At 58.4% G+C, this 57671-nt stretch carries 52 protein-coding genes and 2 pseudogenes (1 of these 54 only partly in view); 38 read left to right on the top strand and 16 right to left on the bottom strand.

The genetic code is table 11. From position 1 onward, the window contains the following. From ACVWVY_RS19020 to ACVWVY_RS18980, 9 genes are all read left to right on the top strand, one after another. On the top strand, positions 1–266 hold the 3' portion of the coding sequence (locus tag ACVWVY_RS19020) for an efflux RND transporter permease subunit (RefSeq protein ID WP_456627808.1). It extends 2791 nt beyond the left edge of the window; only the last 266 of its 3057 coding nucleotides appear in the window; the start codon falls outside the window, past its left edge; its stop codon occupies positions 264–266. Positions 267–1276: 1010 nt separating this feature from the next. Then, on the top strand, positions 1277–1816 hold the full coding sequence (locus ACVWVY_RS19015) for a Na+/H+ antiporter subunit E (RefSeq protein WP_456627807.1): 540 nt from the start codon (positions 1277–1279) through the stop codon (positions 1814–1816). Beyond that, positions 1809–2096, top strand: a complete 288-nt coding sequence (locus ACVWVY_RS19010; RefSeq protein WP_456627806.1) for a monovalent cation/H+ antiporter complex subunit F — start codon at positions 1809–1811, stop codon at positions 2094–2096. Before ACVWVY_RS19015 ends, ACVWVY_RS19010 begins: the two co-directional genes overlap by 8 nt. Beyond that, entirely contained in the window at positions 2093–2386 is a 294-nt protein-coding gene (locus ACVWVY_RS19005; protein WP_456627805.1) for a monovalent cation/H(+) antiporter subunit G, read from the top strand. Before ACVWVY_RS19010 ends, ACVWVY_RS19005 begins: the two co-directional genes overlap by 4 nt. Continuing rightward, entirely contained in the window at positions 2383–3324 is a 942-nt protein-coding gene (locus ACVWVY_RS19000) for an MnhB domain-containing protein (RefSeq protein ID WP_456627804.1), read from the top strand. The genes ACVWVY_RS19005 and ACVWVY_RS19000 overlap by 4 nt, the downstream gene beginning before the upstream one ends. Next, positions 3321–3662, top strand: coding sequence for an NADH-quinone oxidoreductase subunit K (locus ACVWVY_RS18995; RefSeq protein ID WP_456627803.1), 342 nt, complete (start codon positions 3321–3323; stop codon positions 3660–3662). The genes ACVWVY_RS19000 and ACVWVY_RS18995 overlap by 4 nt, the downstream gene beginning before the upstream one ends. A gap of 287 nt (positions 3663–3949) precedes the next feature. Then, positions 3950–5194, top strand: a complete 1245-nt coding sequence (locus ACVWVY_RS18990; RefSeq protein WP_456627802.1) for a complex I subunit 5 family protein — start codon at positions 3950–3952, stop codon at positions 5192–5194. 14 nt (positions 5195–5208) lie between these two features. Then, complete coding sequence (locus ACVWVY_RS18985; RefSeq protein WP_456627801.1) at positions 5209–6822, top strand: complex I subunit 5 family protein; 1614 nt, start codon at positions 5209–5211, stop codon at positions 6820–6822. 155 nt (positions 6823–6977) lie between these two features. Continuing rightward, positions 6978–7550: a DUF992 domain-containing protein gene (locus tag ACVWVY_RS18980; RefSeq protein WP_456627800.1), complete on the top strand. Its 573-nt coding sequence runs from the start codon at positions 6978–6980 to the stop codon at positions 7548–7550. A 53-nt stretch (positions 7551–7603) separates the two neighbouring features. Here the strand turns inward: ACVWVY_RS18980 and ACVWVY_RS18975 are convergent, their stop codons facing one another. The 6 genes and pseudogenes from ACVWVY_RS18975 to ACVWVY_RS18950 form a co-directional block, all read right to left on the bottom strand. After that, the gene (locus ACVWVY_RS18975; protein ID WP_456632248.1) at positions 7604–9082 is read right to left on the bottom strand and encodes an alpha/beta hydrolase; all 1479 of its coding nucleotides are present in this window, start codon (positions 9080–9082) and stop codon (positions 7604–7606) included. A 102-nt stretch (positions 9083–9184) separates the two neighbouring features. After that, positions 9185–9500, bottom strand: a pseudogene (locus ACVWVY_RS18970) (GntP family permease); the annotation flags it as partial. Between the two features lie 83 nt (positions 9501–9583). After that, entirely contained in the window at positions 9584–10288 is a 705-nt protein-coding gene (locus ACVWVY_RS18965; RefSeq protein WP_456627799.1) for a carbonic anhydrase, read from the bottom strand. A gap of 81 nt (positions 10289–10369) precedes the next feature. Continuing rightward, a complete protein-coding gene (locus ACVWVY_RS18960) occupies positions 10370–11083 on the bottom strand; it encodes a Bax inhibitor-1/YccA family protein (protein WP_456627798.1) in 714 nt (237 codons plus the stop codon). Between the two features lie 373 nt (positions 11084–11456). After that, positions 11457–12083 (bottom strand): hypothetical protein, encoded by a 627-nt coding sequence (locus ACVWVY_RS18955; protein WP_456627797.1) that lies wholly within the window; start codon positions 12081–12083, stop codon positions 11457–11459. A 255-nt stretch (positions 12084–12338) separates the two neighbouring features. Beyond that, on the bottom strand, positions 12339–13172 hold the full coding sequence (locus ACVWVY_RS18950) for a hypothetical protein (RefSeq protein WP_456627796.1): 834 nt from the start codon (positions 13170–13172) through the stop codon (positions 12339–12341). Positions 13173–13437: 265 nt separating this feature from the next. Between ACVWVY_RS18950 and ACVWVY_RS18945 the strand changes: the two genes are divergently transcribed. From ACVWVY_RS18945 to ACVWVY_RS18905, 9 genes are all read left to right on the top strand, one after another. After that, positions 13438–13740 (top strand): urease subunit gamma, encoded by a 303-nt coding sequence (locus ACVWVY_RS18945; RefSeq protein WP_456627795.1) that lies wholly within the window; start codon positions 13438–13440, stop codon positions 13738–13740. A gap of 20 nt (positions 13741–13760) precedes the next feature. Then, complete coding sequence (locus ACVWVY_RS18940) at positions 13761–14198, top strand: urease subunit beta (protein ID WP_456627794.1); 438 nt, start codon at positions 13761–13763, stop codon at positions 14196–14198. Positions 14199–14240: 42 nt separating this feature from the next. Next, positions 14241–15962 carry an urease subunit alpha gene (locus tag ACVWVY_RS18935; RefSeq protein WP_456627793.1) on the top strand — a complete coding sequence of 574 codons (1722 nt, stop codon included), beginning with the start codon at positions 14241–14243 and terminating at the stop codon, positions 15960–15962. Between the two features lie 11 nt (positions 15963–15973). Continuing rightward, positions 15974–16660 (top strand): urease accessory protein UreE, encoded by a 687-nt coding sequence (ureE, locus tag ACVWVY_RS18930; protein WP_456627792.1) that lies wholly within the window; start codon positions 15974–15976, stop codon positions 16658–16660. Next, on the top strand, positions 16644–17363 hold the full coding sequence (locus ACVWVY_RS18925; protein WP_456627791.1) for an urease accessory protein UreF: 720 nt from the start codon (positions 16644–16646) through the stop codon (positions 17361–17363). The genes ureE and ACVWVY_RS18925 overlap by 17 nt, the downstream gene beginning before the upstream one ends. Before the next feature lie 18 nt (positions 17364–17381). Beyond that, complete coding sequence (gene ureG, locus ACVWVY_RS18920) at positions 17382–18026, top strand: urease accessory protein UreG (RefSeq protein ID WP_456627790.1); 645 nt, start codon at positions 17382–17384, stop codon at positions 18024–18026. Continuing rightward, entirely contained in the window at positions 18023–18973 is a 951-nt protein-coding gene (locus ACVWVY_RS18915; RefSeq protein ID WP_456627789.1) for an urease accessory protein UreD, read from the top strand. Before ureG ends, ACVWVY_RS18915 begins: the two co-directional genes overlap by 4 nt. A 63-nt stretch (positions 18974–19036) precedes the next feature. Continuing rightward, entirely contained in the window at positions 19037–20053 is a 1017-nt protein-coding gene (gene yut / locus ACVWVY_RS18910) for an urea transporter (protein ID WP_456627788.1), read from the top strand. 112 nt (positions 20054–20165) lie between these two features. Next, positions 20166–21611 (top strand): GntP family permease, encoded by a 1446-nt coding sequence (locus tag ACVWVY_RS18905; RefSeq protein ID WP_456627787.1) that lies wholly within the window; start codon positions 20166–20168, stop codon positions 21609–21611. Positions 21612–22088: 477 nt separating this feature from the next. Here the strand turns inward: ACVWVY_RS18905 and ACVWVY_RS18900 are convergent, their stop codons facing one another. The 4 genes from ACVWVY_RS18900 to ACVWVY_RS18885 form a co-directional block, all read right to left on the bottom strand. Next, positions 22089–22283 carry a hypothetical protein gene (locus ACVWVY_RS18900; protein ID WP_456627786.1) on the bottom strand — a complete coding sequence of 65 codons (195 nt, stop codon included), beginning with the start codon at positions 22281–22283 and terminating at the stop codon, positions 22089–22091. Positions 22284–22700: 417 nt separating this feature from the next. Next, positions 22701–22946 carry a hypothetical protein gene (locus ACVWVY_RS18895; protein ID WP_456627785.1) on the bottom strand — a complete coding sequence of 82 codons (246 nt, stop codon included), beginning with the start codon at positions 22944–22946 and terminating at the stop codon, positions 22701–22703. Between the two features lie 593 nt (positions 22947–23539). After that, a complete protein-coding gene (locus ACVWVY_RS18890; protein ID WP_456627784.1) occupies positions 23540–24469 on the bottom strand; it encodes a GNAT family N-acetyltransferase in 930 nt (309 codons plus the stop codon). 753 nt (positions 24470–25222) lie between these two features. Continuing rightward, complete coding sequence (locus ACVWVY_RS18885; protein ID WP_456632247.1) at positions 25223–26338, bottom strand: glycosyltransferase family 4 protein; 1116 nt, start codon at positions 26336–26338, stop codon at positions 25223–25225. A 210-nt stretch (positions 26339–26548) separates the two neighbouring features. Between ACVWVY_RS18885 and ACVWVY_RS18880 the strand changes: the two genes are divergently transcribed. The 6 genes from ACVWVY_RS18880 to ACVWVY_RS18855 all read left to right on the top strand — a co-directional run bounded on the left by ACVWVY_RS18880 (position 26549) and on the right by ACVWVY_RS18855 (position 32560). After that, on the top strand, positions 26549–27442 hold the full coding sequence (locus tag ACVWVY_RS18880) for a PrsW family glutamic-type intramembrane protease (protein ID WP_456627783.1): 894 nt from the start codon (positions 26549–26551) through the stop codon (positions 27440–27442). Positions 27443–27482: 40 nt separating this feature from the next. Next, positions 27483–28703, top strand: a complete 1221-nt coding sequence (locus tag ACVWVY_RS18875; protein WP_456627782.1) for an alpha/beta hydrolase fold domain-containing protein — start codon at positions 27483–27485, stop codon at positions 28701–28703. After that, positions 28703–28903 (top strand): hypothetical protein, encoded by a 201-nt coding sequence (locus ACVWVY_RS18870; RefSeq protein ID WP_456627781.1) that lies wholly within the window; start codon positions 28703–28705, stop codon positions 28901–28903. The genes ACVWVY_RS18875 and ACVWVY_RS18870 overlap by 1 nt, the downstream gene beginning before the upstream one ends. A 37-nt stretch (positions 28904–28940) precedes the next feature. Further along, positions 28941–29828 carry a DUF707 domain-containing protein gene (locus ACVWVY_RS18865; protein WP_456627780.1) on the top strand — a complete coding sequence of 296 codons (888 nt, stop codon included), beginning with the start codon at positions 28941–28943 and terminating at the stop codon, positions 29826–29828. A gap of 235 nt (positions 29829–30063) precedes the next feature. Continuing rightward, complete coding sequence (gene glf, locus ACVWVY_RS18860) at positions 30064–31221, top strand: UDP-galactopyranose mutase (RefSeq protein WP_456627779.1); 1158 nt, start codon at positions 30064–30066, stop codon at positions 31219–31221. Between the two features lie 13 nt (positions 31222–31234). Then, positions 31235–32560: an FAD-binding protein gene (locus ACVWVY_RS18855; RefSeq protein WP_456627778.1), complete on the top strand. Its 1326-nt coding sequence runs from the start codon at positions 31235–31237 to the stop codon at positions 32558–32560. Positions 32561–32716: 156 nt separating this feature from the next. Here ACVWVY_RS18855 and ACVWVY_RS18850 read toward each other — a convergent pair whose 3' ends face one another. Both ACVWVY_RS18850 and ACVWVY_RS18845 read right to left on the bottom strand, forming a co-directional pair. Further along, positions 32717–33964: a hypothetical protein gene (locus tag ACVWVY_RS18850; protein ID WP_456627777.1), complete on the bottom strand. Its 1248-nt coding sequence runs from the start codon at positions 33962–33964 to the stop codon at positions 32717–32719. A 59-nt stretch (positions 33965–34023) separates the two neighbouring features. Further along, a complete protein-coding gene (locus tag ACVWVY_RS18845) occupies positions 34024–35544 on the bottom strand; it encodes a lipopolysaccharide biosynthesis protein (RefSeq protein ID WP_456627776.1) in 1521 nt (506 codons plus the stop codon). A gap of 572 nt (positions 35545–36116) precedes the next feature. Between ACVWVY_RS18845 and ACVWVY_RS18840 the strand changes: the two genes are divergently transcribed. From ACVWVY_RS18840 to ACVWVY_RS18815, 6 genes and pseudogenes are all read left to right on the top strand, one after another. Beyond that, positions 36117–37529, top strand: coding sequence for a hypothetical protein (locus ACVWVY_RS18840; RefSeq protein ID WP_456627775.1), 1413 nt, complete (start codon positions 36117–36119; stop codon positions 37527–37529). Between the two features lie 83 nt (positions 37530–37612). Next, positions 37613–38497, top strand: a pseudogene (locus ACVWVY_RS18835) (glycosyltransferase family 2 protein); the annotation flags it as partial. Between the two features lie 283 nt (positions 38498–38780). Continuing rightward, entirely contained in the window at positions 38781–39890 is a 1110-nt protein-coding gene (locus tag ACVWVY_RS18830; protein WP_456627774.1) for an acyltransferase family protein, read from the top strand. Positions 39891–40046: 156 nt separating this feature from the next. After that, positions 40047–40919 carry a glycoside hydrolase family 16 protein gene (locus ACVWVY_RS18825; protein ID WP_456627773.1) on the top strand — a complete coding sequence of 291 codons (873 nt, stop codon included), beginning with the start codon at positions 40047–40049 and terminating at the stop codon, positions 40917–40919. Between the two features lie 69 nt (positions 40920–40988). Next, positions 40989–42065: a glycosyltransferase family 4 protein gene (locus ACVWVY_RS18820; protein WP_456627772.1), complete on the top strand. Its 1077-nt coding sequence runs from the start codon at positions 40989–40991 to the stop codon at positions 42063–42065. Between the two features lie 8 nt (positions 42066–42073). Further along, positions 42074–43135, top strand: a complete 1062-nt coding sequence (locus ACVWVY_RS18815) for a glycosyltransferase family 2 protein (protein WP_456627771.1) — start codon at positions 42074–42076, stop codon at positions 43133–43135. Here the strand turns inward: ACVWVY_RS18815 and ACVWVY_RS18810 are convergent. After that, the gene (locus tag ACVWVY_RS18810; RefSeq protein WP_456627770.1) at positions 43132–44547 is read right to left on the bottom strand and encodes an NAD(P)-binding protein; all 1416 of its coding nucleotides are present in this window, start codon (positions 44545–44547) and stop codon (positions 43132–43134) included. The genes ACVWVY_RS18815 and ACVWVY_RS18810 overlap by 4 nt on opposite strands. A 556-nt stretch (positions 44548–45103) precedes the next feature. Here ACVWVY_RS18810 and ACVWVY_RS18805 point away from each other — a divergent pair. Then, positions 45104–46234: a glycosyltransferase gene (locus ACVWVY_RS18805; RefSeq protein WP_456627769.1), complete on the top strand. Its 1131-nt coding sequence runs from the start codon at positions 45104–45106 to the stop codon at positions 46232–46234. On the opposite strand, the gene ACVWVY_RS18800 is transcribed toward ACVWVY_RS18805, so the two are convergent. Next, a complete protein-coding gene (locus tag ACVWVY_RS18800; RefSeq protein ID WP_456627768.1) occupies positions 46231–46935 on the bottom strand; it encodes a metallophosphoesterase family protein in 705 nt (234 codons plus the stop codon). The two genes, ACVWVY_RS18805 and ACVWVY_RS18800, sit on opposite strands and share 4 nt — an antisense overlap. Positions 46936–47331: 396 nt before the next feature. Between ACVWVY_RS18800 and ACVWVY_RS18795 the strand changes: the two genes are divergently transcribed. The 7 genes from ACVWVY_RS18795 to ACVWVY_RS18765 all read left to right on the top strand — a co-directional run bounded on the left by ACVWVY_RS18795 (position 47332) and on the right by ACVWVY_RS18765 (position 55046). Beyond that, positions 47332–47952 carry a hypothetical protein gene (locus tag ACVWVY_RS18795; protein WP_456627767.1) on the top strand — a complete coding sequence of 207 codons (621 nt, stop codon included), beginning with the start codon at positions 47332–47334 and terminating at the stop codon, positions 47950–47952. 51 nt (positions 47953–48003) lie between these two features. Beyond that, positions 48004–50259, top strand: coding sequence for a polysaccharide biosynthesis tyrosine autokinase (locus ACVWVY_RS18790; protein ID WP_456627766.1), 2256 nt, complete (start codon positions 48004–48006; stop codon positions 50257–50259). Positions 50260–50286: 27 nt separating this feature from the next. Next, positions 50287–50988 (top strand): hypothetical protein, encoded by a 702-nt coding sequence (locus tag ACVWVY_RS18785; protein WP_456627765.1) that lies wholly within the window; start codon positions 50287–50289, stop codon positions 50986–50988. Positions 50989–51060: 72 nt separating this feature from the next. Beyond that, entirely contained in the window at positions 51061–51525 is a 465-nt protein-coding gene (locus tag ACVWVY_RS18780) for a hypothetical protein (protein ID WP_456627764.1), read from the top strand. Between the two features lie 452 nt (positions 51526–51977). Continuing rightward, a complete protein-coding gene (locus tag ACVWVY_RS18775) occupies positions 51978–52652 on the top strand; it encodes a sugar transferase (RefSeq protein ID WP_456627763.1) in 675 nt (224 codons plus the stop codon). A 593-nt stretch (positions 52653–53245) separates the two neighbouring features. Continuing rightward, positions 53246–54223, top strand: a complete 978-nt coding sequence (gene galE, locus ACVWVY_RS18770) for a UDP-glucose 4-epimerase GalE (protein WP_456627762.1) — start codon at positions 53246–53248, stop codon at positions 54221–54223. Between the two features lie 169 nt (positions 54224–54392). Then, positions 54393–55046: a transglutaminase-like cysteine peptidase gene (locus ACVWVY_RS18765; protein ID WP_456627761.1), complete on the top strand. Its 654-nt coding sequence runs from the start codon at positions 54393–54395 to the stop codon at positions 55044–55046. A gap of 16 nt (positions 55047–55062) precedes the next feature. Here ACVWVY_RS18765 and ACVWVY_RS18760 read toward each other — a convergent pair whose 3' ends face one another. Then, the gene (locus ACVWVY_RS18760; RefSeq protein ID WP_456627760.1) at positions 55063–56535 is read right to left on the bottom strand and encodes an O-antigen ligase family protein; all 1473 of its coding nucleotides are present in this window, start codon (positions 56533–56535) and stop codon (positions 55063–55065) included. Positions 56536–56589: 54 nt separating this feature from the next. Then, positions 56590–57645 carry a polysaccharide biosynthesis/export family protein gene (locus ACVWVY_RS18755; RefSeq protein WP_456627759.1) on the bottom strand — a complete coding sequence of 352 codons (1056 nt, stop codon included), beginning with the start codon at positions 57643–57645 and terminating at the stop codon, positions 56590–56592. Between the last annotated feature and the right edge of the window lie 26 nt (positions 57646–57671).

Here is a 57671-nt window from a genome sequence, read left to right as displayed (position 1 = left end):
CGGAGCGCTCTCAGGGGAAAAATGCTTGGGACGCCGCCATCGATGCCAGCAGCTCCCGTTTCCGTCCAATCATGCTGACCGCTGTGTCCACCGTTCTCGGCATGATACCGATCGCTCCGACGGTGTTCTGGGGACCAATGGCCTTTGCGATCATGGGAGGCTTGTTGGTTGCGACAATTCTCACGCTGATCTTTCTGCCCACATTGTATGTTGCCTGGTTCAAGGGAGTCGAAGAATCCTCAGCTCTTTCGTCGAACCCGGCATAGTCGCGCAAAATGCAAATCGCCCGTGCCGGGTCGTCACGACCCCTGATCAAGTCCAGATCGGAGAAACGCATATTCAGATCCAAACCGTAGCGCCTTTCGCAATGCCATAAGGTGATTCCTAAACATCGACTGGGTGATCCACCCGATATCGCGGCTCGCTCCAATCGTGCATTGTTCCGATACTCAACAAAGGAGGCGACGATGCAGACCCCAAAGGTACGCTTGGCATTTGCCCTGCTTGTTCCCGCACTACTCGCAGTGTCAATTTCCGAAGCGGCGGCGCAGAAGCAGTCGGCCAGTGCGGCACGAGCAGAATGCTTCAGGCAAGCCAATGAGGCCGCGAACGCTGTCCCTATGACCAGCCCCACAGCAGAGAGAAACGCAAGGGGCGTGTCGGCCTATCGGGATTGCGCCAGGCGAATGGGAATCCGGCCCTAATACGGCATTTTGATACGGCTGCAGCTCCGTCGCAACTGCAGCCGATCTAGTTTCACTCCGGCCATGGCCGAATGGCCGCGATTGTCGCCGGTTGGCGCAATCGAGGCTCGAAATGACGTCGCAGCCGGTGCAAGTGCTTTCCTTATTCGCATTGACCGCGATGGTGGTCCGACCAATGGTGAGCTCGCCACCCTAAGCGTCCTCTTGACTATCTTCTGATTATCTTCGGCTGCGATTCAATCCGAAGCCACGGCAACCCTTTGCCCCTGCGGCAAGGGTGATTCCTCATCTTCATCTAGGTGGATCACCCGATATCGTAGCGAACCCTGAACGTGCAGTGTGCAGAGAAAGCGGCTCCTGAAGCAGCGATGCGGCTGCGGCTCCGTTGCAATCCAGCTTCGCCCAGGGCAATGGCCGTCCAAGTACCGCCAAGCCGATCGAACGCCATGCTTCTACACAAGAAAGCAAAGGCGAGATGAGGGCCGCCTCCTGATCCTCGCCAACTAAGTTGGTGTTGATGCATCGGTGGGAGCGAGACCCCGCTGCTGAGTAACATGGAGGTCGGTCGGGTCATGAACTCTTCGGAGGAACAAAGCAGACCGGCAGAGCTGGGCGTGAACGGTCCAGGCACTCTTGGGAGTGCGATTTTCCGCGGTGCCGGATTTTTTTTCTTCTGGCTGGGGCTAACCGACGCCGACACCGGCGATCTTGCCGCCGGATTGGCCGCTGCTGTCGCAGCAACCTGGGCAAGTCTGCGCCTGATGCCGCCACAGCATTGGAGCCTGCGTCCGATCAAGCTCGTCGAATTCGTGCTGCACTTTCTGCGTCAATCGATCGTGGCCGGGGTGGACGTCGCACTGCGGGCGCTTGATCCTCGGCCGCGGTTGCGGCCGGGCTTTGTTGTCTATCAAGCGCACCTTCCACCGGGCACAGCACGAGATGCGTTCTGCGCAATCATGAGTTTGCTGCCCGGCACGCTTCCGTGCGGGCCCGCGGAAGGCAATGGCCTAACCGTTCATTGCCTCGATGTCACGCAGCCGGTGGGCGAGCAGCTGGCTGCGGAGGAAGCCCTGTGCATCCAGGCACTCGGAGGAGCGCGGAGTAATGGCTAGCTTCCTGTTCGGAGCCGCGGGCTTCGTGCTGACGATGGTGGCGCTTGGCTTGGTCGTTATTCTTCAGCGCCCAGCCGAGGTTGACCACATGATGGTGGCCCAACTCTTGGGCACCGGCGGCGTAGCCATCCTTCTTTTGCTGGCTACGGCGACTGAGACACCGCCGGTCGTGGACGCTGCATTGCTGCTTGCGCTGTTTGCAGCGTTCGCGGCCGTCGCGTTCGTTAGAAGCGCTTCCGACCCGGAGAGCGAGGTCTCGAAGGCAACGAGCGGCAGATGAGCCTCGCGCTTGACATCTTCACCGTTTCAGCTGTCTCGGCGGGGGCATTCTTCTTTTTGGCGGGGACGGTCGGCTTGCTCCGGTTCCCGGACGCACTGACGCGTCTGCATGCCCTGACCAAGGTAGACAATCTCGGCCTTGGCCTTGTCGTTCTGGGCCTTTTGCCACAGGCAAACGGACCGTTCGGCGCCTTGAAGCTGGTGAGCATCTGGCTACTGGTCCAGTTGTCCGGCGCGATTGTTACACAGCTAATTGCAGGCGCGGTTCGACCACGCGGACCACATCGATGACCATCGTGTCTGTTTTCGATATCGGTCTTGTCGTCCTGATCCTCGGGATCGGAGCATCGACTATCGCCGCGCGCGAGGCGTTCTCAGCTGTTATCGGCTTTGTCGTCTACGGGTTGCTGTTGGCCATCGCCTGGGTCAGGCTCGCTGCGGTCGATGTCGCGCTGACGGAGGCGGCGATCGGCGGTGGAATGACAGGCATGCTGATGCTCGGGGCGGTCGCACGCCTGCGGTTTGCCAAAGGCAGCGACACCCGGGCCAGCCTGCCGGTGCGTTTTGCGACTGGGGTATTGTGCGCGCTTGTCACGGCAGGCCTAGCAACCGCCATCCTGTCCCCACCCGAAGTCATTCCAACACTCGCACCGATGGTGATGGAGCATCTGGCGCAGAGCGGCCTCGGCAATCCGGTCGCCGGCGTGCTGTTCGTTTACCGCGCTCTCGACACGCTGCTCGAGAAAGTGGTCTTGATACTCGCTTTGCTCGGCGTCTGGTCGTTGGCGCCCGATACCGTGTGGGGTGGAATACCGGGACTGCGTCTCTATTCGCAGTCAAACAGCACGCTGACTTTTCTTGCCCAGCTTCTGCCACCGGTGGGAATCGTGGTGGCGATCTATATGTGCTGGGTCGGCGCAAAAGAACCGGGCGGCGCCTTTCAAGGCGGCACGGTCCTGGCGGCGATGTGGCTCCTTGCCATGATCGCGGGCCTGGAGAGCGTACCTTCGATCGATCAGCGCTGGTTACGCCTGCTGCTCATTGTCGGACCGGTGATTTTCCTTGCCATCGGAATAGCCGGGATGGTGCTGGCGAATGCCTTTCTTGCTTATCCACCGGGGCACGCCAAACCGCTGATTGTCGCGGTAGAGGTCGCCTTGACACTTTCAATCGGTGTGGCCCTGGCCCTGCTGGCCGCAGGCCCGCCGGAACGGGTGCAACAGCAATGAACGCTGCAACGTTGTTCGGGTTAAGTGGCGCAGCTCTGGTGGGAATTGGATTGTACGGGCTCGTCACGAATCCCGAACCGCTGCGCAAGATACTGGCATTCAACCTGCTGGGAAGCGGCGTATTTCTGGTATTCGGCGTCGTGTCCAGAAGGGCCGCAGCTTCCGGCCTCGGGGGTGACCCAGTTCCTCAAGCGATGGTCATTACCGCGATCGTTGTTGCCTTCGCGGCGACCGCCATGGCCATCGCCCTGGTGCTGCGACTTTTGCAGGAAACCGGCCGATCCACGCTCAGCCCCGATAATTCCGGAGGCACCGATCCGGTTGGAGGCAACTCCTGATGCCGGAGGCAAACGTCTTGCCCGACGCGACAACGACAGATGGAGCGTTCCTTGTTCTGGCGATCGTATTGCCGGTCGTGGGCGTTCTGTTGTCATTCATCCTGGGCGGGCGATACGCTGAAAGGATTGCCTCCGTTCTGCTGCCCTCCGGTCTCATCCTTTCGTCGATCATCTTCGTCGACGTGTGGCGAAGCGGCGACCGATTGATCTACATCGTCGGGGATTGGAAGCCCCCGCTCGGGATCGCGTTGCGCGCCGACGGACTTTCGGCCGCGATGATGGTAACAATGGCGATCGTGATCTGCGCGGTCGCCGTCTTTGCGCTTGCTGACTTCGGCACGCGTGCAGGGTCCGTCGAAGCCCGCGCACCGTTCGCGTTCTGGATCCTGCTGATGGCGATCTGGGGCGCAATGAATATGGTCTTCCTGGGTGGAGATCTGTTCACGTTGTACGTCGCAATCGAGCTCCTCACCTTCGCCGCGGTACCGCTGGTCTGTCTCGACGGCCGAGCGGAGACATTGCAGGCAGCGCTGCGATACCTGCTCTTCGCCCTGCTCGGCTCGATTCTCTACCTGGCCGGAACCGCCCTGCTCTACGGCAGCTATGCAACGCTCGACATCGTCCTGCTCTCCCGCCGGGTTCATATTGAACCCGCAACACTTGTTGCCGCCACGCTGATGACCATCGGACTCTTCGCCAAGACCGCTCTCTTTCCGCTGCATCTATGGCTTCCGCCAGCCCATGCCGGCGCGCCGGCGGCCGCCAGCGCGGTTCTGTCGGCGGTAGTGGTGAAGGGCTCGTTCTTCATCCTTGTGCGGCTCTGGTTCGACGTCATGCCAGGAATGCTCGGTGCAGCCGGCGCGCAACTGTTCGGTGCGCTGGGGGCGGCGGCAATTGTGTTCGGCAGCGTCGTGGCGCTGCGACAGCAGCGGCTGAAGCTCCTGATCGCCTATTCGACGGTCGCGCAGATCGGCTACCTGTTCCTGATGTTTCCGCTCGCACTTGACACCGTATCAGCGCAGCTCCAGAGCGGCGGCGCTTTGACCGGCGGGATGCTCCAGGCGATATCGCACGCGACGGCGAAGGCGGCCATGTTCATGGCCGCTGGACTTATCTATGTCGCCCTCGGCCATGATCGCATCGCCGAACTCGGCGGGATCGCCCGGGCGCTTCCGATGACGGTCTTCGCGTTCGCACTCGGTGGAGTATCCCTGATCGGGTTGCCGCCCAGTGGCGGCTTTCTGGCGAAATGGATTCTGCTCGAGGCGACGGTCGCGACCGGTCAATGGTGGTGGGCGATTGTGATGCTCGCCGGAGGCCTCTTCACAAGCGCCTATATGTTCATCGTGCTGTCGCGCGCAATTGCGCCGTCGAGTGAGCCTCTCAAGCTCCGCATCGATGTGCCGAGATATCAGGAAGCCGCGGCCCTGGCGTTGGCACTGACGTCGCTGTTGCTGGGTCTGGTCGCGTCCGGCCCTGTCGATATTTTCCAAATTGGCCGCCCGGAATCAACCATGGTTGGGTCGCGATGACTTGGGAAGGTACATTGCTGGCCAGCGCCTTCGTCGTTCCACTCGGCATGCTCCTGGCATGCCTCTGGCCGCGTGCTCTGAACCGGATGCCTTCGCTACTGGCGTTCGCCCCGATCCCGGCGCTGGCCGCGGTGTTGCTTGTCGCTTCTGATTCCTCGCTGGCAATAGGTTCGACACGCCTCCATTTGACGTTCGCTCTGGACCGTCCTGGAGCCATGCTGCTGGGCGTTGCGGCGCTGTTGTGGATCGCATCAGGTGCTTATGCCTCGCAGTATCTGCAGGGCCGGCCGAACCGCGGGCTATTCGTGGTGTGCTGGTTGATGACACTCACTGGCTGCCTCGGCGTATTTCTGGCCGCTGACATGGTCGGCTTCTATTTTCTTCTCGCGCTGCTCACGCTCGGAGCCTGCGGCCTCGTCATTTACCACGAAACGCCCGGCGCCTGGCGCGCCGGCGCAGTCTATATCGGGCTCGCTTTGCTGGCCGAATCCCTCCTGCTCATGGCCTTCGTGCTGCTGGCCGCGCAAATCCCGGGTGATAGCCTGTTAATCCGCGACGCCGCGGCAGCGCTGCCGACCTCGCCTCAGCGCGATCTGATTCTTGCCCTGTTGATAGCCGGCTTCGGCATGAAAGCGGGCCTCGTACCATTTCACGTCTGGATGCCACTGGCATATTCGGCCGCGCCGACGCCGGCTTCTGCTGTACTGAGCGGTGCAGCCGTCAAGGCAAGCATCCTTGGAATGATCCGGCTTTTACCCCTCGAAACCGCGCTGCCCGATTGGGGCACGGCAGTCGCGGGCGCAGGACTTTTTGCCGCGCTCTACGGCGTCGTGATTGGAATCACGCAACGCAATCCCAGGGTCGTGCTGGCGTATTCAAGCGTGAGCCAGATGGGGTTCATCGTCGCGGTCATTGGCATGGGAATGCTCGCGGGGGACGGCCGCGCCGCACTGGCAGCGGCCTTCTATGCCGCGCACCATGTCCTGGTGAAGGGCGCGCTGTTCCTGTCCATCGGCGTGATCGCCGCGACCGGCAGCCGGCGGCTATGGCCGATGCTGCTGCCCGTGGCAATCATCGCGATTGGCCTCGGCGGGCTGCCGCTCACGGGCGGAGCATTGGCGAAGTTCGTTGCCGACGAATTGCTGGGAGACAGCACCGCGAGCGCGATTGCAACGCTGTCTGCGGTTGGAACGACGCTGCTGATGCTGCAGTTCCTGCGCAGCCTTGCGCAGTCGGCATCGCAGGACCCGCAAGCGACAGCAGCCGCAGGACTTGTGTGGCCGTGGCTGGCGACCGCCGTGGTTTCGCTCGTCGTGCCGTGGACGCTGTATCTGACGGTCCCGAGCGGAACGCTGCCCGACCCGCTTTCTCCTGCGGTGCTATGGAAGGCGCTTTGGCCCGTTCTGCTGGGTGCCGTACTGGCAATTCCGCTGTGGCGTTGGTGGCGTTCGTTGCCACGCATTCCCAAGGGAGACATCATTGTCGCACTGGATGGCGGAATGCAGATGGCTGTCGCGTGGGGCAAGGGGCTGGAACGAATGGACGGGGTTCTTCGTCAGTGGCCGGCGGCCGGCTTGTCCTTGCTTATGGTGACCATCGCGCTAGGTGCAGCGCTATTCGCCCGGTAAATTGACGCGCAGTAACGCCCGAACGCGAACGTCAATGGGGGGATTCATCCGCGCAAGTCAGGGTTTTTTCCTATCAACTCACGCGCAAGGCATCGGCATCATATGGCAGGTCGCCTTTCGCCAGTTCCTGATTGCGGTTCCCTTGAGTACCCATCATGCAGATTGATTGCGCACGACAGCGGCAAACAGAGCGCGATTTCACTTTCCAGTTCATCTCCGTAATCAGTCGTCTGGTCTTGTTCGCAGGGGCAGCCATGTCCAGCATTCGCGTGCTGGCGATGGTATGCGCATTCCTGGCCGTTCTTTCCGGCTCGGCAAATGCGCAAGCGCGGTCGCCTTTTCGAGTAGGCGGATTGACATGCAGCACCGGTCCGAGGGTCGGACTGGTCCTTGGGTCGCGGCAGGATATGAGATGTGTTTTCGTCGCAAGCGCAACGGGCCAGCAATACGTCTACACTGGATCGATCAGGCGCCTTGGCGTCGATATTGGCGTGACAAGAGGCGGAACGCTGTTCTGGGCTGTCTTTGCCCGAAACAGCCAAATCGGCCGAGGCACGCTTAGAGGAAGCTACGTCGGCGCCAGCGGGAACGTTGCTTTAGGCCTCGGTCTCGGCGCCAAAGTGCTGATCGGCGGATCCCGCCGCACGATAACGTTGCAGCCGCTGTCGGTTGAAGGCCAAATTGGAATTAATTTGGCGTTGGGCGTGGCGAATCTCACTCTCCGATGACGAATGCCAGGCTTTGGGCGTTGGTCTAGCCGCAAGAACGCTGGTCGGATCACCTATTGAATTGGCCGGACGCCGCTTGCTACAGCGGGAATACCTTCGCCGATCCGGTCGGTCATATACGGGAAGAACGGGTTTGACGATGCCCGCATCAACGAGTCGAGGCTGGCGATCAAGACGTTACGCTCGCCTCGCGGCGCCAGGGTGCCGAGGTTCTCTCCAAAGTTCTCCGACGGGTCGGGCTCGGCCCCATATAGAGAGTCGCTGACAGGAAACGGCAACGCGACGTGCGACAGTGAATAGAATCCTCGCGGATACGATAACCCGAGCGGACGCAACTTCTCGACATCGCTGCCGGCCTCGGTAACGCGCTCGATCACATCGTCGCTTTCGCCATCGGCATTGGTGACGATAGTGAGACGATACTTTCGCGGGGCGCTCGGCACAATGCGCGCCAGTGCGGTGTCGGCGCTGGAGCGGAGCAAAGGACCGAACTTGGCCGTGCGATTAACATCGAACAGCACCAACTCGTGGCCGTTCTCAGGAAGCTGCGCATAAAGGGCCGATACGATGGCCCGCGTGCTCACCGTGAAATCGATCAGCGATTGAAAAGTGAGGACCGGCGGCAACTGTCCCAGTTTGCCTTCACTAGCATAGCGAGCGATCCGCGCCTGCAGATCTCGAGTCAAACGATAGGATTGGCGCGCGCCGTTAACAGGAAATGAATTGTATTTGAACGGATTGAACTCGGGCACGATGCCGAGCCACGCTGCCTTGGCGAAGGCGGGCAAAATAGCCGGCAAGCCCGCCAGGCCGGCGTAGCGTGCGATGCGTGTGATACCGACCATCGGCGAAATCAACACAAGACGGTCTGGCCGAGACAAATTCTTGTCGCCGATGGAATCGAGCGCATACATCAAGGCCAGCGCGCCGCCATTGGAGAAGCCCACCAGATGCAACGGCGTAGATGGCTCGGTGCGTCTGCGTGCTTCGCGCACCGCGAGCCGCGTCGCCGCCATCCAATCTTCCCACTCGACATCGGTCAGTGCGGCCGGAACCGTGCCATGCGCCGGCATCCTCGGCACAACCGCCACAAAGCCGCGATCGCGATAGAAACCTGCGATATGGCGCTGACTGTAGGGGGAATCCGTCAGGCCATGCAGAAGCACGACAGCGCCGACCGGCTTTCCCTTTGGCTCGAGCACAAAGGACCGATTGAAATCCTGCGCGAAGTGCCCCGGATAGACCGGACTGCCCTCAAAATACCGATTGGCCGGCACACGACCGGCCGCATCGAGCTTCCGGGAGACCTCGCGCTGGACGTCGTCAAAGATCCCGGCCTCAGCCGCCAGATATTCGTTCCAATTGGCCGCATCGAGCTTTTCCCTGCTCAGTTCATGCGGAACATGGGTGTGCCAGGGTTCGAGTGGCAATCCCCTCTGCGTATCGTAGATACGGACGGCAAGGAACGTCAGCAGGGACACGCCGAGCAATGCCGCCGTGATTTTCACAGATCTGAATACTTTCGTCCGCATGACCGAAACTCTCCAACGGCGATGATGCTGTGAAAGACCGCCACTGAGCAACTGGAAATGTTCCTGCGGCCCCATCTGCCTCGCACTTGCGCTTGCAGCATCTCAGAAGGAGCCAAACATCGAGCCCAGGGCAATGACCGCCAAGAGGGCGATGAGCGCGCTGACAATTCCGACCATGACGATATCGAGATAACTTTCGCGATGCGTCGAGCCACAAACGGCGAGGAGCGTCATGACAGCACCATTATGCGGCAAGCTGTCGAGGGCACCAGGAGCCAATTGCGGCCACCCGGTGCATCAACGCGGGATTTTTGCGCTGCTCCGCCGCGATGCGCATACGGGTTTCGCCGAGCGCATCGAGCACGATCGTCATGCCACCCGAGGCAGAACCGGTCAGGGCGAGTATGTTGGCTGCCACCGGCCTATTGCGAGCGCCAAGGCGTTGCTGATTTTGTAGAGCCCGGGGCGCGCTCGTTCATTCAACTCGCTCGGTATCCGAAACTAAGCCAAAGCGACCTTCCCTGTGGGAAGATCATATACTGCACCGACCACGCGGAGCTTCTTCTTGGCCACCATATCCGCCAGAATCGGGGTCGCCTGTTCCAGTATCTTCACATTATGGCGTACATTCGCGACAACGGCGCGCTGCTCGAGGTCCGGACCGTATTGCTTCATTTCGCCTTCAATACCCGGTTTCATGGCCCGCACCAGATCCGCGATGTGGCCGGGCAAATCGTTGCCTTTCTGAAGTGCCGCTACGGTGGCATTGACCGCGCCGCAGCTGCTGTGGCCGAGCACCATGATCAACTTGGTGCCGAGCACTGCAGCGCCAAACTCTAGGCTCGCAAGACCCTCGGTCGTTACGAAATTGCCTGCAACGCGGACGACAAACAAATCTCCTGGTCCTTGATCAAAAGCCAGCTCGGGTGCGACCCGGGAATCTGCGCAGCCTAAAATTGCTGCAAAGGGCGCCTGACCAAGGGCGCGGCTCGCGCGTCCGGCAGAGAAATCCCGTTCGCGCAGCTGGTTCGCCACATAGCGCTCGTTGCCCTCGGTCATCAGTTTCAACGCTGCATCCGGCGTGTCGGCGGCCGACACGGGCTGAGCTCGAGCGACACGCCCGACGAGAGGAATTGTTGCGAGGGCGGCGCCCCCTAGCAACAGCGACCGACGGCTGGGGCCTGCTTGCGAACAAGAACCGCACATAAGATTTCTCCTTGCCTGTCTTCATTAATCCGCATTGCTCTCCCAGTCTCCATTCGCTCCGCGCTTCCAAAACCGCATGCTTTAGCGGCGCCCTCCCATCAGACGCAGCAGCATCATGAAAAGGTTGATGAAGTTGAGGTAGAGCGAAAGTGCGCCCATCACCGCCTTGCGGCCCGCCGAAGTGGCGTCATCGCTGCGGTCGTACATCCCCTTGATCCGCTGGGTATCGTAGGCCGTGAGGCCCGCAAAGACGCCGACGCCGATGATCGAAATCATCCAGTCCAGCCCGCTCGATCTCAGGAACAGATTGACCAGGCTCGCGATAATGATTCCGATCAGACCCATGAACAGGAAAGTTCCAAATCCCGACAGGTTTCGCTGGGTGGTGTAACCCCAGATGCTGAGCGCGCCGAAGGCCGCCGCCGAAATAAAGAACACCCGCGTGATCGAGGATTGCGTATAGATGTGAAAGATGGTCGACAATGAAATCCCGACCAGGGCCGCATAGAGGAAAAACCACCCTCGCGCAGCTTCCGCTGACATCGTGTTGATCCGTGCGCTGATATAAAATACAAGCCCCAGCGGGGCCAGCACCAACACCCACATTAGCGGACTCTGAAGCAATTCAGGGCCGGTGAACTGATAGGTCAGGAACGCGACAACGCCGGTGAGGCCAACACCCGCGGCCATGTAGTTGTATACGCGCAGCATGTAAGCGCGCAGGCCGGCGTCTATCGCGATGGCGCTGTCGGCGGGAAGACCGGGTGCGCCTGCATTTCGATCATAATCCGACATGGTCTTGTTCCTCCCTGATCCCGACGACCCGCCGGCACGCTTCTTATCGAAGCCCATAAGCCTAATCTGCCGATCAATCGGATTTCTGTTGTTGCTGGCGCAGCCGAATATTTCGCTCGCTCTTCCCGCGCGGCAACGCAGTCGTGTGCGGCCGTCGGCTACGGACTCTATGCGACCTTTGCGGCCTGGCGTCCTTGGCAGAAGTATTGTCCGCTGCCGCGCTACGGACATCGTCCACGACAGCATCGGTAGGCATTCTCAAATCGCGCTCAATGGAAGCACCGGGTTTTGCGGCGGCGGCGAACGCCACACATATGACCACCGTCGCTACACCCGCTACCGCAGTGAGGCGCTTCATCACCATTTCGTTCCCTTAATCATTGGAGCTCCCTCCCGTCATGGCCTTTGCCTGATCGGGAAATGCGGCCGTCCGGCGCTCGGGTTTCACGGGATGCGTATCGCCCCAATATGACCAGAACGCCATGGCGAGCCCGACAAAGAATACCACAGCCAGAATCAAAAACAGTGCGGATTGCTTGACCCACGAGATCGCCGGAACCGCCAGCGCCAATGCAACGCCGAGAAAGCCGATTTGAAGCGACAGCAGGTGGACACCGGCGAGGAACGTACCTAGCGCCAGTAGCATGAGAAGGACGAGACTGGTGGCCAGCGTAGGAAGCAGCTGCTGCACGCCGGAAAGCAGCATGATGTTCATCGTCACGAGAACAGCCAGCCAATGCAGCGCCTGAGTCCACATCAGTCGAAATCGAGCTTGCTTGTCCTCAAGCTCCGACCATTGGGTAACAACGCATACGATGCCCATCGCGATGGCCAAAAACTCCCAATAGCCGACGAGAGGCCGCTGCGAAATGTTGGTATAAGCCACGCCCCCGATTGCCAGCGCGAGTATTGCCAGGAAAGGCAGCTGTCGGCCAACCACACCGATCCTGCTCGCGCTATGATCCTCAGCGTGACCTGACGGCGCATCAAGTTCAGTCATGACCAATACACTGCGGTTTGCACCGGGATGCAATTGAGATTAGCTAGTCGCTCAGCTACTGCGCCATGGCGTCGGCGTTCTTGCCAGCCAGAGGTTATCGCGGTCGTACACCTGCACGCGCGTCTTCACGCCGTACCGACGATGTTTCCGCGAAACTGCGCTACCACCGCACCGCGCGATATCGGACGATCACCTTATTGAGGCGAGGAATTACCCTGAAAGGCAAATTCCGCCGCCTGCAATATGCGCACGGGGTCAATGAGGTTCCCAGACCGGCGCGTCGGTGAACAGGCCGCCCTCGGCAAATCCGATGCCATAGATCAGGACGGTCCCGAAGGCGAAGCTGACCAGGCCCGAGGCCACGCGGAGCCGCCAATTGAATTTGGGCAGATTGACAGCCGTGAACGTAAACGGCGCCGACAGGATCAGCGTGATCAGCATCATTCCGACGATAGTGCCGAACCCGAACAGCAGCAGATACCCGAGCGCGGCCACCGGTTCACGGATGATAGACAGGATCATCAAGGCGACGGCGGCCGACCCTGCCAGGCCGTGCACGAGGCCGACCACAAAGGGTCGCAGCCAGTCATAGAGCGCGAAACCGCCAAGCCGGCTGCGGTCGAACCGCGCCAGCGGCGTGTGCTCGTCGGCATGCCCGTGCGCCCCGGGGCCGTGACCGTGCGGGTGCCGGTGCAAGTAGTCGCCGTGCGCATGGAGGTGATCATGGACGACGGGCTCATGGCGGCCGGGAACGGCCGCATGCGCATGGGGCGCGCCGCCCGCGCGGCCCATGCCCGTCAAGGTGAGAACGCCGAGCAGAACCAGCATGACACCGACGGCAAATTCCATCGACATGCCGACCCGCGGCGGAATGACGACCCCGAACACGATGATTGCCGCGCCGACCGCCATGACCGTGACGGTGTGCCCGACGCCCCAAGCGACACCGATCAGCGCCGAGCCCGCGACGCTGCGCTGGCGGCTGACGATCGTCGCAATGGCGACCACATGGTCGGCGTCGGTCGCATGCCGCATCCCGAGGAAGAAGCCGAGAAACAGGAACGATACGACGTTCACGGCTTCAGTCATTGCGCACGTTTCAAGATGGCATCGCAGCCAAGGGACTTTCGCGCGAATACCCCAAAACGATACGTCCGCCCGTGATAGTTGGTCCATCAGGGGGATTCCGATGGAAGGCTGGGGAGAACCCTGATTGACGCGTCCAGTTGTGGGGCAGCTACTGCGGGGTAGCTGTCGTCGCACGGAGATTCTGACGACTGTTCCATCGAACCGGCAGCCAATGGCTCAATCGTGCGCCTGCTTTCCCAAGCCAGGCAGGAGCCCGGAGGATTGTATGCAACTCACTCCGAGAGAGTTCGACAAGCTGCTCGTCTACATGATGGCAGATGTCGCGTTAAAGCGAAGGGCCAAGGGCCTCAAGCTCAATTATCCCGAAGCCGTCGCTGTCATCTCAGCCGTCGCCCTTGACGGCGCACGTGCCGGGAAAACCATCGAGGACGTCACCAAGGAGGCGCGTACCGCCCTGACCAAGGCTGACGTGATGGACGGCGTCGCCGATCTCGTTCCAATGGTGCAGATCGAGGCGGTGTTCACCGACGGCAGCCGCCTGGTGACGGTGCACACGCCGATCCAGTGAGTGCATAACAGGAGGCCAACATGGCTGGACCAAAAGTGGGCCCCGCTGTTGCCGCAAATGTCGATCCGGCGACAGCGGACGTACCGGTCGGCGGTTACGTGTGCAGCTCGACGGCGGTCACATTCGATGCCGATCGGCCGGTGACGACGCTTAAGGTGCGCAATGCGGGCGACCGCCCGATTCAGGTCGGATCGCACTTCCATTTTTTCGAAGTCAATCGTGCGCTCGAATTCGATCGCGCAGCGGCCTTCGGGCTGCGCCTGAACATTCCGTCATCGACGGCAACGCGGTTCGAGCCCGGCGACGAACGCGAGGTTCAACTCGTTCCCTACGGCGGCAAACGCGCGGTCTATGGCTTCAACAATCTCGTCGATGGTCCCACCGCAGGCACGGATGCCGCCACGGTCAAATCCAGGGCGGTGGCGCAGGCGGCGAAGCGAGGCTTCCGCTCGATATAGGACGAGGTCGCGTCGAAAGAAAATTCTTGAACGAGGGCCACTATGCCTACCATGTCCCGGCAAGAGTATGTCGGCCTCTTCGGTCCGACGACAGGTGACCGCATCCGCTTGGGCGATACGGGCTTGTTTGTGGAAATAGAGCGCGATTTACGCGGCGGCTACGGCGACGAACTCGTCTTCGGCGGTGGCAAGAGCATGCGTGAGGGCATGGGAATGGACAATCAGGTGACGCGGGCGGGCGGTGCTCCTGACCTCGTGATCACCAACGTGACCGTGATCGACGCGGTGCTGGGCGTCGTGAAAGCGGATGTGGGGATCAGGGACGGCCGCATCAGTGCGATCGGCAAGGCCGGCAATCCGCAGACAATGGATCGCGTTACACCGGGCCTGGAGATTGGCCTCGCCACCGACGCCATCTCGGGCTCACATCTGATCCTGACCGCCGCCGGCATCGACACACACATTCACTTCATTTCTCCGCAGCAGGCGCAGGCGGCGCTGTCAAACGGCACCACGACATTGATCGGTGGCGGCACCGGTCCTTCGGATGGCTCCTACGCGACGACGGTGACGTCGGGTCCCGGAAACATCCGTATGATGTTACGCGCGTTCGAAAACTGGCCGCTCAACGTCGGCATTCTCGGCAAGGGGCACGGACACGGCAAAGCGGCGCTGGTTGAACAGATCGAAGCGGGCGCGGTTGGCGTGAAATGTCACGAAGACTGGGGCACCACGCCCGCGGTACTTCGGTCTGCGCTAACCGTCGCAGACGAGACCGACACTCAAGTGTGCATCCATACCGACACGCTGAACGAATCCGGCTTCGTCGATGATTCGATCGAGGCGTTTGAGGGGCGGACGGTCCATTCGTTTCATACCGAAGGGTCCGGCGGCGGCCACGCGCCTGACATCATCAAGATCGCAGGCCTTCCCAACGTCTTGCCATCTTCGACCAACCCCACCCTCCCCTACGGCATCAATTCGCAGGCGGAGCTCTATGACATGATCATGGTGTGTCACCACCTCAGCCCCGACATCCCGTCGGATGTGGCATTCACCGAGAGCCGCATCCGCGCTGAAACCATCGCCGCGGAAAACGTCCTCCAGGATCTCGGCGTCATCTCGATGTTCTCAAGCGATTCGCAAGCCATGGGACGCATCGGGGAATGCTGGCTGCGTTGCATCCAGACCGCCGACGCAATGAAGACCGGGCGCGGCAAGCTGCCGGAGGACGCGCCCGGCAACGATAATTTCCGGGTGCTGCGCTACGTGGCGAAGATCACCATCAACCCCGCGATCTCGCACGGTATTGCCGACGTGCTGGGTTCGGTCGAGGTCGGCAAGATCGCGGACCTCGTCCTGTGGGAGCCGGCGTTCTTCGGCGCCAAGCCCAAGCTCATCATCAAGAACGGCTTTATAAGCTGGGCGGTGATGGGCGATCCAAACGCGTCGCTGCCGACGCCGCAGCCCACCTACTATCGGCCCATGTTCGGTGCCTACGGTGATGCCCTGGCGGCCAACTGCATCACATTCGTCTCCGGCGTCGCGCATGCTGCCGGGATCAAGGAGCGACTGGGACTTCGCCGGCAGGTGATGCCGGTGCGAAACGTGCGCAAGATCGGCAAGCGCGACATGGTCAGAAATGCCGGAACCCCGAAAATTGAAGTAAGTCCCGAGACTTTCGCCGTGACCGTCGACGGCACGCACGCGACCGTGCCGCCCTTGACGACGATCTCGCTGAACCAGAAGTACTTCTTCAGTTAAGGGCGCTCGCCATGATTCTCATCCAGACCGTTCTGGGCAACATCGGCGATCGCGAATGGGCCGAGCGCCTGTCTGCCGCGAACACTGACTTGCTGGAGATCGACCAGTGGGAAGCGCAGAAGAGCCGCTTCCGCAAGACGACTGCAAAGGGTGTGGAGATCGCAGTCTCAATCGACCGCAACACCCATATCCGCGATGGAGACGTGCTGCTCTGGGATGCCCAGGCGCGCTCGGCGGTTGTCGCGCGAATCGAGCTGCGTGACGTGATGATCGTGCATCTGGACGAGCTGATGAGCCTTGCGCCCAAAGTGGCCATGCGTACATGCGTTGAACTCGGCCACGCGATGGGCAATCAGCATTGGCCGGCGTTGGTCAAGGACACGGTCGTCTATGTCCCGCTTACCGTCGATCGCAAGGTGATGGCTTCCGTCATGAACACGCACCGCTTTGAGGGAATCCGCTACGAGTTCGTACCCGGCCGGGACGTTATTCCCTATCTCGCTCCGCATGAATCACGGCGGCTCTTCGGTGGCGCGGAAGGACCGGTGCACTCCCATACGCACGAGAGTTATGCTGGTATCGAGCCCGAGAGCGGGCGCGTACACGGACATCCGCCGATGCGTGTCCATGCCCATCCGGAAGCCCAGGGACAAACGTCGCCGGCAACGGCCGGTTCTGCACATGTCCATCGAGAATGACGGCGTCGATCCGTCGAGCAGCACCGCATTTCTCTCGCGGATGCTGCAGTTTGGTGACTCGATGTTTCCCATTGGCGCGTTCGCGTTTTCCTCCGGCCTGGAATCCGCCATTCAGGAGGGTGTCGTCACCAACGCGGCAACGCTTCGAGCGTTCGCGCGCACCGCGCTGGAACAGGCGGCGCGCGGTGACTGCATCGCACTGATCGCCGCACATCAAGCCGCAACTGCCGGTGACGTCGATACCCTCGCCCGCATCGATGCGCAGGTATACGCGCGCAAGCTTTCAGACGAAGCGCGGACAATGTCGGTTCGCATGGGCAAGAAGTTCACGGAGATGGGCGTGGAGGTCGTGGGCGCGCCGCTGCTTCGCACCTGGCGTGAATGCATTGAAAAGTCTGTTACCCCCGGTTGCTACCCGATAGCCCTGGCCATCAACTTTGCCGTACAGGATCTGCCTGCCATCCAGGCGTTTGTCGTGCACCAGTATGGCGTTGCCACAACGATCCTCGGCGCGGCCCTGCGGCTGATGAAAATCAGCCACATCGAGACGCAGAAGATTCTCTACGAGCTCAACGCACAAGCTGCAGGGATGTACGAGGCCGCAGCGGTGGCGCGGCTGTCGGACATGGCGGGCTTTGCGCCATTGACGGAAATTCTGGCCGCCATCCATACCAGAGCGCATGTGCGCCTGTTCATGAACTGACGTTGAAGGGAGCCTCAGATGTCGAAGAATATCACGCGCATCGGCATCGGTGGCCCGGTCGGGTCAGGCAAGACCGCGATCGTGGAAGCCATTACACCGCGTTTCCTCGACCTCGGCATCAAGGTGCTTATCATCACCAATGACGTGGTGACGACCGAGGACGCCAAGCACGTTCAGCGCACCCTCAAGGGTGTTCTGCTTCAGGAGCGCATTCTCGGGGTGGAGACAGGTGCCTGCCCTCATACCGCGGTGCGCGAAGACCCAAGCATGAACCTCGCTGCGGTCGAGGATATGGAACGGCGCTTTCCGGATACCGACGTCGTGCTGATCGAAAGCGGGGGCGATAATCTGACGCTAACCTTTTCGCCGGCGCTGGTAGACTACTTCATTTACGTAATCGACGTCGCCGCCGGCGATAAGATCCCTCGCAAGAACGGACCCGGGATCACGTATTCCGACATCCTCGTGATCAACAAAACAGATCTTGCTCCCCATGTCGGGGCCAGCCTTGAGGTGATGAAGCAGGATTCGCGGATGATGCGCGGCAGCAAGCCGTTCCTGTTCACGAACTGCAAGACGGGAGAAGGTATTCCGGAGTTGGTCACGCTGATCGAGCGCGAGTTCCTGTTCGATATCAACCCGCGCGCACGGCGTTCAGCATGATACCGGCGCCCTTCCCTCCCTGGGCACGCGCCGAAGCGCTCGGCGCATCGATGCCGGAATTCGCCTCGTTCCAGGATGAGCCGCCGCAGATGAGCAGCGGCGCTGTGGGCAAGACGGGCTTCCTCCGTCTGGGTTTCGAACACCGCTCCGGCGAAACGATCCTGGCAAACCTGGAACGCCGCTCTCCTTACATGGTGCAGCGGGCGTTGCATTGCGACGAACAAATGCCTGGCCTGGCCTACGTGTTCTTGATCACCACCACGGGCTGCTTGCTGCAGGGAGACAGGCTCGCTCTCGACATCACCCTTCGTCCGCGCGCGCAAGCACACGTCACTTCCCAATCGGCAACCAAGATCCATGCGATGGACGCCAATTATGCGGCGCAAAGCCAAACCATTGCGCTTGCCGATGACGCATACCTGGAGTTTCTTCCCGATCCCGTGATCCCGCACCGGCACGCACGGTTTATCAGCGACACACAAATCTCCGTCGCGCCGTCCGCCACATTGCTCCTCTCGGAAATTATTCAACCGGGCCGAAAGCACCATCATCCCGACGAGTGCTTCGGGGCAACCGTGCTGTCGATATCGACGGCAGCGGTGCGGCCCGATGGTCGTTCCTTATTCGCAGAGAAGCTGGTGATCGAGCCGCGGCGATATGCGATGCGACAGACCGGCGTGATGGAATCCTTTGATGTCTTCGCCAACGTGATCCTGTGTACCCCCAAGGACAAGGCAGACCGTATTCACGAGCGTGCGGGGGCCGGTATCAACCTTGCGGACGGTGTTGCGTACGGCGCTTGTCGTCTGCCCAACGATGCCGGCCTGATCTTCAAGGTGCTGGGCCGCGAAACCGCGCAGGTGAAGGCCAAAGTTCGCGAGTTCTGGGGAGTGGTGCGTCAGGAGGTCACCGGCGCCGCGCTACCTCCGCCCTATCTATGGCGCTAGCGGATCGACGGTGCCAACAGGTGATCTCCAACGGCTGACGTCGACACGTTCGAGGAGGCAACAGTGGAACAGATCCTGGCAAAGTGGGAAAGCCTCTCTTCGTCGTCAGGTATCGTGCGGTTCCTGGACATCAATTTGCGCAGCATCGGGCAAGTTATGTTTCAGAACAATCCACTGACCGGGCTTCTGTTTCTTGCCGCGATCGCCTGGGCTTCATACGCGGCTGGCGTCCCCCGAGTGGCAATTGCCGGCGTCCTCGCTGTCGTCGTGGCAAACTTGACGGCCCAATGGCTGAACGCCGATCGCGAGTCGCTCCATGCCGGGCTCTATGGATACAACGGCATCCTTGTCGGACTTGCGTTGGCGACATTTCTGTCTCCGAACGCACTCATGTGGGTCTATGTGGTGTTGGGCGCGTCGGTTTCGGTCATCACGATGCTTGGGACCGTCAACGCCCTTAAGCCCTGGGGTGTGTCCAGCCTCACATTTCCGTTCGTGTTCACGACGTGGCTCCTTCTGCTGGCCACGTATGGATTTTCCGGCCTCACAGGGGCTGCACTACCGGCCGGTGACGTTGTCGTTGCGTTTCAACGCTACGAAGCCAGCCCACTCAAGCTGATCGATCTCTTCCAGGGTGTGCTTCAAAGCATCTCGCAGGTGTTCCTGAAGGCGAACGGTGTGGCCGCCCTTCTGTTTCTCGCTGGCCTGGCTGTGAACTCATTGGCTGCGGCCGCATTCGCTCTCGCCGGTGCGATAGTGGCAGTTCTGACGGCCCATCTTTTCGGAGCCGAAAGCGAACTGATCACTGGCGGCCTTCTCGGTTTCAGCCCGGTTCTGACTGCGATCGCGCTGGGCGCCGTGTTCTATCGACCGAGCTGGCGGGTCGCGATCTACGCGATGCTGGGCGCACTGTTTACGGTCATCGCACAAGCGGCGCTGAACGTTGCCTTGACGCCCCTCGCCATCCCTGCGCTTACCGCGCCTTTTGTGCTCGTCACATGGATCTTCCTTCTTCCACGCCAGTGTTTCGAGCCGGCGTCGGCTGCAACGGACGACACCGCGACAGCGCGCACAACCTAGATCTTTGCTTTTTTGGAAAGCCCACATGTCTGGCCTAAGTCTCTTGGTACTCCCGGACGAACTCGGACGTCATCGCGAGGATTTCAAGATGCTGCTGGTGGAGGACTGAACAATGGGACTCGTCGGGATACTGCTCGGACTCGCCCTGTTGATGTGGCTTGCCTATCGAGGGTGGAGTGTACTCATGGTGGCGCCGGCGGCTGCCATGCTGGCCGCTGCGATTTCGGGTGAGCCGCTTCTCGCTCATTGGACGCAGACCTTCATGCCCGGTGCTGGTCGATTCGTTACGCAGTGGTTTCCCATGTTCCTGCTTGGCGGGTTGTTCGGCAAGCTGATGGACGACAGTGGTTCGATCACCTCTATCGCGCGTTTCCTGACTGAACGATTGGGAACACGCCGCACGATACTCTCAGTGGTGCTGGCTTCGGCCGCGGTCACCTACGGCGGCGTCAGCGTCTTTGTTGCCTTTTTCGTGTTGGTCCCCATGGCGAAAGAGATGTTCCAGGCTGCGAACATCCCGCGCCGCTTGATGCCGGCGACCATCGGTCTCGGAGCGTTCACGTTCACGATGTCGGCAATGCCAGGGACGCCGTCTGTCAACAATGCCATTCCGATGCCGTACTTCGGCACAACAACCTTCGCAGCGCCCGGTCTGGGCATCATCGCTTCGATCATCATTTTTGTTATCGGCATGTGGTGGCTCCGCCGCGCAGAAGCGGCCGCGCGCAGGGCCGGCGAGGGCTATGATCGCAATTCGGAGGTGTCTCCCGCCATCGACGAGACCGTTCGTATGCAGGCGACCGCTGCCGGCGATTTTGATCCAGCTGAATTTCAGCATGGCAAGCACAGCGCCAGCCTACCCCCCTTTGTGATTGCCGCATTGCCGCTGGTTGTAGTCATCTGTACGAACTTACTACTGTCTCTGGTCGTCCTCCCACGGCTGGATTTTTCGTTCTTGGCCAAAGAGGTGTGGGGCGGCACCACAATCGGAGCAGTGGCCGGCGTCTGGTCGGTTCTCATTGCGCTCGCGGCTGCGACCCTTACTGTCGTCATCTTCAACTATCGGCGTTTCCCGGCGTTGCGAGAAAGCCTGGATGCTGGCGCCGCTTCCTCCGTCATGCCAATCCTGATGATCGGTAGTCTCGTCGGCTTTGGTGCCGTCGTTGCGGCGCTGCCCGCGTTTGCGGACGTACGTGACGCGCTACTCGCGGTTGGCGGAGGCCCCCTTATCTCTCTCACGATCGCCGTGAACGCGCTCGCTGCGCTTACTGGTACCGCCTCTGGCGGGATGGCGATCGTGCTCAATATACTTGGCGACACCTTCTTGCAGCTCGCCGCTGAACACGGCATCGATCCCGCGCTGATGCATCGCGTGACCACGATTGGCGCGGGCACGCTGGATGCGCTGCCACACAATGGCACGGTCCTGTTGCTGTTTCAGATCAGCGGGCTGACCCACCGCGAAAGCTACTTCGATATGGTGATGACCGTGATCGTCACCTGCATCATTGCACTTGCCGCTGTCCTGGTCCTGGGCACGGTGTTCGGTTCGTTTTAACAACAGAGGCTATCGCGGCTTTGGCAGATTGCCGCAACACAAGGAGGCGAGCATGAATATCCGACTTGTATGCAGCGCCCTGATTATCGGCGCATTGACGGCCGTTGCAGTGCCTCAGAATCTGTCGGTGGCTCAATCGAATGACCAAAAGGCGTCTGCGCCAAAGAGTGCAACACCGAATACGAATATGACTCCGCACAAGCATCGCACCTGGCGTCATCACGGTGGAAGGCATCCGCACTTTGGCAGTCGGCGAGTCCGTACCCAACCGTCCAAGGAAACGGCATTGCCGCCGGCGAAATGAGCCGCCTGCCGGTTCATTACCGGCCAGTCTCGCGGCTGCAGCGGTCAATGAGATGTTGTTTCTCCCGGCAGCCCTATTCGTCGTCGGGCTCGATTTCCGGCAAGGGTGACTCCTTCCTCTTCAACTGGGGTGATCACCCGCTATCGCGAAGCATCCTTATCATCGACAAATGGCTAGCAGCCGCTGTACCGAGGGTCAGGATTGAGGAGTTGTTCGAGATAAGCGAGGCCGAAGGTGGCTAGCTGTTTTTCGTCCCGATTGCCTGCGGATTTCAGTGTTTCGAGATAGCGTATTATCTTTGCGCGCGATTGCGCGTCCAAATCGATGCGCCCGGACGCCTTCAAAATACTATCGACGATTTCGCTCATCACGCACTCGCACTGCAATAGGTGCATTGCAGCATTCCGCACTGGTCCCGTCAACCGTCCCGCCGGCTCGGATTGAGGTGGGTGCGTTGACGCGGACCTAGCAGCCAGCGAATACGACCGGCATTATTTCCTTACAGGAATACCTACGCAAGTCGTAGTTCCATCGGTTTCTTTGGCAGGCGTGCTGCACGGTCTCGCAGGAACCGTCCTGGTTGAAATGCCGTCTTCCGCAGGCTTTGCCAGTCCTGTTGTTGAACTGGGCGCCTGTTCGGCAACTCCGCGAACTGCTGCCGGCGCCATGGGCGTCTCACGGACTGCTGGAGGCGGACATGATGCTCTCCATCGCTCGCACAATCGATCAACGGGCGACGCTAAGCTGAACGATCCTTACGATCCCCACCCGCCATGGGCTAACGCCTAGCAACCGGTGAAACGGGAATCTGGTCCTTCATGCAATTCCTTCAAATACGCGACAGCAAACTCCGTCAAGCGCTGCGGATCTTCTTGGCCGGCGGCCATTAGCTTATCGATGTACCGTTCAATACTGTAGCGCGAATAGGCCATCTGCGAGATGTTTAACTCTTCCGCGAACTCGTATGTTCTCAGCGCCCGATCAACAATATCTCTCATTACAATCACCACGCTATATCGCAAAAGCTGCATTGCAGCATCCGCCTTGACCCGTCAAGCAGACCTACATCGCCCAAGCCGAACAAGCCTAAGGCTTAATATTACCGGCGATTCCCCCTACAGGGAGCGATCAATTTTGCTCAAAAACAGTAGAGGCAAAGACGTCTTCGGTATCTGTTGCGGACCTTCGCCTGCAGAGGCACCTCCTGCTGAACTTGCGCGCGCGCCTTATCTCTCTTCCCGGCAATCATTACCTTGCGTCCGCCGATTGATTGGTCGGCCAGCTCATTGTTCTGGCCTTTTGAAAGTCGTGCCGCCGCAACAATTTGCATCGGCGAAGCAAGCGGCCGACTATCTAAGCCATTCTTCGCCACGCATGGGAGGTGGATTCGAGGACCGGTACCTTCCGGGAAGACATCAGGTGAAAACCGCGATCGGCGAAATTGGATGCGAATTCGCCGTCTATATCGCAATCGTACTAGTACGCCCCTGATACGCGGCAACGCGCGTGAGTAGCCAAGTCGCCCCCCGCTGCCAGCCGACACTTACGCGTAGGGACTGGAAAGCTCGACTTCCGCAACCGACGGAGAAAACGCCGCCATTGGAAATGAAGGCATCGAGGGATGTTAGTTCAACTTCAGCTTAATCAGCCGTCCAAATGTATTCCTCAGCGCCGACTTAACAGGTGAGCGGACGACGCTCGCCAATCGCTCGCACGTCGTCCCGCGCTTGACTTTGTATCGAACGGACTTTGTTCCACCCATTCCGGCGTACAGCTTTGCTACTCGGGCGGAAGTAACCCCATCAAAGTCAAAGGTGAGTCCTTTGGCGTGAGCATGATTTATCGCCGCGTACATCAGTAGCTTGACGGCACCCTGATGCGGCGCCCTCTGCGCCCTGCTCGGCGGCCGGCGGGTCGTCATCCAGTAGTAGTATCTGCCGTTGTCCCACAGACAAGCCACGGCGGCATCGATCTCTCCGGTGTCTCGTCGGCGAGCAGCGACTACTCTCGCTTGGCCTCGACGGGTCGCCTCAATGAGAATGTCCCTCGCGATAGACAAGTCGGCATATGGCTTTCGGCGACGCATCGCCAGGTGCTCGGCATACTGCCGAATAAACTCTTCTGGTTCGAGCGCCGATATTTTCAGAGCTTTTTCAGCGCTTCGCAGGTGACGCGCTGACATCTTCGAAAGCCCGCGTTCCCACGTTTTTGCTTGTTCGGCGGGAATTAGGAAGTTGTCTTCCAACTCACCGTCGAATCCGGAAGCAAGGAATATTCTGAAGTCATCTTCATTCGACAACGTTAGAAAGTATGACCTGTTGCGCGGCAGTTGATTAATAAGGCTCTCTATCAATTTTCTCCGCCGCGCTGGATCATCGTTTGCATCAATGATCGGTCCGGTAACGCGAACCCAAGGCAAGTTATAGGCCTGCCTCATGCCAAAGGGATTACGATAAAGAGAGCAGATAAAGGAGGCTACAACGTTGCGATCTTCGACTACCTCCACGCGAAGGATGTGCTCTTTTGCAGCGATTGCTGTAAACCAATCCTGCATGTAAACCGGATTTCCTTCAGAATCCGGCGTCGACCCTTGCATGTGTTGCGGTGGGAAAGGCATCGCGGATCGACCTCAACATAGGCTGGACGCAGTTGCATCAACATCTACCGATTAACCTTTACATCCGACGTTGCCGGCGAAACCCTCGCATTCTGACGCGTTCGGTAATCGGCTGTTCGAGCGCCGTGCGCATCATCGGCTGACGCTCCCCTCTTTATCGAATGATCCTGCTTTCGAATATGGCTTGCCTTGTTTGTTGTAAGGTCGATGAGACGAACGGACGTCGATTGCTAAAAGTCTCAATTCAAGCAGCTCCTGAACCGCGCGGCCTGCCTCCCCCACTCAGGCAGCGAGCTGAGGTTCGCCGGCAATCTTGACCAATCAGCTTTGGAAGAGCGTTTGTATATTTGCTACTTATGAGAGAAAAATGATCAACTTCTCGTCACGATCGTAACATCGAGGCGACTAAATCGTTAACTCTTGTCGAGTAGCAAACGTTAATTTCATCCGATGAGGGTGCAAATGTCTGCATACAAACGCGAAACTGTATCCTCTAGTGGTATTACACTACCCCGACATCGTCTTTATTCGACGCGCTCTGTCGCTCGGGGCCTGAAGTATTCCTCGGCACGACCCTGGATCCTGGCGCTTGCGATCAGTATTGCAATGTGGGTGGGGATCGGCTGGCTGATTTGGAAGCTAATTTGACGTCTTTGGCGCGCCAAAAAGATGACATGCTGTCGCGCGGCTCTAGCCAGCGGACAGGCGCTGTATTTCGTTCAGGTAAACTTGGGCGCTGCTTTTCCACGAGAACAGCGTAGCTTGTAGCCGTCCTTTGGCAGCGAGCGAGGCCCGAAGTTCCGTATCTCCGGCTAGCATGAGGATAGTGTCGCGCCAACGACCAGAGTCGTTTGGAGGGACGTACAGGACGGCGTCTCCGCCCACTTCTTTCAGACTTGCCGCGTCCGAGGATATGACGGGACATCCGAGCGTCATCGCCTCCAGCGGCGGGATACCAAAGCCTTCTGTTAGCGATGGAAAGGCCAAGCATACCGCTCTTTGATAAAGCGCGGCCAAATCGTCATCACTTACGAAGCCGACGTGATGGAGGTTGGACCGCGCAACCGTTCGCTTCTCGTCGGCGAAAATGCCGGAGCCACCGCCAGCGACGACGACATCGAGCCCGGCTTCGTCCAGGGCTTGCGCTTGTTTGAGAATTACATCGACGTTCTTGTGCTTTGCGGCACTTCCCAGAAGCAAAACATATGGACGCTTAAACGAATCCAGGAGCGATGCTCGTGCGCGGGCCGCGTTCCAACGTAAAACGTGCTCATGACCGTTAGGCGCGATGAAGATCTTCTCCTCGCGCGCGATGCCGTATTTGACGAGCATGCTGGCAGAGAATCGAGACACCGTCGCAATCCTGCTGGCACGCTTGCCAAGCATGGGCAGCAGCATCCGATACATCAGCCCAAAGGCGCGCGAATAGCTCTCCGGCTGAATGAAGGTGTTGGCATCATGAATGCAGACGATGTGGCGCGATGCCAGCAACGGTCCAAAGTTCGCCAAGCTCAGGACACCCGATCGCGCGTGAGCGGGCAGGACCAATTGATCCCATGCGTGGCCCGATCCAAAACCAGTCTGATGAACGCCGATCCTGGCAAGCCCTGCCTTCACGCCTGCCCCGGGCGGCACCACCAGCCTTAGAGCCGGACACCCCGGGATATCGCCGACTTCCTCTAGGATAGCGTCGAGAGCGGTAACGATTTCATACGCATAGCGTTGAACGCCGGTCATACGCTGGGTCAGAAAACGACCGTTGATCGCCCAACTGCGTTCTCCGTCAACGTCGCTCGATCCTTGCATATTCAAATGTTACAGTATCGCGAGGCGCAGGTGGTACACAATGTTTCTCAGGGTCGGAGGTGGTTGCGAAGGAACATGGTGCCAGCTAAAATCCTGCTGTATGAAAAGTCAAACGTACCTGCGATCGCCCTTCGCGGAAAAATGACAGATGTAATGTCGGTGTAAGGTTCATCGCATGCCGGCTCGGCCATTACTACAAAGACGAGCTACATGCCCAATACCGAGCTTTGCCTGTCTGTTTCTCCCACCAAAACGTCCAGGCGCCACTTAATTCTTCCGCTGGGCTGTACCGCGGTCCTGGGCATACTGCTCGTTGTTCTCAGGGACGGCGGCGCCAAGGGTCATTTGCTTGCTTCCTATGGGTTGTTTTGGGTTTTCTATATCGTTTACGTCATCTCCGGCACGAAGACCAATCCCGTCGTTTATTTCGTTCCTGCGCTGATCGTGGTCGCCGAGTTCATTACTCCGTTCGCAACCCCGTTCTTCTATTTATTCCGCACCATTCTGCCCGGAAGCTCTTCCTCGAATCCGACCCTGGTTCAGACGTTCGTCGGTTCAGGTCTCATGGAAGAACTGATGAAGAGCCTGCCTGCTTTGATAGGCTTGTACCTTGCCAAGCGCTTGACCACATCGAACAGTCCGGCGAGCGGATATCTCAGCTCATTTCGATGTTCGACTCCAATCGAAGGCATGTTGATCGGTTTGGCTGCAGGAGCAGGATTCGTCTTTGTCGATGTTTTCTACCACGTCGTTCCCAGCAGCGGCATTTACGAGCCGAACGCAGAATATCCCGAAATTAGCCCGGTTGGGCTTATCCTCCTGTCTCAACGCGTGTTGTCGGGAGTTGTCAGCCACATTTTTTGGACAAGCATTTCCGGCTTCTTCATTGGCCTATGCGCGAGACATTCGCGGAATCTGGTACCTCTGCTTGTGGCAGCTTGGCTTGTACCGGCCGCGCTGCACACGTTTTGGAATTTGTCCCCCCACCTTGGTAACGAGGGACGCTGGCTGAAGGTCGTTCTTTCGTCAGCGACATTCCTCGTCTGCTTTGCCATAGCCCGGAAACCCGGGCCGCGCGGACATGGGTATTCCGCTTCGAGCTGATCGCTCGTTACCAACCATTTGTTTGATTGGGAAGTCGTAGATGGATCATGCGCCAGCGCCCGCCTTTTCGACCATCGGCGGCCTGCCGGCAGGCCCATTGCGATGGCTCCTCACGATCCTCGCTGTGGTCTTTATAGCAGCGACGCTCGCTGTCGGCTTTTATATCGTCAACCCCTGCAACATCGATGCCGGCCCGAGCGCAGCAGCGCGGAAAACGCTGATCTTTCCATTGAGAGCTCTGATTGTTTCGCTTGTGGCCGGCCTTCTGGCAGCCATTGCCTGCTGGAGTCGAGCGCGGCTTGCTGCTGCAGGTTTTGTGCTCGTGGCCGTCCTTGCCACCGCGATAACCGGCTTCTCCATAGCGAGAATGTGGCCGCTCGCCATAGAGCAGAACGTTGCGGTCTCGCTAATCTCGCACTTTGGGATGAATAAACACGCCAGTGGTTTGCCGTCGCGTGTGAGCCGAGACGTGGTTTATGGTCGTGCGGCGGATGGTACCGAGCTTGTCCTTGATGTTTGGCCTGCAACTACGCCAACGCCGACCACGCGTCGGCCTGCCTTCATCAGGCTACATGGCGGGGCGTGGGTTCATGGCGCCAAGAGCGATCTGCCGAACTGGAACAATTGGCTAAACGAACTCGGCTATGTCGTGTTCGACGTGGAATACCGGATGCCGCCCCCGGTTCGCTGGAAGGAAGAAATCGGTGATGTCAAATGCGCGCTGGGATGGGTCGTTGGCAACGCTGAAAAATACGGCATCGATGCATCGCGAATTAGCATAATGGGCTATTCGGCGGGCGCCAATCTCGCGATGCTCGCCGCCTACAGTGCCGATTCCGCGGCGCTCCCTCCCTCGTGTGCAGCGCCACGCGTGCAGATAAAATCGGTCGTAAATCTCTATGGCTTTTCCGATCTCGCATTGGCGCACGAAAATTCCCTGAGCCCGACCTATCTTCGCGACGCATTGCGTAGATACGTTGGAGGCCCAGTCAGCGAGTTTCCGGACCGCTACACACTCCTGTCACCGACCGCCTATATCAGCGCGAAAGCTCCGCCGACCATCACGTTCCTGGGCTTGAGCGACCGTATCATAGCGCGCGAACAGGTTGAGCGTCTGGACCAGGCGTTAAAGCTGGCAGGCGTCGGTCACGAAACACACATGCTGCCCGGTGCAGACCACGGCTTTGATGAAAATTGGGGCGCCATGAGCACGGAATTTGCAAGACAGATGGTTAAGCGGTTTCTCGATCGATATGGATAATGCTGCGCGTCGATCGACTGGCGGGGCGCTGTGATCCGGTCATGGCATTGATTTCGGAACCGGCCTGCGACATTAAGAATAAACCGGATGATGGATTGATATTTCTCCGTGGATTGCGATTAAGGTTCATCCCGGAGCGCGGCAAGTTCACCATAGCGGGAAAATCGACGGGGGACGGCAGGTTCCTGCTGGCCACGTGAAAGATTAACGCCCAACAGCCTGAAGCAGACATAGCTCATGCAAGAAACCAAGCGACGTAATCTGGTCATTGTCCGCGCGGGAAATAACTCCCTTCATCCGGAATGGTTGAAAGGAGACCAGCCGCGAAACTGGGACATCGTGGTCAACTATTTCGGCGACGATCCCGATAAATATTGCGAATCCGATGTCGTACGGATCGATAGCAAGGGCCCAAAATGGCCGGCACTGGGTGAGCTGATTCAGTCCAATCCTGCATTCGTTTCGGACTACGATTATATTTGGTTGCCCGACGATGATTTGCTGGCGACCAAGGCCGACATCAATCGGTTTTTCGACCTGGTCCGAAGCTATAAGCTCGAAGCTGCACAACCGTCGCTGACCTGGGATAGCTACTACAGCCATATCAGCACGCTGCGAAACAACATGACCAGAATTCGTTTCACGAACTACGTTGAGGTCATGGCCCCATGCCTCTCTTCGGAAATGCTGCGCAAGTCGTCACCCCACTTCAGTTCGAATTTGAGCGGATGGGGGCTGGACTATTTCTGGTCGTCGCTGGCGGACGACCCTCTCAATCACATTGCGATCATAGACGAGGTGACGGTTCGTCACACCCGACCCGTCGGGGGGCCGAACTACAAGCTGCTGCGCGAGACGGGCGTCTCCCCCTGGGACGAACTGCGCGCGTTTTGCAGGACGCATAGCCTGGACGAAGAACCGATACTGGTCACCCATAGCGCGATCCGTCGCGACAACACGGTGATCACGGCGCAGAACAATCGCTATCGTTTCATCTCGGATTTCATCCTCGGCTATTTGCCGGCACTGCCGCATACACATGACCCCCTTCGCATGCTCAGAAGAATGGCTGGCGGCCTCTGGAAGGGTCTCTTCAACCTCCCTGACCGGGTGGCGGAGCGGTAGCTTTGAGCGAGGCAAAGCTGGGGCAATATCTTTCCGAGGGACACGTGCCCTCCGTTTGCCAGTAGCGATTGTCAAGTCGAACCCTTAAGCACGTTCGGTCACCATGTTGGCTGGTTCGCCAAAACGGTACTGGATGCAGCCTTTTCGATCCTGATAAGAACTGGACGACATTTGCCTGCTCCGACACTTATGCGCGAATCCGGAGCAAAGGGCCGTACCCGGAGGCTATTTTAATATGCAATTGACCTTCTGCATCGTAGGGGCCGGATTCAGCGGTGCCGTAATTGCCCGATCGCTCGCAGAAGGTGGGCACAAGGTCCTGGTCATTGACGAGCGGCCTCACCTGGGCGGGAACTGCCACACCGAGCGCGATCCGAAAACGGACGTGATGACGCATCGCTATGGTCCTCATATCTTTCATACCGATAACGAGAGCGTCTATTCCTATGTCAGCACATTCGGAGAACTTGTTCCGTTCCGCCATCGTGTGATGGCAACCGTACGGAATCGCACCTTTTCGATGCCGCTGAATCTGCTCACGATGAACCAGTTCTTCGGAACGACGCTCAATCCGCAGCAGGCTCGTGAATTTCTCGATCAAAAGCGACGGCGGGACATCACACAGCCGGCGAACTTCGAAGAGCAGGCGCTGAGCATGGTCGGCGACGACCTGTATCGTGCATTCTTTCGCGGATACACGCGCAAACAATGGGGCATCGAACCGACCGAATTGCCAGCATCGATTCTCAAGCGCCTTCCCCTGCGGTTCAACTACGATGATTCCTATTTCTCGCATAAGTACCAGGCCATCCCGCGAAACGGCTACACAGAGATCATCAAGAACATCCTGGATGTGCCCAATGTCGAAATCCGGCTTGGTTGCACATTTGAGGAGGTCGACGACCACTATGATCATCTCGTGTACAGCGGCCCGATCGACAGATACTTTTCATTCGATATCGGCCGGCTCGGATACCGTACGTTGGATTTCGAGACCTTTTATTCCGATCAGGACGCCCAGGGTACGGCGATCATGAACTATTGCGACGAAGAAGTACCTTATACTCGCATAACCGAGCATCGGCACTTCGCCCCCTGGGACACGCCCAAGACGGACGGGTCCATTCTCTATCGCGAGTTCAGTCGCTCGTGCAATTCAAACGACATTCCCTATTATCCGATCAGACTGGTCAACGAGCAGGCGTTGCTGCGAAAATATGTGGAAAGAGCGCGCGCAACGAACGGCGTCACTTTCGCGGGCCGTCTGGGCACCTATCGTTACATCGACATGGACGTCACGATTGCAGAGGCGATGAAGGCGGCCGACATGATCCATGCTTCAATTGCTCAGAAGTCGCGTATTCCTGCATTTGCCGCCGATCCCCTGTCATAGGGCTCGACCTGCAATGCGCGTTTCCTCGCCGCCGATCACAACGTACGAAGGCATCTGGAAATTCGAGCCGCACCGGCTGGTAAGTTCTGCGTCGATCGACGATATCTGCAAGGCAGTCGCGGATGCAACATCAGCCGGGCTGCGCGTTCGCGCCATGGGTTTCGGCAATTCGTGGCCGGCCCACGTCGTAACCCGCGACGTTCTGGTAAACATCAGAAAGTTGAACCGCATCCACGCGATCGATCTCGTCAGAAAGACGGTTGTCGTGGATGCGGGCGTTCGGCTGGGAGATCTGACCCGCGCTCTGGCTCAGAAGAACCTGTCGCTGCCATCGTTGTCATTCCTGCCGGATGTCACCATCGGCGGCGCAGTCGCAACCGCCACGCACGGCACCAGCCCCAACTGGGGAACGATCTCCGATTTCGTCCGCTCGATGGACGTCGTACTCGCGTCCGGCGAGATCAGGACGTTCGGGCCGGAGTCCCCCCCTGGTGAATTTCGAGCTGCTCGTGTCGCAATCGGCATGTTGGGAATTATCGTCAAGCTGGAATTGCAGGTCGTAGACCGACCATGGGTGCGTTTTTCGCAGGAGCAGATGGAGCTGCAGACCCTCCGGGAGCGCCTACCCTCGTTACTGAAGAAGTACGAGCACATTTGGGTGCATTGGATACTTGGCCAGGACCAGGTCAAGGTGGAGCTGTTGGAAAAACGGACAACTCCCGGGCATGGCTTCCATCCCTACACGGCTGTTTGGCGTCCATCCAATCGGATTGTCGTGCAACTGTTGAACAAGCTTGGCGTCTCGACCTCGTCCTTGCTCCAATGGCGCGACCGGCTGGTCGGGCTGGTGAAGGGCAATAGCAGCAGCGGAGCATTGGCCACGTTACGGGGCAGTCAAGACCAGAGTTTTATGAGCATGCAATACGCCGTCCCGGCGTCGCAACTCGATATGGCAATCGACCGTATCCGGAATTCAAACTTCGCAGTCCAAAATCCAGGACGGATCGTGGAGTTCAAATTCCTGAAGCATCAGGATCTGTCCCATCTCGGGCCCAACAGTGACGAAGACGCGGTTGGCTTCAATCTGTGGTGGCTCGTCGACAATGCAGCGAGATCCACGGTATTCAAGTCCTTTGAGACGCTGATGAAGGGCATGGGTGCACGGCCACATTGGGGCAAGGCCCATACTCCTCCCTCCATCGAGGAAATGCGTGCCGCTTTTCCTCGCTGGGCCGAGTTCGAAGCTGTTCGGGCGCGGCTGGATCCGAAGGGAACATTCTCGATCTTTCGCCCGGACAGCACGGTGACGGCGCGCCCGGTAGCCCAGCCATCGAAATGACATCCAGCTAGCAGGTATCGCCCGACTGGCAGCGAAGCTTGGGCTCAGCGGGCTTGTTATTTGAAGCCCACTTTACCTGGCGCTGGTCTCACCCAACCACTGAGCGAATTGCGTCCGCAACGATCGACCCGTTCAGGACGCGATGCGCGACCACAATCACACATCCCAGCGGACGGAATCCAGCTTTGACCTCAACTGCGCATCGTAGACGTGATGCATTGGATCGAAGCTGGGTCGGATGGAACGATCGAGATGATTCCAGCCGGTCGATATTTCGCGGAAATGGCCGAAATAAAACTCACGGCTCGTGACCCAAAGACCTGACCGCTTACCCCCGGGCCAGTTATCGATGTAATGCTGCAGCCATTGCGTGCCCGGCGAACACCGCCGCGGAACAACGGCCCACTTGGGATTGCAGAACCTCGAATTGTCCGGCAACAGGCGCCATTTTCGTTTCGGCGCGACCTTCAGGCGATATTCGAAATCACGATGCAGGATCGGAGCGTCAGGCGTCGCGTCCCGCGTTCGGTCCAGCACGCCCGTCACCCATGAGCCGTAGTATCTGATATAGCCGGTCCATGAACGCTCGGCCGCTTCGAAAGCGCCCCGGCGGCCCATCGGAACAACGAACTCATCAATGTCATTGTTCATTACGCTCGAAGCGGCTTGCAGGTACATCCAGCGAGCGTGCTCGAACGCGCCGGCCTGGCAATAGTCGGAGTCCCAATAAAGCCCATCAACAGTTCCAAGTGGCCCATACTTGAATGGCCAAGAGACGACGCCTACGCGTTCGATACCGGCAATTTGGCTCAGACGCCGTGCGAGGTGCACCTCGCTATATTCCGTGGATTTGTTATCGTAGAGGAGGATCGCATTCGCCCCGTGTATATCTCGGTGATATCGAACCCAATCCTCTATCCATTCGAGCCGGTTGTTCTTCGACAAGGTGAACAAGACGCGCTTGTCGGAAAAAAACGCGCTCTGGTTGGCATTCGGCGTGACCTCATATTCACCCAACGGCGAATGCACTGAAATTCGCTCGGTGCCGGGCGGGACGGAAATCCACATTTGCGCGTGGCGGTCCATATTCCTTATTTCATAATTGCATCGTTCACCGCTCGGACGAGCCACGATCACGAATCCCGCAACATGGTCTGCCAGATTATTGAATGGCGGCCCCAACAGGATGATCTTGCTGCCATCGCTGGAAAAAATAGCGTCGAAAAAGAGCGTTGAGCTATCGTACTTTTCGGCAAAGCCGGCGCCTCGATATTCCGCCGGGCGAACCGGCTCTCGAACCATGCCGCCTTGTACGGCCAGCGACACCGGACGAGCGACCAGGAGCTCTGCCGATGCACTGGTGGCACTTGTGTCGATACTCCCGTGAGCTTCACACAGAGTCATGCGGTGCTGTCTTTCGGTCGATAAAGATGGTTGAAGCCCTGCACGAGCATCGGTGCCTCTCAGTTCAGCGAACGATATCGCATGGCGCCCTGGAACGCCGTCCCCAGGAACTCGGCCGCCTTGGCTTCGATGCCGTCCGGCCGCCCGCTGCAGAACCACAGCAGAAACAGCGTGGCGACGTAGACGATTGCGCCACTGCCGCAAAACCACAAAAGCCTGATCATCAAGTGGGCATGATCTCGGTCCACGGAGGTCGCGACATCCATTAGATAGAGAGCCATAGCCATCACGCACGCGCTAACCACCGGCCGCCACGGAAAGAACAATTGCCTGGTGATCTTCAGACCTATCAGGCCTTTCACCGCCAGCATCGAGGATAGCATCGCGACCAAGGCGGTCGCCACGCGTACCGCGAGAACTCCCGGTATGCCGTAAAGCCAAAGACCGAGTATCAGCAGCGGCAGCTTGAACGAGAATTCAATCGCGGCAATTTTGAAAAAAATACCAGGCTTGTTCAGTGCGATCCCCAGGGGACTGACCGGCCCGACGAACAGGTAGGGAATTGCCGAAAGACTTAGCCATTGCAGGGAGGGAGCTGCCGCTGACCACTGATCGCCCAGGAACACGCGTATGAGAGGCTCTGCCGTCATGCACATTCCAACCAGCAACGGCAGCGACGCGGCGACAATGCTGTTCTGGCTCTTGAGATAGGCACGCATCAACCGTGGACGATCATCGCGAACCAGCGAGAAGCCAACCAGAAGAGGCTTGGATGCCTGGCTGATAAATATCTGGTTCGGCATGGCACAGAGATTCAAGGCCACCGAAAATGCCCCCAACTCGACGCGGCTGACAAAGCGGCCCAGGAGCAATTGGTCCATTTGCGAGTTCGTCGCGATGACCAGTTGGGTCAAGGTGGTCCAGCGAAGATATTTTGAGAAGACGTTCCACTCAACCAGGGTGAGGGTCGGAACAAATGGGGCAAAGATGTAGGAGATGACGACCCATGTTAGCGGAGAAGCCAGCGTACCTAGGGCAATCGCCCAGTAGCCTGCGCCCATCCACGCGGCGCATACGCCAACCACCAGGGCCACGAGCTTGCTCGAGACTTCCTGTACGAAGATCTGTCTGAAATCCAGCTTGACCGCATACTCCGTCATTCGTGGACTGATCAGTCCGCTCAACACGGGCGCCAGGCCAAGAACGCACAACAGAGCTATCAGTCTATCGTCGTGATAGAATGAGGCGATCGGCCACGCCGCAAGGATCAGGACGAGTGAAAGTATTGCGCCCCTTGCGAGTTGAAGCGTGAATGCAGTATCGAAATGCGCTTTCGTACGCTCCGGCAATGCCATCAGCGCGAGCGGTATCGGCAGTTCCAATACCGCGTCAAGTATCGCGACAACGGACATCGCGATGGCAATCAGGCCGAAGTCCGCGGGCACCAGGAGACGCGCGAGCACCGCGAACGTCACGATATCAACGCAACGCGACAGTATCTTCGACGTGATGAGCAGGCCTGTTCCAACCGTGGCTCGGCTCGCGACCGCTTGCGGGATAGCTTCGGGAGTTTTCTGCATTATAGCTTCATGACACTTTCGCCGAGCTTGAAATGAGGGTCCCGGAGCCGGCGGGCACCTTCTAGCACAATCAGCCGGCCGCAAAACAACAGGCACCATTAGGATACTGTATTTTAACCTTACACGTCCCAACCTGCCGTCAATGCAGTTCCCGCCGGCTCGGAGGTCTCTGGACTTCGCAAGAAAAATCGCTCGGTGGGCTATGATGCTGCAACCTTCGATGCACCCGCCAGCCCTGAATCTCGAGACAATTTGCCAGTAGCTGTTGCCGGCATTTGTCGCAGAAGTGACCAAACGCCCGCGTTGCATAGTTTATCGATTTGACATCCGGCGGCCGCCTCGTCGATAACCGTGCCTGCTTCTGGCCGGTCGACCTCCGGTTAACGTTATTGCCTTACCCAATGCCCCGTTTTTAGGTCCCTCCGGCTTGCTGAAGTCGGCGAGGACATATACGGCTCAATTGGCTCGACCGCGATCGGCAAGGATCTGCACGGGGGAAGCCAGTCTGGGGCCGAATTGCGTATTCCGCGCCGGTCGTATTCATACAACGTTGGAATGCCGGATAACCTCCCATGAGCATCGAACCAATTGGGCTGGTTACATTCATTGTCAGCTTGATATGCCTGCAGCTCGGCTATCGGGCGATGGCGGCTACGCTTGTCATCGCAACATTGCTCGGATCGGCTGCCGCCATTCAGATCGGCGCCGCGAATATCCCGCCCGCACATGTTCTCTTGGGATTTCTGGCGGTCAGCACCTTCACGCGTCGCGCCGAAACCGCTCGGGCGCTTGCAGCCATGAGGTTTCCCGAGCCCGGCTTCTGGCTGATTTGCCTCGTGATATACGGTGTTACTACCGGCTATTTGATGCCTCGCCTGCTTGCGGGAAGCACACAGATCATTCCACTCGGCACATCTCTGGAATACGCCGCCACCGGCTCCACAGTGCCTCTCGGCCCGGTCTCCAGTAATCTCACACAGGCGATCTATCTGATCGGCGACGTTACCTGTTTCGTGATGATCGTTGCCATCGCTTCCACTCAGGCGGGCTTTTCCGTCATCGCGGGGGCGTGCGTGGCGTACGTTGCCGCCAACGTGCTGTTCGCGCTAGCCGACATCGCCACTTACAGTACCGGCACACAGTGGCTGATGGAGCCCATTCGCAACGCCACCTATACGATGCGTGTTGATGAGGAAGTCAGCGGGATGAAGCGTATCGCTGGATCCTTCACGGAGGCATCGGCCTTCGCCGGCCAAACGCTCGTAGCATTGGGCTTCATAGGAACGCTTTGGGTTTGCGGACGCCGCCCGATTTTGACCGGTGCGCTTACGCTCGCCTCGCTCGCCCTCGTCGTTCTGTCCACTTCGTCGATCGGGCTTGCCGGGACTCCGCCGACGCTGATGATCCTTTACATGACTGCAATCATGCGCCGCGGAATTGATTTCCGCAGGCCCATTGCGTCAGCGGCCCTGTTGTGCGCCCCCCTGGTGGTCATAGCAGTGTTCCTTGCCTTGCAGCTCAACGATGACGCGTGGAAGCCAATACGCGACTACATCGACGCTCTGATCTTCAACAAGGTCGGTTCGGAATCTGCGGTCGAGCGCGGCTCCTGGAACACCTTTGCACTGCAGAACTTCTTCGATTCCTACGGACTGGGCCTCGGCCTCGGAACCGTTCGTGCTTCAAGCTTTCCTCTTGCACTGCTATCCAACGTCGGACTGCCGGGGACAATTTTCTATGTGCTCTTTGTCGTAACAGCTTTCGCGCGCCGGCGCGGTGTTCCGGGTACGTATTTTTCTGATGTCCGCCTGGCGGCGCGCAATTCCTGTATCAGCCTTATCCTGGCCGCGGCCTTCGTCGGCGCGGCGGTCGATCAGGGGCTCTTCTTTTACTTGATCGCTGGCCTGGCTTGTGCCGAACCGGAGCGCAACAGGATGGCTGCTTTCTCGCCAACTTCCTTGCAAACGCGTGGAGCACGAATATGAACGCCGGGATCAGCTTCGGGTCGTCCGTGAAACCCGGACCTGGCTCCCAGGAGCAATCGAGCAGCGGTAAACTGCCGGCGTGCCGGATCGCGGTGGTGGTGGCTACGCTCGGTCGTCCCGCTGTTGTGACCGCTACGCTCAATCATCTGCTTGAAACGCAAACTCTGAAGCCGGCAGCCGTCGTCGTGTCGTGCTCCGCGCGCGAAGATGCCGGCGAAGCTGCCAATCTGCCGGATGTCACGGTAGTCACCGGGCCACGCGGGCTTGCGGCACAGCGCAACACCGCGCTTGCGGCACTGCCGCCCGGAATTGACCTCGTCGTTTTCTTCGATGACGATTTTGTCGCCGATGCAGGATGGCTGGAAGCGATGGCCGATGTCTTCTGCAATGATCGACAGGTCGTGGGCTTCACCGGACATGTCGTGGCCGACGGCATCAAAGGACCGGGCCTAAGTTTCGAAGATGCCGTCCGTACCGTGGAAGCCTCCGCCCCTCCGACCGATTGGTCGCGCATCGAACCATTCAGTCCGTATGGCTGCAATATGGCATTCCGCCTGTCCGCAGTTGGCGAACTAAAGTTCGATGAGCGTCTGGTGTTGTACGGATGGCTGGAAGACCGCGATTTTGGGTCAGCGCTTGCGATGCACGGTGGCCGGCTTGTTAAATGCGCAAGCGCGCGTGGCGTTCATATGGGCGTCAAGAGCGGCCGGGTGGCCGGCGACCGGCTCGGTTATTCGCAGATCGTCAATCCGATTTATATGCTGCAAAAAGGAACGATGTCTTTCGGGCAAGTCGCCGGTCAGATTTTCAGGAATGTGGCAAGCAATGTGGCGGGTTCCATCAAGCCGGAACCCTTCATCGATCGAAAGGGTCGGTTAAGAGGCAACATCCGCGGATTTGCCGATGTCATCCGGGGTCACATCGAACCAGAGCTGGCCGCAGCAATCCAGCCGCCCGCCAAGGCGTGAGCAACGTATTCCCCCCGCCCTGGGATCCGAAATCCCCGACGGGCCCGTTGCGTGCCAGGCCGGCTCGGACCGTTTAAATTTAAACATGCGACAATAACGCAGGTCGCATACCAGCTTAACATGTTAATATTACCTTTATTCAGGAGATCGCAGCCGCTCGCGCCTCTTGTGCAATGCCCACAATGCCGGCAAATTAAATACGCATGATTAATATTGTTCGGCCGCTGGGAGAGTTTCCAGCTCCAAAAGTAGCGTGTGTGTAACGTGTGCTCGATGGTGTAGCGTGAGTGATCAGGTAAATCGGCGTCCACGACTTGTAGATTTGCAGATTTTGAGAGCGGTCGCCGCCGTCGTTGTCGTCTGGGCTCATGGAATTGACATATCGCTGATTGGCGACAGGGAGAAACCTCTTCTAGCTTTCGGCAATCTGGAGAATTTCGGCGCCTTCGGCGTCGACTTGTTTTTCGTTCTTAGCGGCTACATCATCACCATATCTTCCGAGCGAAACGATCGAAACTGGTTTCAATTTGCCGCAGATCGGTTCATTCGTATTGCGCCGATCTTCTACATACTGTCTTTGCCCTGGATCATCCGGGCCATGCTGACGACCGACCATTCGTGGCTTCCGTTTATTCCCACATTCGTTTTTTGGCCAATCGTCGAAGGAAGATTTGTTGAGCCATTTCTTTCGGTCGGATGGACACTCTCTTTCGAAGTTCTGTTCTACGCTGCAATGACCGCGGCGATCTTTTTTCGCTCCCGGGGCAGCCGGCCGGCTGTGCCTGTCATTGCCTTTTTTCTCGCTGCAATCACCGCGCGATCCATGTTTGACACCGCGGTCCTCGATTTTCTGGGAAATCCGATCATCATTGAGTTTCTGTTCGGCATCGGCATCAGCATGTTGATGCGAGTAACGGGACCGAACAGGCGCTTGGCTGTCGGTGTATCGGCGCTCGTTGTCCTGGCCGTCGCCTGCCAGCTCATTGTTGGCTTCGGCAATATTAGCGAGGCCCAACTCATTCAAAACGGGGACCTCTCCTTGCAGCGGGCCATCATTTGGGGTCTTCCGGCAGCAGGAATTGTTTACGCAACTCTCTTGTTTGGAAACCCGTCCTCGCAAGGGCCGCTGAGGCGTTTCCTGGCATTTCTGGGTGATGCCTCCTATTCAATCTACCTCGTGCACCTTCTTGTGATCGCAGTCTTCAAGGTGCTTCAGTCGAAAGGACTCGTATCTGGCGACGCATTGATCGTTCTGACCATTTTGTGCTCACTGGCCGCGGGCTCGCTCTCGTACTTGTTCATCGAAAAGCCCACAATTGACTTTCTCAAGCGGCGGCTCCGCGAACCGCGTCATGATACGGTGCGGGTGCCGGGAGAAATGTCGTTGTCCTGACGTTTCCGTCTGAACATATCTGGCCGGATCTGCTGGTAGTTCGCGGGCCTGATTGTGAATACTTTTGATCCACTGAGCCGGCCATTCTCGCCAGTATGGAAAGGTCAACTGTCGTCCTGATCAAGGTCGAATGATCTCGCCGAGGAGTCTTGCAAGATGAAATACGCGCATTCGAGCTTTTTCGCTGCCGCGATCCTGCTGTTGAATATTCCCGCCACCGCTGCGACGGCAGCGGCGCCCGGCAGCTCTTGCGAATTTCGCCCTGTCCTGCTCGAGGAATTCGACGAAGAAACCGCACCGAATCGACGTATCGAGACCATCACCTCCAACCGGCTTGGTCCGGCGCGCTGGACCGCTCACACGCCCTGGAACGGCGATTTCGGCGATGCGCAGTTTATAAACCCTCATCCCAATGGCCCATTCAGCATGAAGAACGGCATCCTTTCCATCACTGCCTCGAAAAACAGCGAGGGCAAGTGGGTGTCTGGCCTGATTGCGGCGGCAGATTCCACCGGCGCCGGGTTCGGAACGCGCTATGGTTATTTTGAAGTACGCATGAAGATGCCACCGGGGCCGGGTACTTGGCCTGCGTTCTGGCTGGTGCCGCTCAAGCCTGCAGGCACCTCCGATGTTAACGTCGAAATCGATGTAATTGAATATTACGGGCACGATACGTCATCTTACCAGGCCGTCTTGCACGTCTGGTACAAGGAGAAGGAAAAGACCAGAGGGCAAAACGAGAGAGTGTACTTCCCAACAGATGCCTTGGTTAATGATTTTCACACATTCGGCGTCGACGTTTCGCCACAGGCTATCGTGTTCTTCCGCGATGGGAAGAAGGTCTGGAGTCAGCCGACACCTCCGGAACTGGATGGACCAATGTACCCGCTGGTCAACCTGGCGCTCGGCAGCGGATGGCCGATTGACAAGACGCCGAACCCGTCGACGCTGCTTGTCGATTATGTCCACGTCTATGCGCGGGACGCCGGGCCACCGGAGGGTTGCCCGCCAGGGCCGCCACCGCGTTGAAATGTGCAAACGGCGTCGCCGCTGGAACTGAAAACGCCGGCTCCACGCTCTTCAGGTAACGCGACGACGATGCGAATTCTCCATCTCATCAATCATTGCAATTACGGTAACGGCAGCGTGCACGTTGCCGTGGACCTCGCTTGCGCACAAGCCAGCATGGGGCACTCCGTCGTTTTCGCAGGAAATGGCGGAGACTATCTGAAGCTGTTGGGTGACCATAAGGTTCAATGCGAAAGACTGATCCAGAGAGAACCCAATCCGTTCAAGCTGGCCGGTTCGATTGTGAAGCTCATGAAGATCTGCTTCTCGTTCAAACCGGACGTCATTCACGCCCACATGATGGCGGGCGCGATATTCGGCAAGGTTGCATCGCTGCTGTTCCGCATACCGCTCGTGACGACAGTCCACAACTCGTTCGACAAGCACTCGTTCTTGATGAAGCTGGGAGACAAGATAGCCGCCGTCAGCCGTGCAGAACGGCAACTCCTGGTCGATCAAGGCTACAACCCCGACAAGGTAGAAGTAGTCGCCAACGGCCCGATAGGTTCGCCGCGCGAGACCGAGCTTGAGAAGCTCGATGCCAGCTTACTGCACGGCATTCAGCCACCCTTTATTACAACGGTCTGCGGACTTCATCCCAGGAAGGGCGTGCACGATCTAATAGGCGGGTTCAGCAAAATCGCGCACACGCATTCGGCGTGGAAGCTGTATATCGTCGGCGACGGGCCGCAGCGGCAGGAGTTGGTAGAACTGACCGAGGAGCTTGGCGTCGTAGGTAGGGTAATTTTTCTCGGTTACGTCAAGAATCCCGGGGAGATTTTGGCCAAGGCGGATATCTTCGTACTGGCGTCGTATGCCGAGCCTTTCGGCTTGGCTACCGCCGAAGCCCGACAGGCAGGCTGCGCCATCGTAGGAACGTCAGTTGGCGGGACAACAGAGTTGCTCGACTTTGGCAACGCAGGGCTTCTGGTCAAGCCGGGGGCACCAGACGAGATAGCGACAGCTCTGGACAAGTTGATATCCGACCCCAAAACACTCGAAACGTTCAAAGCGAGTTCCAAGCGAGGTGCGGACTATTATTCCGTTTCGCGCGTTGCCTCCGACTATGTGAAAATCTACCGTTTGTTGGCGCCCAAGGCGAGCTAGACCCGAGCGTGACAAGATCCACAACCGAAAAATCCTCGAAGTCAAAACCGGTGCTCGCGGTGGTCATCGCGTGTCACAATTACGCGCCCTTTGTTGATCGCGCCATCCGAAGTGTTCTTGATCAAGGCCGTGCGGATTGCGAACTCGTGGTCATAGATGACGGCTCGACAGACGACTCGTGGAACGTGATCGTGCGGACCGGTGCGACAGCGTTCAAGATTGAGAATAGCGGGCAACGGCAGGCATGCCTGTACGGCTTCGACAAGACGACAGCGCCGTTTGTCCTCTTCCTCGATGCCGACGACGAAATGCAGCCGGGATCCATCGACGCCATCATCCACTTGCTGGATCCGGCGGTTGCCAAGCTTCAATTTTCACTCTCGCTGATTGATGCCGAAGGCCAGACCCTGAGCAGCTCATTCTCCGCCTTGGACAGCTTTCGTAGCGGCGACGGATTGGCGCAGGAGATGCTGAAGAAAGGAGTGTACCGGTCTCCTCCGACCTCGGGCAATGTCTTCCGTCGCGACCTGGTCGAGCTGCTTCGTGAGGCAACCTATGACCAGATACTTGATGGGGTCATCCTGTTTGCGGCACCGCTATTTGGTGACGTCGTGAGCACATCCAAAGAATTGGGCCGGTACCGTGTTCACGACCGCAATGTGTCCGGCCTCGGACGCTTGCCTGACGCTGCGTCACTTGAGCGGGACATAGACCGTTTCCTTTTGCGCATGGAGCACTTGCGCGCCGTCGTGGCGCGCTTCAGACCAGGTGCTGAACTTGTCGACCCGCACAAGACCTTCTATTTCCGCGAGCGAAAGCTTTTCCTGGACGTTGTTTCGGGCAAACGACCGGGCCTGACCGCCCTTCCTGGGCTGCTTTCCAAGCTTGCGCGCGAGGATCTCGGCACCAAGAACAAAGCCATCCTCGGGACGTTTTTCAGCCTTGCCGCCATTCTCCCCAGCAGCAAGAGTAAGATTCTGCTGGCTTATCGACTTAAAGCCGGCCGTCGCTCCGTCCTCGCTTTTGCAAAGGAGCTTCTCGGCTTTGGCGGTCGAGGAATCGCGAGCTAAAGTCCGTTGTTCGAGGCTGCCCTGTCCGGGCTGCTCATCGGCGTTCTGGTCGCCGCCAAGTGCAACTCCGCCTTTTGGGACGTGACCCTGGCCGTCGGCTGATAATCGAATCCGCCCTGCCGGCCAATGGATTCCACGCCGAACGTTCGCAGCGCTGAGATTGTTTCCGTGGCAATCGCGCTGGCGTTCCCGGTATAGACTGGATAGGCGTGAGAGACGATGTGGCTTCCCTCGAGCTTGAGGTCCCCCTTGAACAAACCGTTCTCTGCTACGTGCTGCCTGAAGTCCTGTTCGGCAATTTCGACACTGCCGTTGACGTGATCGGCGTTCACTTCGGCCGTAAAATACTCGCAGCCATCCGACCTTCCGTAGAAATCGGAATACACCGTGAGTCGTTTCCACGCCCCGACATGCGAAAAATTGTAGAGAATGGATTGCCTGAAACCGCGGTCGCCGGAGAAACTGAAGAAGAGACTGACCAGTGTTACCGTCGTCAGGCTGTCGCCGACGGTCATGCCGACCAGCTTCCGGATCCGTTCCAGCGGGATGGTCGACACTACACGGCTTGCGGCGACCCTGCGGCTGCCCATCTGCAGAAAAAAAGTGTCGCCGTCTTTCCGCAAGTCCTGCAATGTTTCGCCAAGCAGAAGGGTTACGCCGGATTTCTCCAGCCGCTCGACAGTCACGCGATATAGATGACTAAAACCTTCCCTCGGACGCGCAAGTTGCGTGTTGCCGGCAGGCTTCGCCGCGCGCGTGAGGATTCGGCGCAGAACGTTCCTGATCATCGCGTGCTCTTTGATCCAGAGCATTCGATCCTCTGCAAATTTGATGTCGATGCGCTCGGGAGAAACGCCGTAGAAGCGCCTCATGTAGTTCTCGAGCCCGGACCGATGCAGCAGCCTTGCGCCGATCCAGTACTGCGCGAAATCCCTCGCATTCGTCAGCCGACGGCGAAAGAGACGCGCAAAAACGACCGAAGATATGATGCGCAGCCATTCGATCGGGCCTGCGTTGATGAGATCCTCCTTGATCGAGATCGGATAGTGAGTGACGACGCCTTGCGGATTCAGACGGCCCCAGCTCGGATCGATAGGAACATAGAGTGGCAGGATCTCCGGCAGATGGGCGAGCAGCGGTGAGTCATCCTGGAAAATGAAACTGCCGATATCGAAGGTGTATTTGCCGATGCTGCGATCAATATGATTGCCACCAACGTGATCGTACTCGTCAACAATCAGCAGACGCTCACAACCTTGCTTGAGCAGAACGGATGCGGAAACAAGCCCGCTGATCCCTGCGCCCAGGATGATGACGTCATATTTCTCGGCTTGAATTGTCATGGCCTTGGCGTGAAATTCCGTTTGCTGAATCTCGAGCCCAGCGTTCAACATTGCGGTGATGAAGTGCACGTCCGCGGTTAACTATTTTATCCGCTCAGGCGCCGACCGCGACAAACTCCCAAGGTCCAACAACAAAACTCAAAGCTTCAACTAAATCCTCTGCAGCAGATACAATGGCCCGCTCGGAATTCATATACCCGACCGCCGTATCGTCCACCTTGGATAATGAGCAGCGCGCCCAATGGACAAGCAATTTGCAATCGTTTTGAGGTTAAGAAAATTTGGTACCTCTGTGTCACTACAAAACCACACATTTTGCGCCCCTGACATGGTTTATTCCTGCGACAGGCGGGCGCCGCCTACTCGGCGTTGACCTCGCAGCCTGCAACACTGCCACCGCAGCCAGCTAGCGTATGCATCCGCTTTCTTGAGCGTGGGCCATGCCGCGCGGCGCCAAGCGCGGAAATAATGTAAATTGCGCGTTTACAATACTTGCAGCAATTTCAATACCAACGCGACAAGAGCGGGTCTGTCATCCTATGTGTCGGGAGCGCGGCCAGTCATCCGAATTGGCGGATGCAAGCTGTTGCGTTGGCCCTGGCTCGTCGGAACGAGAACGAATTGCATGAAAGTCGCCATTATCCACTATTGGCTCGTCGGAATGCGCGGCGGCGAGAAAGTCATCGAAGCCTTGTGTGAAATGTATCCCCAAGCCGATATATTCACTCACGTTTACGTCCCCGAGATGATCTCGGAAAAAATCAAGAAGCACCGGATTATTCCGACGTTCATCAACGCGCTACCCCGCGCGGCATCGATGTACAAAACCTATCTGCCCCTCATGCCTCTGGCGCTCGAGCAGCTTGACCTTCGCGGCTACGATCTCGTCATAAGCAGTGAGTCGGGGCCCGCCAAGGGAGTGATTCCGCCTTCGGACGCCCTTCACGTCTGCTACTGCCACACGCCCATGCGATATATCTGGAACATGTACCATGACTATCGAGACAGCGCCGGCCTGGTGACCCGCCTGCTGATGCCGCCGCTATCCCACTATCTTCGGACGTGGGATGTCGCATCGGCCGCTCGCGTGGACAGCTTCGTTGCGAATTCCACGACCGTCGCAGGCCGAATTCACCGCTACTACGGGGCCAACGCTACAGTTATTCACCCCCCCGTCGACACCGACGCCTTCGCAGTCGCTGCGCCGTCCGAGATCGGCGACTTTTATCTGATGGCTGGCGAGCTCGTTTCGTACAAGCGGCCCGACCTCGCGGTGCGCGCATTCAACGAGATGAAAATGAAGCTCGTCGTGATCGGCGGTGGCGAGATGCTGGACAAGATCCGTGACTTGGCGGGCCCGACGGTCACCGTCATGGGTTCCCAGCCCTTCGACGTCCTCAAGCATCACTACGCACGATGTCGCGCTTTGATCTTTCCCGGCGAAGAGGACTTCGGGATGGTGCCGGTCGAGGCGATGGCAAGCGGCCGACCTGTGATCGCCTTCGGCAAAGGCGGCGCGACCGAAACCGTGATGGAAGGCGTTTCGGGTACATTTTTCGCCGAACAGACTGTTCAAGCGATTACTTCCGCAGTTAAGCGGCTGGCCGATTCCAATATCGACCCGGCCCGGATCGTCGAGCATGCCCGCCTATTTGGCCGCGAACAATTTCTTCAAAAGATGCAAAACCACATCGACGACCTTTTCCGGCAAAGGCATGTTCAGCGCTCGCCAGCAGCGGCCGCGTCAGCGACCTAGCGAGTATCGATTAGGGACAGGCACGGCCCTTCGATTACCAGGCAGGTTAGACGACCCGTCGCAAATGCACCGGTGTCGATATTGATCCGGTTTGGTGCGACTTCGACTTCCTGCACAGGCGTGTGCCCATGAACGATGATCTTGCCGTAGTCCTCGCTCGAATTCAGGAATTCGTCTCGTATCCATAGCAAATCGCTCTCGCTCTGTTGCGAAAGCTCGACGCCGGGCCTCACGCCGGCATGGGAGAAGAAGAAATCTCCGCAAGCAAATTTCGTGTGCAACAGCCGAAAAAAACGCAAATGGGGCTGGGGTAGCGCATCATGGAAGGCGGACTGCAGTTGGGCGATCGAATTTGCGTTCGCAAGGTCGCCGGCTGCAATTCCGTACGAGATCAAGGTCTCGATACCTCCGAGCCGCATCCACTGGTCGAACAATCTGCGATCACTCAGGCATTTGGTCGCAATCTGTTCGTGGTTGCCCTTCAAAAAAATGCATTCGCCTCGCTCCCCCTGCGCGATCAGTCGATCGACCGTCTCGCGCGACGATAAACCTCGATCGATATAATCGCCCAGGAAGACGTAGAGCGGCCTGGATACTGGGCGCGCCGCAATGTCCGCTTCAAGGCGGGACAACAAGTCGTCCAGCAGGTCGAGCCGCCCGTGGATATCTCCGATCGCGTAGACCCGAACGCCCTCAGGCAACGACGGGCGTCGGCCGTGAATCTCAAACCGCTGAGGGATCGGAAGTACTGACCGCACCTGTCACCCCTGCCTTACCAGGCCGCTTGCACAAAGGAACCGTTTGGCAGAACCGCATAATAAATGTTCACGAGTTCACCGGCAGCCGGCTGCCAGCGCACGGGGCTTGAAGTTCCATGCCGGTGCGCGAGCGCACCACATTTACGTTAAGATATCGCAATTTCGGGCCGTTGATTAGATACATAAACGAGAAAGTTAGCGATTTCAATGCTATAGATGAATTCCGGGTGACCCCGCCAATAAACCATTATAAGCGGCCGCGGTTGATACCGCCTCAAGCCTAAGCTATCTTCCAGAGCTAGTTTTTCTTAATGATAAACAATTGGTTGGAGCATAGCGATGCGTGCTGGTTCGATCGTTCTATTTGCGCACATTTTGGTGGCGTTTTGTGCCAGCGAGGTCCGCGCCGCGCCCTGCATCGCACCGCCGCTCTCGCCGGCCGCGATTGAACAGTTCAAGGCCAGCCCCGAGGCCCTCCTTCCGCCCAATGCCGATACTCGCGCGCTTGAAGCGCAAGTGAGGGATTTGGCCGGAACCGACGCCAGCTTGGCGGCCAACCTGATCGAACTGGCCAAAACTACCACTCCGCGATTCCGGACCGCGATTGCCGCTGGACTTGCCCAGGCCGCGATCGCTTGTCAAACCATCGACCAGCAGGCCGCTCTGACGATACAGCAGGCCGTGGCGAGCTTCGATGAGGAAGGTTTTCAGAACTCCTTCGCCGCAGTCTCGGGCGACCTTTCGACAGCCGCGACGATCGCCGCGACGAACTCCGCGAACAGCTCGGTCGGCAGTGTCATCGTGGTAAATCCCAACGTCGGCGGCCGATCCAGCACAAATCCAGGCGGCGGGGGTTCCACGGCATTTTTCCAGATCAATTCCACCATCGGGGCCAGCACCGCGACGATAGCGCCCACGAACACGACCACTTCCGCGAGCCCCGTCAGCGCTACGCGTTAAGTGTTGGAAGTGAGGCTCGTGCAGCAGAATGTCTAGCTTGTGGAAGTGCGAATGAACGTTGCAGGTCAATTCCCGCGCTATCCCCAGCAGGCTGATGGCGATCCGGGCATGGGGTCGTTTCCATTCCAGCAAGTCCGAGCCTTTCTTGGCCGGCAGTGGCGCCTCATGGCGTTGGTTGTTGTCCTGTCCATCATCGTCGGGATTGCTTACCTTGCCCTTACGCCGTCGCGATACACGGCGCGGGCAGACATGATCATCGACACCAAGCGAGTCACCTGGACCCAGTCGGACATGGCGACCGAAAATCGCATGGTCGAGGATGCCTCGGTCGAAAGCGAAATCGAGACCACGAAGTCCGAAAAGGTCGCGACGGCCGTAGCTCGCAATTTGAAGTTAACCGAGGATCCGGAATTCGTCGGAGCGGGTTATAGCCTCAGGTCGCGTGTGTTTTCGCTTCTGGGGATCGACAGGGGGTTAGAGCAGCAGCCGTCCAACGAGGAAGTCTTGAGACGGGTGCTCAGTACACTTAAGGACAATCTGCGCGTCGTGCGCGTCGGGCGCAGCTATATCGAGCAGATTTCCTATACCTCGCTCGATCGGGACAAGGCTGCCAGGATCGCGAACGCCTTCGCTGAGGCCTATATCGAGGATCAGCTGCAGGCGAAGTTCGAGGCGACACATCGTGCCAGCACTTGGCTCGAGCAGCGCATTCGCGAGCTACGGCAGCAGTTCAGCGATGCTTACAAGGCTGTCCAGGACTTCAAGTCGCAGAATGGCATCATCATCGGCGTCGACGGCAAGCTGGCCAGCGAAGTCGAGCTCGATCAACTCGGAATTGCTCTCGCCAAGGCACGCGCCGATACCAGCCAGGCTCGGGCGAAGCTCGACCGCATCGGGCGCGTCCTCGAACAGCGGCACATAAAGGGAACCCTTGAAATCCCTGACCCGGTGGTGACCGACGCGCTGAACAATCCAGTGATCACGCGGCTGCGCCAGCAGTATCTCGACGATCAGAGCAAGGAATCCGAGTGGAGCGCTCGCTACGGGACCGATCATCAGGCCGCGCGCAATCTGCGGGCGGAGATGGCAGCGCTACAACGCGCTATTTGGGACGAAATTTCACGCATCTCGGAGAGCTACAAGAGCGAATTGCAGATCGCAAGAAGTCAGGAAGAATCGATAGACAAGCGGATGATGGAGGTTTTCCAGCAGTCTGCAACGACCCGGCAATCGCAGGTTCGGCTGCGCGAATTGGAAACGGCTGCGAACACCTATCGTGGTATCTATGAAACCTTCCTGTCCCGTTTCACGCAGTCCGTCCAGCAGCAGTCGTTCCCCTCGACCGAGGCCAGGGTCGTTACAGTCGCGACCCCTCCCGCTGGGCGAAGCTCGCCGAAGACAAGTTTAACGCTGGCCTTCGCGGGAATCTGCGGGCTTGCGCTTGGAACCTTGCTGGCGTTCCTGCGCGAGCAAATGAACCGGCAAATTCACACCCGCGCCGAGCTTGAAGCTCTGCTGGGAACAAGCTGTCTTGCAGTTCTTCCGGCCGTTCAGGACAAGAAACTTGTCCTCGGCAAGCAACATGGATCGCGGGAATCCGGCGCTTTTCGACAGATCAGCGACGTCGCGCCGTTCTCGGCGACCGCGGAAGCACTGCGCTACATCAAGGTCGCCATCGATCTTCACCCGTCTGGAGGCAAGATCATCGCGCTCGTCTCCGCCCTTCCCGGTGAAGGTAAGACGACGGTCGCCGCCAGCTTCGCCGCCTTCGTTGCAAAGAGCGGTAGTCGAGTTCTGGTGATCGATGCCGACCTGCGCAATCCCTCCATGACGAATACGCTGGGTTACAAGAGCGCACCCGGCTTGTTGGATTTGGTCGCCGGTGACGCGTCGTTCGACGATCTCGTTATTACCGACACCAAGTACAAGTTCGACTTCCTGCCCGCGGCGTCCCGTATCAAGCCCTCCAACAGTTCGGATATCCTGAACGCGCCGCAGTTCAAGCAAACGCTCAAATCCGCCCTGAAGCAGTACGACTATATTCTGGTCGACATGCCTCCCATTCTTCCCGTGGTCGATGTCAAGGCAGCTGCGCATCTGTTCGATGCATTCGTCCTGGTCGTCGAATGGGGAAGCACGTCGACCGACGAACTCCTCAGGGCCGTGGCGATTTCGCCCATCGTGTCGGAGCGATTGCTCGGCGCCGTTCTCAACAAGGCGGACGAGGCTGTCATGCGCCGCTTCGAGGGATATTCGGAGCGCAACTACAACTATTACACAAACGAAAAGACGGCTGGCGTCGCCTGAACCGCCGTGCCATGTCGAGGATCTCGCATGCATCTGACGGTGGTTCTGACGGCGCTGACATTCCTCATCGGCAGCCTCGGCCTGGCGTGGGGCATCTCAAACCTGCAAAGCGCTGCTATCGCCGACGAGTTTCGCTCGTACGAGACGCGCGTTCTGCGGTTTGAAGGCTCTCCTCCGGCGGCGGCAAAACGCGTCGTTGACAGCACTGCCGCCCGGAACCTGAGTGATTGCGATACCCACGCGCAGCGCGCTCTGCTGTTACTTGAAATACCCTTGGCAGAAGCCGCATTGCGCTCAGGAACGGTTCAGGAATTCGATCGCCACCTGCAATCCATCCAGCATCGCTCCGAACGAGTCCTGACATGCGTTCCGCGCGATTCGCTGGCTTGGCTTCTCCTTTTCGGCGTCGAAACGATGCATGGCCGTTTCACCACTCACGCTTTCGAGTTGCTCGAAGCCTCCTACGAGACCTCGCCAAATGAAGCCTGGGTGGCCCTGCGCCGCGCAACCGTTGCGACTCCCGTATTGCTTTCCGCACCGGAGCGCACTCGGCGGAAGATCCTCGATGAATTCGGGAATCTGATTGACCGCGGATTCGAGGAGATCCCTGCCCGGGCCTATTTGGCAGCACCGGCGCCAACCAGAAAACTGCTTCAAGCGCGCATCGAGGAACTGGATTCTCGCCGCCAGGAATCATTTGCCAACATGGTGCAGAAGCTTCGTTCCTGACCGGGTCTTGCTAGCCGGGCATTTCGCGCTAATACTCGACGACTGGCCAATGCAAACGGCTCTGAGGTTTCGATGGGACGCTGGATTTTGGCGGTTCTGTTGGCATTGATGCAGGTGGCGACATCGACCGTGTCATTCGGGCAACAAGACCCGGATCAGGAAGCCGCGTTCACCCGCGAGCAGTGGCAAGAGCGCGTGGAAAAGGCCCGCAGACAGTCCGGACGTTTTGTCGACAGCTTCCGGGCAGAGCAACGTGACGCGCTTTCGGCCGAGGAAACCTTTCCTGATGCCGAGCTGACCCGCGAACAATGGCAACAGCGCGTCGAAGATGCTCGCCGGCGCACGGAAGATTTCGTCGCAAGTGCCGGCACTGATTCGCCAGATCCGCTGCCGCGCGATCTCCAGGAGCGCGAAGCGTCAGAACGAGCAATGAACGACCCCACCCTGCAGGTGGGTGATATCGTGTCGACCGAACGGGGCCTTGTCGTCTTTCTCGGACGCACAGAAAAGCTCCAGCCGGGCGGCGCACCGCAGTAGAGGCCACCTCACCGCGATCATTCGCCACTCCCTGCGCCATTTGTCAGCCGAGGAAATGTGTTCGGCCGTTGAGACCCTCCGTTCCGCTCGGCCCGGCTTCACATGCGCGTGAAAATCGCATTTAATTTCCCGAAGATTTAATTTTCGATTGGATTTTTGCGAAAAATTGAACCAAAAGGTTGTCCCGTAACCCCCGTCAACCTTCGCTGCTCCGCAGCATCAGGGGCATCCAATTCGTTGCCTACATGGCCCATTGTTTGGTCAGAGCGATAAGCGGGGCCAAAATCGTTAATTAACCTAACCGGTTAGCGCTTTAATGTATTTAACTAAAATGCATAGAAATCGCTCTTGCTCAAATTGTGCAGTGCCCAGTATCCTGTTAAGGAGCCGTAAAGGAAAAGAAAGATTTGAAAGTTTGGCGTACTTTTAACGCACTTTTTTGGAGTACCGGAATGACGAGCTTTGCCGACTTTGATGATGTTTGCAGAATTGGACGAGCAGAGCCTAAGTCCCCGATTGGGTCGGGTCCAAAGAGAATTGTAGATATTATCCTGGCGATTTCCGGCATTATTATTCTGGCGCCGCTTTTACTCATTTGTTTCGTTGCAATAACCTCGACGTCGAGCGGTCCTGCCCTTTTCCGGCACCGGCGCGTGGGCTTCAACGGCAAGCAATTTGGTTGCCTTAAGTTCCGCACCATGGCGGTCGATGCGCCGAAGCGTCTGCGTGATTTGCTTGAGAGCGATCCGGCAAGCGCGGCAGAATGGGCGGCCACGCATAAGTTGCGATATGATCCGCGTGTAACCGCGATCGGCGCCGTCCTTCGCAAATCCAGTCTCGATGAATTGCCGCAGCTGTTCAACGTACTGCGGGGCGACATGAGTATTGTTGGTCCTCGTCCGGTTACCAACGAAGAGTTGGAGCGCTATACGGGCTCGATTGGCGCCTATCTGGCATGCCGACCAGGCATTACTGGACTGTGGCAGGTAAGTGGGCGCAGCAAGACCACCTACGAAGAGCGGGTCGCGTTTGACACGCAGTATGCTCAGACGTGGTCGATGAAGCTCGACGCAAAAATATTGATCGTGACAATTCCCTCTCTGCTCATTCCGGACACCGCCTGCTGATCGGCCTCTGCCAAGTCTTTCCAGGAGGCCTTGGGCGAAGGCTGAATATCTTCGGTCGGACAACTCCGCGAAAGCTCGGCACGCAGGTCCACCTTTGTCCGTGATCTGCGCGAAGCCGCTTTCACGTAGCGCGACGCTTCCACGTTCGAAATGTCGTGCCGCAGTCAGGACTGCCATCTGCGACAGGTGCCGCAGCGAAGCCCACACCATTCGAGGGGTAAGACATCGGAACGATAAATCGCGCAAATTTGTTAAACTCTCGCCCCTTTACGTTAATTCACCGTAGACATTGATTGGAGGCTGCGGTGTCGCTACTGCATTTATTACACAGCGACGGCGCCAATGAATAATCTCAAGCCAATCGATCTCAAAGATCCGCGGATCAAATCCGGCTCCTCCCTTGGGGCATTGAGACGACGGATCGTCGTTGGTCTGCTTGTAGCGACAATCGCAATGGCGATGATCGCGTGGCTCGGTTTCCTGGGCTGGGGTTTGTTCGAAATTTTTCGGCCAGTCGTTCCATACGTAACCAAACTTTGGTCAACCTTATTCTGACTTGCGACGCAGGCGTCTGCCAGTCCCGCGGAGAGACGATGCAAAATATTCTTGTTGTCGGAGGAGCGGGATACATCGGCTCCCACACTTGCCTCGATCTATTCAGCAAGGGCTTCAGGCCAATCGTATACGACAACCTCTCGAACGGTCATGCCGAGTTTGTCAAATGGGGGCCTCTGGAAATAGGTGACATTCGCGATCGCGAGCGATTGGACGAGGTCATCGCAAGACACCGGCCGAGCGCCATCATCCATTTTGCAGCGGCAATTGAGGTTGGCGAATCCGTCCGGGATCCGGGTGGCTATTACGAAAATAACGTCGCTGGCACGATTACGCTGCTCCGCGCGGCCCAGGCGGCGGGTGTCGACAAGATCGTTTTCTCTTCGACATGCGCCACCTACGGAGTTCCTTTATCGACTCCGATGGACGAAACACATCCCCAGCAGCCGATTAATCCCTACGGGCAAACCAAGCTCATCGTCGAACAGACCTTGCGAGATCTGGATCGCTATCAGGGATTCCGCTCCTTCATCCTGCGCTATTTCAACGCCGCTGGTGCTGACCCTGAAGGCCGGATTGGAGAATGGCACTCGCCGGAAACGCACGCTATCCCGATCGCGATGGATGCAGCGCTGGGCCGCCGGCCGCAATTTCAGGTTCTCGGCGCCGACTATGATACGCGGGATGGCACCTGTGTTCGCGATTTCATCCACGTCCTCGACCTTGCAGATGCGCACACGCGTGCGGTCGAGCATCTTTTGAAGCACGGCACCAGCCACGCCCTGAACCTCGGGACCGGAAACGGCACCACGGTGAAGGAAATGCTCGATGCCGTCCAGCGGGTTGTCGGCCGAAGCTTCGAAGTTCAATACGGCCCCCGCCGCGAGGGCGACTCTCCCGCTCTGGTCGCCGACAATGCCCTCGCCCGCCGTACCATCGGCTGGACTCCGCGTCACGATCTCAACTCGATCATCGAGACGGCCTGGAACTGGCATTCGAAGTATCTACCGGCTTGATGCCGGCACTTCCAAATGGCGGGTGCGACAAAATTTCCTCGAATTTTTCGCTTCTCCTCAATGGTTATTTAACCTCTTTGCATAGCGAGAATTTAACGCGGGTACCTGTATTCACCGATCAACAGCGCGCCTCTCGGCGGTCGCATCGCAACGATCAGGTGAATGGTACATGGCACGACGCAGTTCAGCTTGTTTAACGGTTCTTGCCTCCGCGGCCAGCCTGCTTTCCGCAGGCGCTGACGCTCGCAACGGATCGCAGCACGACGTCCGTTCCTCCGCGCCATTGATCGCAGCCGCCTCGCCGACGCTCGCGCCATTTCAGCACGTGCGCTTCTGTCTGCGCTATCCTTCGGATTGCAAGTCGGACGCGACCGAGATTGAGCGGATCGAGCTTAGCCCCGAGACTTCCGCATTGCTGGAACGCGTCAACCGCGGCGTTAACGCCGAGATTGCCCCAGTGATGAAGAGCCAAGCACCCGAATACCGAGGTGGATGGACCATTGCGCCCTCCCTGGGTGATTGCAACGACTACGCGGTGACCAAGCGGCACGAACTGATGCTTGGCGGCTTGCCTGCAAAGGCTTTGCGCCTGTCGGTTGTCAAGACAGACTCCGGAATTGGTCACCTGGTCCTCGTCGTATCGACGACCAAGGGCGACATCGTGCTCGACAATTTGACCGACACGATCCGTTCCTGGCATCAAACGGAGTATCAATGGCTCAAAATTCAGTCAGCGACCGATGCCAAGTTCTGGCATGAAGTAAAGGCGTATGGACCCAGCCTGTCGCGTGCGGACCGAAAGATCCGTCTCGCCGACCGCTAGCGGGCGGCTCGACGGATCAACGGGCCTGCCTCGTGAGCTCCGTCACGAAATCTCTCTCGGTGGCGTCGCGGGCGGCGTTTCCAGCACCAACTCCGGTACGCCTACCTTCGAGCGTACCGGAGCTGGTGCTGGAGCGAGCCGGCACTTGATCGGCAACCGATCTCGCCAGCCAGCACCCCATCAAGCTCCCGAATACGATGAGATAGCCCGGTATCTGCAAGGAAAAATCGACGGTTGAATGCAGATAACTCGCCACGGCGATTCCCGTGACGGCAGCCAGCGAACTACGACTTCTATCCTTCAAGGAAGGACGAAGCGCACCGTTGGCAAGAATGAACAATGAAGCCAAGGCGCCGAACACGATCGTCAGTGCGATCGGGATCCCCATCTCGACTGCGATCTCCAGTATCGTTGAATGCGCAAAATCCCAGACGCCCCAACTGTTGAATTCAAGTCCCCGAAGCGAAGGAAAAAAATCTGCAAACGTACCGGCTCCGGTACCCAACAAAGGCCGCTGTCGAATGGATTCGACACAGTATTCATAAACCGACCATCGCGCCTGGTCGAAGAAACCGCGGCTGCCCACCCGTCCAGCCTGACTCAACCAGATGAGCACAGCGGTCAAGGCCGCAGTCGCTGACGCAAACGCGTACCAGAACTTTGGCCGAAGCGCGCTCGCCGCCATCAGCCCGATCGCGACGAACAGTCCCAAGCTCGTACAAATCAGGCCACCGCGCGAGCCGGTCAGAAGCAGCGCAAACAAACATGTGAGCGCCGCCGCCGAACGAAGGATCAACTTGAACGCTACGTGCTCATTGGATGAGGTGAGGAGCAGCACGCGAAGCGATCCAAATTGCAATGATTGAATTGTCTGCAATGCCAGACAAAACCAGAGAATCAGGCCACAGCCAATGAAGGTCGCCGCTGTATTGTGGTTGACGAAGGTAGCGGTCAGACTCCCCTGATAAGCGAGTTTTGGCGTCCACAGCAGCATGTTGGGCGTGAAAACCAGCGCCAGAATGCCATAGATCGCATAAAGCAGAATGGAATGCCGCGCAGCAGTCGTCAGGATTTCGCTGTTGCGATGTGAGGTCCCAACGAAGAAGCCGCTCGCAAAGGAAGTCACGGCAAGAAGGAAATGGCCGACCGCTTCGACTGGAATCTCTGCTCGGGCGGAAATCCGTGACGGAACATGGAGCGGCAGGAGTTGATTCAAGCGCTGCCAGATCGGGTCGCCCCAACCGTCGACCAAACCAGGAATGACCTGGATGATAGCCACGGCCGCATAGGCGCCACACACCGCAAAAAAGCCAAGTAGAATACGCCGCTGGGCGGCGTTTGTCGGAAAAGCTACGCCGCACAACATGGCCGCCGATAGCAGCGCTACCCAAACTGCGACCGAAAGCCTATCTACCGATCCAAAAAACAACGGCGCCAGACAGAGCGGTATAACGGTCAGTCCGAGCTGGATCGACCTCAACCAGTGCACCGGAAACTCCAATTGCAGCCGGCAATCCGATCAGAAGGCTCGGCCCTGGTCAGCTTACCACCGCGTCTTCACCGCAGTGTTTACATTGGTCACCGAATTGGCTGTGTTCGATACGGTGTTCGCCGTGCTGTTGATCAGCGTCAGCAGCTTGTAGTAGTCCACCACCTTGGCGTTGGCCACATACATCACGTCTTTCGTCCGCATCTGGAAGCCGGAGGCAAGCAACATGCCTGAGGGATCGCGCAGGTTGATGTGATAGATGGTGGGAATTCTTTCGTACGTGAATCTTGCAGTATCGACTCCGAGCTTCTGCAACAGGGAGCGATCTTCATACCGATAGAGGAAGACCTCGGCGGGATCCGACTGCTGATCATTGAGGCCGCCCGCCTTGCCGATAGCCTGCGCGAGAGTGAGCGTCTCGACGTCGAACGTAATCTCCGAATTGAATCCGAAGACGTTCTGGTTCAGCGCGCCCAGCGCGGTGAAGGACGGAGATTCGCGCGTGAGGAATATCACGTCGTTTGGACGAATGAAGATGTTCTCATTGGGATCATGAACAACGCGGCTCAGCGACACGCGCACGCGCTTGCCGTCGCGCTGCAGTGTAACGTAGCTCTCGATCGCCTCGTACTTTGGTCCACCCGCACGCGCAAGCAGCGCAAGCATCCTTTCGCCGACGCTGTTGAGCGCCAGAACGCCCGGCGTATTTACGTCGCCGAGCACGCTGACAACACTCGAGTGCTGCTGATTGAGGCTGACGACCACCTGGGGCTCGATCGCTCGGTTGCGCAGCCGAGCAACGATGGCTTGCTGGATTTCGGGTAGCGTTCGGGCGGCGGAAGGTATTTCGCCGGCGTAAGGAACATAAATGCTCCCTTTTTGATCCACAGCCTGGGGCGGCAGATCAACAAAGTTTCCCGGACGGGCGCCGGCCGATTGGCCAGGGGTGAACAGGCCACCGGGAGCGGCCTCAAAGATCGAAACGTTCAGGACATCGCCGACGCCGACCACTTGTGTAGGCTTGGGCCGCTTGTCGGGAAACTGACCTTTGAATGTAAGAAGGTTGGGCTGCGACAGGAATCCGATTGTGTCCGCGCTGACGTCGACCAAGGCATACGGCAAAGCCGCATTGGACC

The sequence above is a fragment of the Bradyrhizobium sp. URHC0002 genome (assembly GCF_054059515.1).
The sequence above is the reverse complement of the archived record's forward strand: the minus strand, read 5'-3'. Positions and strand labels throughout refer to the sequence as shown.

Coding starts and splice junctions, on each gene's coding strand:
- ACVWVY_RS19015 (WP_456627807.1), top strand. CDS start 1,277: ATGAACTCTTCGGAGGAACAAAGCAGACCGGCAGAGCTGGGCGTGAAC.
- ACVWVY_RS19010 (WP_456627806.1), top strand. CDS start 1,809: ATGGCTAGCTTCCTGTTCGGAGCCGCGGGCTTCGTGCTGACGATGGTG.
- ACVWVY_RS19005 (WP_456627805.1), top strand. CDS start 2,093: ATGAGCCTCGCGCTTGACATCTTCACCGTTTCAGCTGTCTCGGCGGGG.
- ACVWVY_RS19000 (WP_456627804.1), top strand. CDS start 2,383: ATGACCATCGTGTCTGTTTTCGATATCGGTCTTGTCGTCCTGATCCTC.
- ACVWVY_RS18995 (WP_456627803.1), top strand. CDS start 3,321: ATGAACGCTGCAACGTTGTTCGGGTTAAGTGGCGCAGCTCTGGTGGGA.
- ACVWVY_RS18990 (WP_456627802.1), top strand. CDS start 3,950: ATGGCGATCGTGATCTGCGCGGTCGCCGTCTTTGCGCTTGCTGACTTC.
- ACVWVY_RS18980 (WP_456627800.1), top strand. CDS start 6,978: ATGCAGATTGATTGCGCACGACAGCGGCAAACAGAGCGCGATTTCACT.
- ACVWVY_RS18975 (WP_456632248.1), bottom strand. CDS start 9,082: ATGCGGACGAAAGTATTCAGATCTGTGAAAATCACGGCGGCATTGCTC.
- ACVWVY_RS18965 (WP_456627799.1), bottom strand. CDS start 10,288: ATGTGCGGTTCTTGTTCGCAAGCAGGCCCCAGCCGTCGGTCGCTGTTG.
- ACVWVY_RS18960 (WP_456627798.1), bottom strand. CDS start 11,083: ATGTCGGATTATGATCGAAATGCAGGCGCACCCGGTCTTCCCGCCGAC.
- ACVWVY_RS18955 (WP_456627797.1), bottom strand. CDS start 12,083: ATGACTGAACTTGATGCGCCGTCAGGTCACGCTGAGGATCATAGCGCG.
- ACVWVY_RS18950 (WP_456627796.1), bottom strand. CDS start 13,172: ATGACTGAAGCCGTGAACGTCGTATCGTTCCTGTTTCTCGGCTTCTTC.
- ACVWVY_RS18945 (WP_456627795.1), top strand. CDS start 13,438: ATGCAACTCACTCCGAGAGAGTTCGACAAGCTGCTCGTCTACATGATG.
- ACVWVY_RS18940 (WP_456627794.1), top strand. CDS start 13,761: ATGGCTGGACCAAAAGTGGGCCCCGCTGTTGCCGCAAATGTCGATCCG.
- ACVWVY_RS18935 (WP_456627793.1), top strand. CDS start 14,241: ATGCCTACCATGTCCCGGCAAGAGTATGTCGGCCTCTTCGGTCCGACG.
- ureE (WP_456627792.1), top strand. CDS start 15,974: ATGATTCTCATCCAGACCGTTCTGGGCAACATCGGCGATCGCGAATGG.
- ACVWVY_RS18925 (WP_456627791.1), top strand. CDS start 16,644: ATGTCCATCGAGAATGACGGCGTCGATCCGTCGAGCAGCACCGCATTT.
- ureG (WP_456627790.1), top strand. CDS start 17,382: ATGTCGAAGAATATCACGCGCATCGGCATCGGTGGCCCGGTCGGGTCA.
- ACVWVY_RS18915 (WP_456627789.1), top strand. CDS start 18,023: ATGATACCGGCGCCCTTCCCTCCCTGGGCACGCGCCGAAGCGCTCGGC.
- ACVWVY_RS18905 (WP_456627787.1), top strand. CDS start 20,166: ATGGGACTCGTCGGGATACTGCTCGGACTCGCCCTGTTGATGTGGCTT.
- ACVWVY_RS18900 (WP_456627786.1), bottom strand. CDS start 22,283: ATGAGCGAAATCGTCGATAGTATTTTGAAGGCGTCCGGGCGCATCGAT.
- ACVWVY_RS18895 (WP_456627785.1), bottom strand. CDS start 22,946: ATGCAGCTTTTGCGATATAGCGTGGTGATTGTAATGAGAGATATTGTT.
- ACVWVY_RS18890 (WP_456627784.1), bottom strand. CDS start 24,469: ATGCAGGATTGGTTTACAGCAATCGCTGCAAAAGAGCACATCCTTCGC.
- ACVWVY_RS18885 (WP_456632247.1), bottom strand. CDS start 26,338: ATGCAAGGATCGAGCGACGTTGACGGAGAACGCAGTTGGGCGATCAAC.
- ACVWVY_RS18880 (WP_456627783.1), top strand. CDS start 26,549: ATGCCCAATACCGAGCTTTGCCTGTCTGTTTCTCCCACCAAAACGTCC.
- ACVWVY_RS18875 (WP_456627782.1), top strand. CDS start 27,483: ATGGATCATGCGCCAGCGCCCGCCTTTTCGACCATCGGCGGCCTGCCG.
- ACVWVY_RS18870 (WP_456627781.1), top strand. CDS start 28,703: ATGCTGCGCGTCGATCGACTGGCGGGGCGCTGTGATCCGGTCATGGCA.
- ACVWVY_RS18865 (WP_456627780.1), top strand. CDS start 28,941: ATGCAAGAAACCAAGCGACGTAATCTGGTCATTGTCCGCGCGGGAAAT.
- glf (WP_456627779.1), top strand. CDS start 30,064: ATGCAATTGACCTTCTGCATCGTAGGGGCCGGATTCAGCGGTGCCGTA.
- ACVWVY_RS18855 (WP_456627778.1), top strand. CDS start 31,235: ATGCGCGTTTCCTCGCCGCCGATCACAACGTACGAAGGCATCTGGAAA.
- ACVWVY_RS18850 (WP_456627777.1), bottom strand. CDS start 33,964: ATGACTCTGTGTGAAGCTCACGGGAGTATCGACACAAGTGCCACCAGT.
- ACVWVY_RS18845 (WP_456627776.1), bottom strand. CDS start 35,544: ATGCAGAAAACTCCCGAAGCTATCCCGCAAGCGGTCGCGAGCCGAGCC.
- ACVWVY_RS18840 (WP_456627775.1), top strand. CDS start 36,117: ATGAGCATCGAACCAATTGGGCTGGTTACATTCATTGTCAGCTTGATA.
- ACVWVY_RS18825 (WP_456627773.1), top strand. CDS start 40,047: ATGAAATACGCGCATTCGAGCTTTTTCGCTGCCGCGATCCTGCTGTTG.
- ACVWVY_RS18820 (WP_456627772.1), top strand. CDS start 40,989: ATGCGAATTCTCCATCTCATCAATCATTGCAATTACGGTAACGGCAGC.
- ACVWVY_RS18805 (WP_456627769.1), top strand. CDS start 45,104: ATGAAAGTCGCCATTATCCACTATTGGCTCGTCGGAATGCGCGGCGGC.
- ACVWVY_RS18795 (WP_456627767.1), top strand. CDS start 47,332: ATGCGTGCTGGTTCGATCGTTCTATTTGCGCACATTTTGGTGGCGTTT.
- ACVWVY_RS18790 (WP_456627766.1), top strand. CDS start 48,004: ATGAACGTTGCAGGTCAATTCCCGCGCTATCCCCAGCAGGCTGATGGC.
- ACVWVY_RS18785 (WP_456627765.1), top strand. CDS start 50,287: ATGCATCTGACGGTGGTTCTGACGGCGCTGACATTCCTCATCGGCAGC.
- ACVWVY_RS18780 (WP_456627764.1), top strand. CDS start 51,061: ATGGGACGCTGGATTTTGGCGGTTCTGTTGGCATTGATGCAGGTGGCG.
- ACVWVY_RS18775 (WP_456627763.1), top strand. CDS start 51,978: ATGACGAGCTTTGCCGACTTTGATGATGTTTGCAGAATTGGACGAGCA.
- galE (WP_456627762.1), top strand. CDS start 53,246: ATGCAAAATATTCTTGTTGTCGGAGGAGCGGGATACATCGGCTCCCAC.
- ACVWVY_RS18765 (WP_456627761.1), top strand. CDS start 54,393: ATGGCACGACGCAGTTCAGCTTGTTTAACGGTTCTTGCCTCCGCGGCC.